General features: G+C 40.7%; 62 protein-coding genes, 1 tRNA gene and 1 riboswitch (1 of these 64 only partly in view). Of the genes, 7 read left to right on the top strand and 56 right to left on the bottom strand.

Annotation, left to right across the window (positions count from 1 at the left end; translation table 11 throughout):
* From recD2 to IV50_RS05140, 25 genes are all read right to left on the bottom strand, one after another.
* Nucleotides 1-388: part of an SF1B family DNA helicase RecD2 coding region (gene recD2 / locus IV50_RS05260; RefSeq protein ID WP_057746134.1), annotated on the bottom strand (this coding region is incomplete at its 3' end). 1,356 nt of the annotated region lie to the left of the window's left edge; the window shows 388 of its 1,744 annotated nt.
* The gene (locus IV50_RS05255) at nucleotides 369-1,088 is read right to left on the bottom strand and encodes a tetratricopeptide repeat protein (RefSeq protein WP_057746131.1); all 720 of its coding nucleotides are present in this window, start codon (nucleotides 1,086-1,088) and stop codon (nucleotides 369-371) included. The genes recD2 and IV50_RS05255, both read right to left, overlap by 20 nt.
* 21 nt (nucleotides 1,089-1,109) lie before the next feature.
* Nucleotides 1,110-1,772 carry a histidine phosphatase family protein gene (locus IV50_RS05250; RefSeq protein WP_057746128.1) on the bottom strand — a complete coding sequence of 221 codons (663 nt, stop codon included), beginning with the start codon at nucleotides 1,770-1,772 and terminating at the stop codon, nucleotides 1,110-1,112.
* Nucleotides 1,773-1,894: 122 nt separating this feature from the next.
* Nucleotides 1,895-4,690: an isoleucine--tRNA ligase gene (ileS, locus tag IV50_RS05245; protein WP_057746125.1), complete on the bottom strand. Its 2,796-nt coding sequence runs from the start codon at nucleotides 4,688-4,690 to the stop codon at nucleotides 1,895-1,897.
* A 268-nt stretch (nucleotides 4,691-4,958) separates the two neighbouring features.
* On the bottom strand, nucleotides 4,959-5,606 hold the full coding sequence (locus tag IV50_RS05240; protein WP_057746122.1) for a DivIVA domain-containing protein: 648 nt from the start codon (nucleotides 5,604-5,606) through the stop codon (nucleotides 4,959-4,961).
* A gap of 11 nt (nucleotides 5,607-5,617) precedes the next feature.
* Nucleotides 5,618-6,415, bottom strand: a complete 798-nt coding sequence (locus IV50_RS05235; RefSeq protein WP_057746119.1) for a YlmH family RNA-binding protein — start codon at nucleotides 6,413-6,415, stop codon at nucleotides 5,618-5,620.
* Nucleotides 6,416-6,428: 13 nt separating this feature from the next.
* On the bottom strand, nucleotides 6,429-6,689 hold the full coding sequence (locus IV50_RS05230; RefSeq protein WP_057746116.1) for a YggT family protein: 261 nt from the start codon (nucleotides 6,687-6,689) through the stop codon (nucleotides 6,429-6,431).
* A 14-nt stretch (nucleotides 6,690-6,703) separates the two neighbouring features.
* Nucleotides 6,704-7,141, bottom strand: coding sequence for a cell division protein SepF (locus IV50_RS05225; protein WP_057746111.1), 438 nt, complete (start codon nucleotides 7,139-7,141; stop codon nucleotides 6,704-6,706).
* A gap of 16 nt (nucleotides 7,142-7,157) precedes the next feature.
* A complete protein-coding gene (ftsZ, locus tag IV50_RS05220; protein ID WP_057746107.1) occupies nucleotides 7,158-8,414 on the bottom strand; it encodes a cell division protein FtsZ in 1,257 nt (418 codons plus the stop codon).
* 25 nt (nucleotides 8,415-8,439) lie between these two features.
* Nucleotides 8,440-9,843: a cell division protein FtsA gene (ftsA, locus tag IV50_RS05215; RefSeq protein WP_057746105.1), complete on the bottom strand. Its 1,404-nt coding sequence runs from the start codon at nucleotides 9,841-9,843 to the stop codon at nucleotides 8,440-8,442.
* A 123-nt stretch (nucleotides 9,844-9,966) separates the two neighbouring features.
* A complete protein-coding gene (locus IV50_RS05210) occupies nucleotides 9,967-11,022 on the bottom strand; it encodes a cell division protein FtsQ/DivIB (protein WP_057746102.1) in 1,056 nt (351 codons plus the stop codon).
* A 29-nt stretch (nucleotides 11,023-11,051) separates the two neighbouring features.
* Entirely contained in the window at nucleotides 11,052-12,149 is a 1,098-nt protein-coding gene (gene murG, locus IV50_RS05205) for an undecaprenyldiphospho-muramoylpentapeptide beta-N-acetylglucosaminyltransferase (protein WP_057746099.1), read from the bottom strand.
* A complete protein-coding gene (murD, locus tag IV50_RS05200) occupies nucleotides 12,149-13,501 on the bottom strand; it encodes a UDP-N-acetylmuramoyl-L-alanine--D-glutamate ligase (protein WP_057746096.1) in 1,353 nt (450 codons plus the stop codon). The genes murG and murD overlap by 1 nt, the downstream gene beginning before the upstream one ends.
* Nucleotides 13,502-13,601: 100 nt before the next feature.
* The gene (mraY, locus tag IV50_RS05195; RefSeq protein ID WP_112468786.1) at nucleotides 13,602-14,591 is read right to left on the bottom strand and encodes a phospho-N-acetylmuramoyl-pentapeptide-transferase; all 990 of its coding nucleotides are present in this window, start codon (nucleotides 14,589-14,591) and stop codon (nucleotides 13,602-13,604) included.
* A 15-nt stretch (nucleotides 14,592-14,606) separates the two neighbouring features.
* On the bottom strand, nucleotides 14,607-16,793 hold the full coding sequence (locus tag IV50_RS05190) for a penicillin-binding transpeptidase domain-containing protein (protein ID WP_057746091.1): 2,187 nt from the start codon (nucleotides 16,791-16,793) through the stop codon (nucleotides 14,607-14,609).
* Nucleotide 16,794: 1 nt separating this feature from the next.
* Entirely contained in the window at nucleotides 16,795-17,169 is a 375-nt protein-coding gene (ftsL, locus tag IV50_RS05185) for a cell division protein FtsL (protein WP_057746089.1), read from the bottom strand.
* 31 nt (nucleotides 17,170-17,200) lie between these two features.
* Nucleotides 17,201-18,145 carry a 16S rRNA (cytosine(1402)-N(4))-methyltransferase RsmH gene (rsmH, locus tag IV50_RS05180; protein WP_057746085.1) on the bottom strand — a complete coding sequence of 315 codons (945 nt, stop codon included), beginning with the start codon at nucleotides 18,143-18,145 and terminating at the stop codon, nucleotides 17,201-17,203.
* 40 nt (nucleotides 18,146-18,185) lie between these two features.
* Nucleotides 18,186-18,620, bottom strand: a complete 435-nt coding sequence (mraZ, locus tag IV50_RS05175) for a division/cell wall cluster transcriptional repressor MraZ (protein WP_057746082.1) — start codon at nucleotides 18,618-18,620, stop codon at nucleotides 18,186-18,188.
* 311 nt (nucleotides 18,621-18,931) lie between these two features.
* Complete coding sequence (locus IV50_RS05170; protein ID WP_057746079.1) at nucleotides 18,932-19,315, bottom strand: hypothetical protein; 384 nt, start codon at nucleotides 19,313-19,315, stop codon at nucleotides 18,932-18,934.
* A 15-nt stretch (nucleotides 19,316-19,330) separates the two neighbouring features.
* Nucleotides 19,331-20,071, bottom strand: coding sequence for an RsmE family RNA methyltransferase (locus tag IV50_RS05165; protein ID WP_057746077.1), 741 nt, complete (start codon nucleotides 20,069-20,071; stop codon nucleotides 19,331-19,333).
* Nucleotides 20,072-21,028 (bottom strand): 50S ribosomal protein L11 methyltransferase, encoded by a 957-nt coding sequence (gene prmA, locus IV50_RS05160; RefSeq protein WP_057746074.1) that lies wholly within the window; start codon nucleotides 21,026-21,028, stop codon nucleotides 20,072-20,074.
* A gap of 111 nt (nucleotides 21,029-21,139) precedes the next feature.
* Nucleotides 21,140-22,564: a pyruvate kinase gene (pyk, locus tag IV50_RS05155; RefSeq protein WP_057746070.1), complete on the bottom strand. Its 1,425-nt coding sequence runs from the start codon at nucleotides 22,562-22,564 to the stop codon at nucleotides 21,140-21,142.
* Nucleotides 22,565-22,782: 218 nt separating this feature from the next.
* A complete protein-coding gene (locus IV50_RS05150) occupies nucleotides 22,783-24,255 on the bottom strand; it encodes an amino acid permease (RefSeq protein WP_057746067.1) in 1,473 nt (490 codons plus the stop codon).
* A 96-nt stretch (nucleotides 24,256-24,351) separates the two neighbouring features.
* A riboswitch (Lysine riboswitch) is annotated at nucleotides 24,352-24,522 on the bottom strand.
* Between the two features lie 45 nt (nucleotides 24,523-24,567).
* Nucleotides 24,568-24,948 (bottom strand): DUF1634 domain-containing protein, encoded by a 381-nt coding sequence (locus IV50_RS05145; RefSeq protein ID WP_069201675.1) that lies wholly within the window; start codon nucleotides 24,946-24,948, stop codon nucleotides 24,568-24,570.
* 3 nt (nucleotides 24,949-24,951) lie between these two features.
* The gene (locus IV50_RS05140) at nucleotides 24,952-25,794 is read right to left on the bottom strand and encodes a sulfite exporter TauE/SafE family protein (RefSeq protein ID WP_057746064.1); all 843 of its coding nucleotides are present in this window, start codon (nucleotides 25,792-25,794) and stop codon (nucleotides 24,952-24,954) included.
* A gap of 103 nt (nucleotides 25,795-25,897) precedes the next feature.
* Here IV50_RS05140 and IV50_RS05135 point away from each other — a divergent pair, with 103 nt between their 5' ends.
* Together IV50_RS05135 and IV50_RS05130 are read left to right on the top strand one after the other, a co-directional pair.
* Nucleotides 25,898-26,545, top strand: a complete 648-nt coding sequence (locus tag IV50_RS05135) for a hypothetical protein (RefSeq protein WP_057746061.1) — start codon at nucleotides 25,898-25,900, stop codon at nucleotides 26,543-26,545.
* Nucleotides 26,536-27,012, top strand: coding sequence for a GNAT family N-acetyltransferase (locus IV50_RS05130; RefSeq protein WP_057746058.1), 477 nt, complete (start codon nucleotides 26,536-26,538; stop codon nucleotides 27,010-27,012). Before IV50_RS05135 ends, IV50_RS05130 begins: the two co-directional genes overlap by 10 nt.
* A gap of 28 nt (nucleotides 27,013-27,040) precedes the next feature.
* Here the strand turns inward: IV50_RS05130 and IV50_RS05125 are convergent, their stop codons facing one another.
* From IV50_RS05125 to proC, 5 genes are all read right to left on the bottom strand, one after another.
* Nucleotides 27,041-27,862 carry an amino acid ABC transporter substrate-binding protein gene (locus IV50_RS05125; protein ID WP_057746055.1) on the bottom strand — a complete coding sequence of 274 codons (822 nt, stop codon included), beginning with the start codon at nucleotides 27,860-27,862 and terminating at the stop codon, nucleotides 27,041-27,043.
* 11 nt (nucleotides 27,863-27,873) lie between these two features.
* A complete protein-coding gene (locus IV50_RS05120; protein WP_057746052.1) occupies nucleotides 27,874-28,512 on the bottom strand; it encodes an amino acid ABC transporter ATP-binding protein in 639 nt (212 codons plus the stop codon).
* A gap of 8 nt (nucleotides 28,513-28,520) precedes the next feature.
* Nucleotides 28,521-29,165, bottom strand: coding sequence for an amino acid ABC transporter permease (locus IV50_RS05115; RefSeq protein WP_057746049.1), 645 nt, complete (start codon nucleotides 29,163-29,165; stop codon nucleotides 28,521-28,523).
* Between the two features lie 319 nt (nucleotides 29,166-29,484).
* Nucleotides 29,485-30,102: a rod shape-determining protein MreD gene (mreD, locus tag IV50_RS05110; RefSeq protein WP_057746046.1), complete on the bottom strand. Its 618-nt coding sequence runs from the start codon at nucleotides 30,100-30,102 to the stop codon at nucleotides 29,485-29,487.
* Between the two features lie 113 nt (nucleotides 30,103-30,215).
* Complete coding sequence (proC, locus tag IV50_RS05105; protein WP_057746043.1) at nucleotides 30,216-31,034, bottom strand: pyrroline-5-carboxylate reductase; 819 nt, start codon at nucleotides 31,032-31,034, stop codon at nucleotides 30,216-30,218.
* A gap of 148 nt (nucleotides 31,035-31,182) precedes the next feature.
* Between proC and IV50_RS05100 the strand changes: the two genes are divergently transcribed.
* On the top strand, nucleotides 31,183-32,109 hold the full coding sequence (locus IV50_RS05100) for an AraC family transcriptional regulator (RefSeq protein WP_057746040.1): 927 nt from the start codon (nucleotides 31,183-31,185) through the stop codon (nucleotides 32,107-32,109).
* Between the two features lie 85 nt (nucleotides 32,110-32,194).
* Here IV50_RS05100 and IV50_RS05095 read toward each other — a convergent pair whose 3' ends face one another.
* Nucleotides 32,195-33,166 (bottom strand): DMT family transporter, encoded by a 972-nt coding sequence (locus IV50_RS05095; RefSeq protein ID WP_057746037.1) that lies wholly within the window; start codon nucleotides 33,164-33,166, stop codon nucleotides 32,195-32,197.
* Nucleotides 33,167-33,449: 283 nt separating this feature from the next.
* On the opposite strand from IV50_RS05095, the gene IV50_RS05090 reads away from it, so the two are divergent.
* Nucleotides 33,450-34,076, top strand: a complete 627-nt coding sequence (locus IV50_RS05090) for a carbonic anhydrase family protein (RefSeq protein ID WP_057746035.1) — start codon at nucleotides 33,450-33,452, stop codon at nucleotides 34,074-34,076.
* Between the two features lie 29 nt (nucleotides 34,077-34,105).
* On the opposite strand, the gene mreC is transcribed toward IV50_RS05090, so the two are convergent.
* The 3 genes from mreC to IV50_RS05075 all read right to left on the bottom strand — a co-directional run bounded on the left by mreC (nucleotide 34,106) and on the right by IV50_RS05075 (nucleotide 36,580).
* Nucleotides 34,106-34,957 carry a rod shape-determining protein MreC gene (mreC, locus tag IV50_RS05085; RefSeq protein ID WP_057746032.1) on the bottom strand — a complete coding sequence of 284 codons (852 nt, stop codon included), beginning with the start codon at nucleotides 34,955-34,957 and terminating at the stop codon, nucleotides 34,106-34,108.
* 94 nt (nucleotides 34,958-35,051) lie between these two features.
* Nucleotides 35,052-36,065 carry a rod shape-determining protein gene (locus tag IV50_RS05080; RefSeq protein ID WP_057746028.1) on the bottom strand — a complete coding sequence of 338 codons (1,014 nt, stop codon included), beginning with the start codon at nucleotides 36,063-36,065 and terminating at the stop codon, nucleotides 35,052-35,054.
* An 83-nt stretch (nucleotides 36,066-36,148) separates the two neighbouring features.
* A complete protein-coding gene (locus tag IV50_RS05075; RefSeq protein ID WP_057746025.1) occupies nucleotides 36,149-36,580 on the bottom strand; it encodes a JAB domain-containing protein in 432 nt (143 codons plus the stop codon).
* A gap of 132 nt (nucleotides 36,581-36,712) precedes the next feature.
* Here IV50_RS05075 and IV50_RS05070 point away from each other — a divergent pair, with 132 nt between their 5' ends.
* Nucleotides 36,713-37,054, top strand: coding sequence for a VOC family protein (locus IV50_RS05070; RefSeq protein WP_057746022.1), 342 nt, complete (start codon nucleotides 36,713-36,715; stop codon nucleotides 37,052-37,054).
* Between the two features lie 45 nt (nucleotides 37,055-37,099).
* Here the strand turns inward: IV50_RS05070 and IV50_RS05065 are convergent, their stop codons facing one another.
* From IV50_RS05065 to nrdH, 8 genes are all read right to left on the bottom strand, one after another.
* A complete protein-coding gene (locus IV50_RS05065) occupies nucleotides 37,100-37,468 on the bottom strand; it encodes a fluoride efflux transporter FluC (protein WP_057746019.1) in 369 nt (122 codons plus the stop codon).
* Nucleotides 37,465-37,842 (bottom strand): fluoride efflux transporter FluC, encoded by a 378-nt coding sequence (locus IV50_RS05060; protein WP_057746015.1) that lies wholly within the window; start codon nucleotides 37,840-37,842, stop codon nucleotides 37,465-37,467. The genes IV50_RS05065 and IV50_RS05060 overlap by 4 nt, the downstream gene beginning before the upstream one ends.
* Before the next feature lie 67 nt (nucleotides 37,843-37,909).
* Nucleotides 37,910-38,680 (bottom strand): ABC transporter ATP-binding protein, encoded by a 771-nt coding sequence (locus IV50_RS05055; protein WP_371851809.1) that lies wholly within the window; start codon nucleotides 38,678-38,680, stop codon nucleotides 37,910-37,912.
* Nucleotides 38,680-39,564: an ABC transporter permease gene (locus IV50_RS05050; protein WP_057746009.1), complete on the bottom strand. Its 885-nt coding sequence runs from the start codon at nucleotides 39,562-39,564 to the stop codon at nucleotides 38,680-38,682. Before IV50_RS05050 ends, IV50_RS05055 begins: the two co-directional genes overlap by 1 nt.
* A gap of 3 nt (nucleotides 39,565-39,567) precedes the next feature.
* Nucleotides 39,568-40,563 carry a tryptophan ABC transporter substrate-binding protein gene (trpX, locus tag IV50_RS05045; RefSeq protein ID WP_057746006.1) on the bottom strand — a complete coding sequence of 332 codons (996 nt, stop codon included), beginning with the start codon at nucleotides 40,561-40,563 and terminating at the stop codon, nucleotides 39,568-39,570.
* A 328-nt stretch (nucleotides 40,564-40,891) separates the two neighbouring features.
* Nucleotides 40,892-41,845 (bottom strand): class 1b ribonucleoside-diphosphate reductase subunit beta, encoded by a 954-nt coding sequence (gene nrdF, locus IV50_RS05040; protein WP_057746003.1) that lies wholly within the window; start codon nucleotides 41,843-41,845, stop codon nucleotides 40,892-40,894.
* 73 nt (nucleotides 41,846-41,918) lie between these two features.
* A complete protein-coding gene (gene nrdE / locus IV50_RS05035) occupies nucleotides 41,919-44,090 on the bottom strand; it encodes a class 1b ribonucleoside-diphosphate reductase subunit alpha (protein ID WP_057746001.1) in 2,172 nt (723 codons plus the stop codon).
* Nucleotides 44,091-44,189: 99 nt separating this feature from the next.
* Complete coding sequence (gene nrdH, locus IV50_RS05030) at nucleotides 44,190-44,429, bottom strand: glutaredoxin-like protein NrdH (RefSeq protein ID WP_057745998.1); 240 nt, start codon at nucleotides 44,427-44,429, stop codon at nucleotides 44,190-44,192.
* Between the two features lie 325 nt (nucleotides 44,430-44,754).
* Between nrdH and nrdI the strand changes: the two genes are divergently transcribed.
* Complete coding sequence (gene nrdI / locus IV50_RS05025) at nucleotides 44,755-45,201, top strand: class Ib ribonucleoside-diphosphate reductase assembly flavoprotein NrdI (protein ID WP_057745995.1); 447 nt, start codon at nucleotides 44,755-44,757, stop codon at nucleotides 45,199-45,201.
* A gap of 52 nt (nucleotides 45,202-45,253) precedes the next feature.
* On the opposite strand, the gene IV50_RS05020 is transcribed toward nrdI, so the two are convergent.
* The 6 genes from IV50_RS05020 to IV50_RS04995 are packed head-to-tail and all read right to left on the bottom strand — an operon-like array spanning nucleotide 45,254 to nucleotide 47,766.
* Nucleotides 45,254-45,598 (bottom strand): cysteine desulfurase, encoded by a 345-nt coding sequence (locus IV50_RS05020; protein ID WP_057745993.1) that lies wholly within the window; start codon nucleotides 45,596-45,598, stop codon nucleotides 45,254-45,256.
* A 30-nt stretch (nucleotides 45,599-45,628) separates the two neighbouring features.
* Complete coding sequence (locus IV50_RS05015; protein WP_057745990.1) at nucleotides 45,629-46,321, bottom strand: 5'-methylthioadenosine/adenosylhomocysteine nucleosidase; 693 nt, start codon at nucleotides 46,319-46,321, stop codon at nucleotides 45,629-45,631.
* A gap of 14 nt (nucleotides 46,322-46,335) precedes the next feature.
* Entirely contained in the window at nucleotides 46,336-46,617 is a 282-nt protein-coding gene (locus IV50_RS05010) for a hypothetical protein (RefSeq protein ID WP_057745987.1), read from the bottom strand.
* A gap of 7 nt (nucleotides 46,618-46,624) precedes the next feature.
* Nucleotides 46,625-47,176: an NUDIX hydrolase gene (locus IV50_RS05005; RefSeq protein ID WP_057745984.1), complete on the bottom strand. Its 552-nt coding sequence runs from the start codon at nucleotides 47,174-47,176 to the stop codon at nucleotides 46,625-46,627.
* Between the two features lie 3 nt (nucleotides 47,177-47,179).
* Nucleotides 47,180-47,389 carry a cold-shock protein gene (locus tag IV50_RS05000; protein WP_057745981.1) on the bottom strand — a complete coding sequence of 70 codons (210 nt, stop codon included), beginning with the start codon at nucleotides 47,387-47,389 and terminating at the stop codon, nucleotides 47,180-47,182.
* Between the two features lie 14 nt (nucleotides 47,390-47,403).
* Entirely contained in the window at nucleotides 47,404-47,766 is a 363-nt protein-coding gene (locus IV50_RS04995; RefSeq protein WP_057745978.1) for a DUF3397 family protein, read from the bottom strand.
* A 118-nt stretch (nucleotides 47,767-47,884) separates the two neighbouring features.
* Here IV50_RS04995 and IV50_RS07775 point away from each other — a divergent pair, with 118 nt between their 5' ends.
* Entirely contained in the window at nucleotides 47,885-48,001 is a 117-nt protein-coding gene (locus tag IV50_RS07775) for a DUF4044 domain-containing protein (RefSeq protein WP_082626015.1), read from the top strand.
* Between the two features lie 61 nt (nucleotides 48,002-48,062).
* Here the strand turns inward: IV50_RS07775 and IV50_RS04990 are convergent, their stop codons facing one another.
* From IV50_RS04990 to IV50_RS04955, 8 genes are all read right to left on the bottom strand, one after another.
* Entirely contained in the window at nucleotides 48,063-49,190 is a 1,128-nt protein-coding gene (locus tag IV50_RS04990) for an ATP-grasp domain-containing protein (protein WP_057745975.1), read from the bottom strand.
* 22 nt (nucleotides 49,191-49,212) lie between these two features.
* A complete protein-coding gene (locus IV50_RS04985; protein ID WP_057745973.1) occupies nucleotides 49,213-49,818 on the bottom strand; it encodes a glycoside hydrolase family 73 protein in 606 nt (201 codons plus the stop codon).
* Between the two features lie 147 nt (nucleotides 49,819-49,965).
* A complete protein-coding gene (gene cydC / locus IV50_RS04980) occupies nucleotides 49,966-51,711 on the bottom strand; it encodes a thiol reductant ABC exporter subunit CydC (RefSeq protein ID WP_057745969.1) in 1,746 nt (581 codons plus the stop codon).
* On the bottom strand, nucleotides 51,704-53,437 hold the full coding sequence (gene cydD / locus IV50_RS04975; RefSeq protein WP_057745966.1) for a thiol reductant ABC exporter subunit CydD: 1,734 nt from the start codon (nucleotides 53,435-53,437) through the stop codon (nucleotides 51,704-51,706). Before cydD ends, cydC begins: the two co-directional genes overlap by 8 nt.
* 84 nt (nucleotides 53,438-53,521) lie before the next feature.
* Nucleotides 53,522-54,535 carry a cytochrome d ubiquinol oxidase subunit II gene (gene cydB / locus IV50_RS04970; RefSeq protein WP_057745963.1) on the bottom strand — a complete coding sequence of 338 codons (1,014 nt, stop codon included), beginning with the start codon at nucleotides 54,533-54,535 and terminating at the stop codon, nucleotides 53,522-53,524.
* On the bottom strand, nucleotides 54,535-56,013 hold the full coding sequence (locus IV50_RS04965) for a cytochrome ubiquinol oxidase subunit I (RefSeq protein WP_181405902.1): 1,479 nt from the start codon (nucleotides 56,011-56,013) through the stop codon (nucleotides 54,535-54,537). The genes cydB and IV50_RS04965 overlap by 1 nt, the downstream gene beginning before the upstream one ends.
* Nucleotides 56,014-56,117: 104 nt before the next feature.
* Nucleotides 56,118-56,969, bottom strand: a complete 852-nt coding sequence (locus IV50_RS04960) for a helix-turn-helix domain-containing protein (RefSeq protein WP_057745959.1) — start codon at nucleotides 56,967-56,969, stop codon at nucleotides 56,118-56,120.
* 585 nt (nucleotides 56,970-57,554) lie between these two features.
* Nucleotides 57,555-57,642 (bottom strand) — tRNA-Ser (locus IV50_RS04955).
* Between the last annotated feature and the right edge of the window lie 29 nt (nucleotides 57,643-57,671).

Genomic DNA, 57,671 nt, shown 5'->3' with positions numbered 1-57,671 from the left:
AAATTTTATCAATGGCATCTGAACCTAAGGTGTCAACAATTTTTGTCGCACTTGCTTTACCTACCCCAGGAAACCGATCCCCTGATAAGTAATCAATCACACCCTTCGCTGAAGTAATGGCTTCGCGTTGATAATTTTCTGCTAGAAACTGTTCACCATATCGTGCATGGGTTGTAATACGACCAGCAAACGTGTAATCGCCACCAATTTGAATATCTCCAAAACTACCTGTTACCGTCATTTCCTCATCATCAAACTCAAAATTAGCTGATTCAACGCGGACGGCTAATACTTTATAAAAAGAATCTTGTGCAGCAAAAACGATATTCTCAACTGATCCAACAAGTTGCGGTTTTTCATTTGTTGCATCATTCAGTTGGTTTGCCATCAACAGTTTGTTCTCCTTGTTGCTTGTTAACAATCACCTGACTCAAATCATTTAATTGTTGTGTTTTTTGTTTGAACTTTGTAGCATCGAGTGCTTCCGCATAACTAAACCATTGGTTTTCGTCATCGATCGCCACTACTTGTGCTAATAGGCCACGACCGAAGTTCGCCTCAAAGTCATCGCCATTAATGGCCAGAACTCGTTCAAATGCCGCTTGTGCTTCATCGAATTGGTCCAAAGCCAACCAAATATTACCTAACAAGTCGAAAGCATCCACATCTTGTGCATCTTGTTCAGTCCCCGTTAAGGCGAAGGCTAAGGCTTGTTTGTAATTTTTCTGCGCAAACCAATCTTGCGCCTGCATCATCGTGACATCATGTGCCAGTTCTGGTAATTGAACAAGTTGAAAGAAATTTTGGGCTTGCGCATAACTTCCAGCTGCATAATAAACATTTCCAACACTATAAGCCAAATACGCTTTGGCTTGTGCATCGTCTTCAAAAAGTGACAAACTTTTGAGCCCCAATTCTTCGGCCTCTACAAAATTTCCGGTAGCCGTCAAAACATTGATTAAATCTGCATAAGCCTGCCAATTTTCAGGATGTGCTTCAATTTCTTTGACCAAACGTTGCATATCAGCTTGTTGCTGCTGACTGTCGGTTTCCTCTGATTCAGTTTGTGGATCTGTTTGTTCTTGCATGTTCATCAACCTCTTTTCGTTTTACACTGTATTTGTTTCGTCTTGTGTACCACCCAAATAGCTAACATCATTGCGTACGACTTCACGGTAATGTTCACCGTCATCAGTTTCTAAAATAGATGTACTTGTATTGCTCAATCCACCTTCTTTACGGACATCAGATAGTGGAACTTGTAAGAGCGCCCCCATCCCTGCAGTTAATGCCATCCCATGACTAAAATAGATTAAGTTCACATCTGGACCACCATATTGCTGAACGGTTGCTTTAACATCATTAACAAATCGTTCTTGCACGTGTTCAAAGCTTTCTGCGCCTGGAACTTGATCAGCATCAAATAAATCTGGCTGATGCCGGTAAGCCTCATGCATATCGTGATATTGACGTTTCACATCTTCAAAGCGCATGCCTTCCCAGACACCCATTCCAAATTCTTTTAGACCTGGTAATAGCGTCAACGGAACATCTTGGTGCATCGCTGCCAATGTTGCTTCAGCAGTATCAACTGCACGCTTAATCGGACTACTAAACGCATGTTTAAATGGAATTGGTGCAAGATGGTGTGCTAATTGCTTAATTTGTTCATATGATTCAGGTAAGAGTGGGGAATCACCATTCGCCCCCTGGAATCGACCTTCTTGGTTCCATTCGGTTTTGCCGTGTCGGATAAAATATAATGTTGTCATTTGTTCGCTCCACTCCTGAATTTTTCTAATACCCCTATTATAAGCGTTCTCAGTGAAAACCTCAGCCTTTTTTTACGAAAATAAAAAAACGTCTAACTAAAGTTAGACGTTTTTTGCTGTTCTTAATCCTCTAATCCTTCAACAACTGCTTCAGGATAGTTAGCGCGAACAATTTCAGCTTCATGGGCTGACAACATTGGGAACGTTGGATCAGTACCAAGGTCAAGATGGTACATCCGATCACGTGGTGATACTTCACCAGCCGCATGTTCAACCTTAATGTGATAACCATCGTATTCTGGCGCATCACCAGCATCAGCGACATTAGCCAACGTTAGTTGTGAGACCATCAAGATAACGCGAATATCTTGTCCTAAGCTATCAACCAGCATTTGTTGGTCATCAGTGAGATAAAGCGTCACAGCAGCCTCTGAAGGCTTACCAATTAACTTTTCATCACGGGCCACTTCCAAAGCCTTATTCACAGCATCACGGAGTGACATAAAGTCAGTCCAACGGGTAATCAAAGGCGTTACATTACCAAGGTCTTCAACAGCAGGCATTTCAGTCAAGAAGGCATAATCACCAGCTTCATATGGTAAGTAATCAAAGATTTCTTCGGCAGTGTGTGGCAAAATTGGCAAAATCAACTTATCCAAATCAACTAAGATTCGGTACAAAACTGTTTGTAATGAACGACGTGCATGCCCATTTGGCGCCTCAACATACAAAATATCTTTAGCGAAGTCCAAATAGAAAGCAGATAAATCGACGTTGATGAAATTAATCAACAACTTATAAACTTGTTGGAAATCGTATTCATCATAGGCACGGCGCATATCACGAACCAATTCGTTGAAGTGTGCGAAGAAGTATTGATCAACTGGTGTTAAATCACGGTATGGTACCGCATTTTCCATAGGATTGTAATCTGACGTATTTGAAAGCAAATAACGCATCGTATTACGGATCTTACGGTAAACTTCTGAGGTCTTACTCAAAATATCCTCTGAAACACGGACATCGCCGGATGTATCAACTGAAGTTACCCACAAACGAATAATTTCAGCCCCCATCTTCTTGGTAATGTCATTTGGTGAAACTGTGTTCCCAATTGACTTAGACATTTTATCCCCATTACCATCTAAGGCGAAACCTTGTGAAATCACGCGACGGTATGGTGCCTTGTCATGGATAGCTACTGATGTAATTAATGATGAATTAAACCAGCCACGGTATTGGTCTGAACCTTCCAAAACCAAATCTTCAGGGAATGACAGCTCTGGACGTTGTGCCATCACAGCTGTGTGTGATGATCCTGAATCAAACCAAACATCCATAATATCGGTTTCCTTCGTGAATTCACCATTTGGTGAATGTTCATTCGTATAACCTTCTGGCAATAGTTCCTTGGCTTCACGTTCAAACCAAACATCTGAACCATTTTGTGCAACTAAGTCAGCAACATGATCAATAATTGATTGTTCCAAAATAGCGGTCCCATCTTCAGCATAGAAGATTGGCAATGGCACACCCCAAACACGTTGACGTGAAATCACCCAATCACCGCGATCACGAATCATGTTTGCAAGGCGCTTGTGCCCCCATTCAGGTTGGAAATTAACATCATCCAAACTATCCAAAATTTCTTGGCGAATTGGTTCGATTGAAGCAAACCATTGCGGTACCGCACGGAAAATGACTGGTTTCTTGGTACGCCAATCGAATGGATAACTGTGAGTAATGTCTTCAGCTTTAATGAGTGCATCATTTTCTTCAAGCTTCTTCAATGAAATAGCATTCGCATCATCATAGAAAACACCTTCAAAGTCTGGTCCAGCTTCTTCCGTCATGTATCCTCGATCATCAACATTCATGATGATTGGCAAATTATATTTTTGACCAATGGCAAAATCATCTTCACCAAAGCCAGGTGCTGTGTGAACAAGACCAGTTCCAGCATCTGCTGTCACGTGATCACCATTAATCACTAAGATTTCACGATCCATGTATGGATGTTGGGCTGTCATACGATCAAGGTCGCTGCCTTGAACCGTTTTAACAACTTCATAATCATCACCCCAACCATAAGCTTGTGCGGCTGAACCAAGCAAGGCATCCGCTACCACAAATTTACGCTCAGATCCGGCTGGTTGGACAACATCATATTTGAATGATGGGTTTACAGCGATAGCCTCAGAAGCAGGAATGGTCCAAGGTGTCGTGGTCCAAACAATAAAGTACGTATCGTTATCTAGGATGTCCTTACCATCTTTTACGCGTTCTGCAAAAGAAACAGATGTTGATGTAACATCATGATATTCGATTTCAGCCATTGCCATCGCTGATTCAGATGACCATGACCAAAAGACTGGCTTTTTACCACGATAAATCAAACCACGCTTAGCCATTTTTCCAAATACGCGTAATTGCTCTGCTTCATATTGCGGTTGCTTCGTCAAGTATGGGTGATCCCAGTCAGCAGAAATACCTAGGCGCTTAAAATCAGCCATTTGCGTCTTAACTTGTTTGTCTGCAAATTCAGCTGCCATCTTACGCCACTTAACAGGGCCAGCGGCCTTACGATCTTTACCGGCTTTTGTTAATTGTTGTTCAATTGGTAGACCATGTGTATCCCAACCAGGCACGAATGGTGCATAATAACCACTCATTGACTTGTAACGCACAATAATATCCTTTGAGATCTTATTCATAGCGTGGCCAATGTGGATATTTCCGTTCGCATATGGAGGCCCATCATGCAACATAAATGAAGGCTTACCCTCATTTAATTGTTGGCGCTTTTCATATACTTTATTTTCAAACCAATTGTTTTCACGTTCAGCTTCTTTTTGTGGCAAATTTCCACGCATTGGGAACTTTGTCTTACCAAGATTCAACGTCTCTTTGATTTTCATGCTTGAACTCCTTTCAAATAAAAAAAACATCCCAGACTGAATTGCTTCAGTCCGGGACGTTAATAGTAACGTGGTACCACCCGTTTTCACGATTAAAAATCGTCTCAACGTTTATTCACTTTATTGATTTACCTACTGATAAACATTTTGCGGAACTACTCTAGACTCACACCATGCACTAGATCGCTGATTAGAATACAAAATATCGTTTGGTTAGATAACTTTAATAAGAATAATACCTAAAAATGCAATTGGTTTCAAGCTTTTTTTATGATTGCAAGTCCGGCATAACCACAAATGTTTCAGTTTGCGCACTATCGGAAATTGAAGCATCCGGATCATCAACTGGTGTTGCGCTTGCCCCTTGTTCAACGACAACGGGTGCATCTGCTTCAGTATCCACTGGTTGTGCGGCAACTTCCTTTTGGAATTCGTCCCAACCTTCAGTGTTCATAAGATCCATTTGTGCACGCAACAAACCGTTGATACGTTCCTTAAAGGCTGCCATTTCCTTTTCCATTGCGTCATGGTGTGCAACCAAGTCATCATTCTTGCTTTGGCTTTCTGAAAGCAAATTGTTTGCTTTCGCATTAGCTTCCATGACAATCTTTTGTGCTTCAGTCTCTGCTTGTTGCAAAGTTGCTTCTGCTTCTGCTTCGGTTTGCTTCTTCAAACGATCAGCTGCTTCTTGCGCAATCAAAATTGATGAGTTAACAGATTGTTTCATCTCTTCAACTTGAGTAGCATTAGAATCCGCTTCAACTAACTTAGTCCGCAAAGCTTGGTTTTCTTGCATCAAGTTATCGTAACCTACAGCAATTTGATCCAAAAAATCAATAACTTCGGCTTTATCGTACCACTTGTTTGAACGTGTGGTAAATTGTTTTGAATGAATCTCTTGTGGTGTAACTGCCATCATTAAATCTCCTATCTATTTTTCAATTTTGCAACGGACAACTTGTGTTTATCCTTACGGGTTAACCCATTATCACTTAATATTTGCAATCGTCCGAAGCCACGTGTAGAAATCAAATCACCCGCGGCAACCTCAAACTCAGCACGTTTTTGAATGGCCCAATTTAATTTAACTTGGCCATTTTCAACTAACTCTTTGGCTTGACTCCGAGTTAAGCTAAATGCATTCGCAATAATTGTATCTAATCGCAACGAACTGGTTAAAATATCATCCAATTCCCAATTGAGCTTAGGTTGAATGGCCATTTCAGTGTCCACTTCGTCAAATTTGACGGGTACCTTACCAAAACGTTCGATGTGTGTTTGCACATACCTTGCGACGACATCCGTAGTAACCAGCTGCCAACTATCATTCCCATCCGTCACAATGTCACCCACCGATTTACGCTCGATACCATTGTGCATTAAACTTCCGAGAATCGTACTATGTCGCATTTCTAAAAACTTTTGCGGATATTGAATCTGCAAAAGTTTTAATTCAAAATCCGTTGTCTTGATGGTATCCGCTGACATATAACTTGGTAAAAATAACCCACGTTGCATCTCAGTATTATCAAAGATACCCGAGGAAACAAATTGAACCTCCGCAAGCCGATTTACCAATGTGTCAACGATAAATCGTTCGCGAGGGTTTAAAAACGGTGTTAATACCATGCGGTATTCCGCCTGACACTGCATTAACCAGTCTTGCACTTGTTGAACAAAGGGTTGTTCCTCGCTGCGGAAATGCTGTGAAAGATCTGAAGTCATTACCAGCCCCACATTACAAACTTTGCGCAAGAGACATAATGCCGTATTGCGCTGCTTGTAATAAAATCAGTGCAATAATTGCACTAAAATCAATCATTCCGAGTGGTGGCACAATTCTTTGAATCGGTCCGACCACTAAATCAGCAATTTTGGCAATAAACTCCCCGAACTTACTATCGCGTAACGCTGGAAACCAGCTCATCAAGGCCCAAATCACAATAATCCATTCAAGGCCTTGTAGCAAATACGCTAAAATCATGAGGACTGTGCCCATATTTGACTCCTTGCTTAATTACCTAATTGTTGTCCCACGTTTTGTGAGATTGTTCCAGAGATTTCAAAGTTATGTGGTGTTGCCACAAAAATTTGGTCTCCTACACGTTCAACATCCCCATCAACAGCAAACGTTGCACCCGCAATGTAGTCTAGCACGCGCAATTGGTTACGTTCATCGATTGAACTAAAGTTAACGATAACCGCTTCACCTTGAAGAATTTGCGTCGCAATTGTTTGTGCATCTGCATATGTACGTGGTTCGTACAATGCAATTTTAGCCGCACTATTACGCTTGCCATCTAGCTTCAAGACATTGGCACGTGGATTTGTTTTCACCTTACTGTCAGTGTTGTCTTCTGGTTGTTGTGCATCATCAAGATACTCATCAGCAACCTCATCTTCATAATAATCGTCAACACCGAAAAAATCTTTAAATTTATTAAATGCCATTCAGTATCACCTACTTTTACTTTTCGTCACGTTTGTTCCAGCTAAAGAATGCTGGACGATCGATTTCGTCTTCATTTGCAGCTGGTTGTTGGTTTGGTTGTGCTTCAACCGATTGGGCCGCTGATTGTGGTTCTTGGGCCGCTGGTTGTGCATTTTGACTATTATTAGCCATATTCCAATTTGCAAACGGATCAGCTGGTTGCTGTGGTTGTGCTGGTCGTTGTGGTGCAGCTGCTGGTTGCACAGGTTCACTTGTTGCATCAAATGGACTTGTTGCGTTTGTACCACCCACATTAATTTCAGGACGTGGTGTTTGTGTCTTATCGATGCCAGTGGCAATCACAGTTACAATAATTTCACCATCCATGTCTTCATCAATGGTTGTACCAAAGATGATATCGACATCGGTTCCAGCCGCTTGTGCAATTGTTTCTGAAGCTTCTTGTGCTTCAAACAATGACATATCGGCACCACCCTTGATTGAAAGCAAGACATTTGATGCGCCTTCAATCTTGGCTTCAAGCAATGGTGATGCGATCGCCTTGCGCGTGGCTTCAGCGGCACGGTTTTCACCAGAAGCTGTTCCAATTCCCATCAAAGCAGTTCCTTGGTTAGCCATGGCCGTCTTCACATCAGCAAAGTCCAAGTTGATAATTCCAGGCTTCGTAATCAAGTCTGAAATACCTGAAACACCTTGGAGCAAAACATCGTCAACCATCTTGAAGGCGTCCATAATTGGCGCTTTCTTGTCAACAATTTGCAACAAGTTGTTGTTTGAAATGACGATTAATGTATCAACATTTTCTTTTAAATTGGCAAGACCTTCGGCAGCGGACTTGCCACGGCGAGGCCCTTCAAATGAGAATGGACGTGTTACAACACCAATTGTTAACGCACCTGAGTCACGAGCGATTTTGGCCACAACGGGCGCCGCTCCTGTTCCAGTTCCGCCACCCATTCCGGCTGTGACAAAGACCATGTCAGCGCCGGCAAGTGCTTCAGAAATTTCTTGTTCACTTTCTTTAGCAGCTGCTTCACCCACTTCAGGACGTGCACCAGCACCTAATCCACGAGTTGCCTTTGATCCGATCTGAATCTTCACTTCAGCTGAAGAACGTTCGAGGGCTTGTGCGTCAGTGTTGGCTACGATAAAATCAACGCCTTCTACACCTTCGTTAACCATGCGGTTAACAGCGTTTCCACCACCACCACCGACACCGATGACTTTAATTGTTGCACCATATTCTTGATTTGTATCCATTTGGAAATCCATATTGAGCTCCTTGTATTGCTAGTATCTATTCAAAGAATTCACGAAAGAATTCACCAATTCTTGATGATTTCTTATCTGAATCACGTGTATTTACAACTTCATCTTCATGACTTATCTCAGCATCCAAATCTGTACCATCTTCGACTGGACGGACAGGCTGTGGTCGCTTTTGAACTGACGCATAGGTTTCAGAAACTGGCGCTGCCTTGGCGACTCTTGGATTAGCCGTTTGTGTTTCTACAGCTGTTTGTCCAAGACCTTGAATGGTTAGCCCATACAAAGCTTGCTTGACGACCAATTGAATTGGTAATTGTTGGGCTGCCGACTGAATAACTGCCCAAGCATTGGCAAAGCCAGGATGATGTAGCCCAATATCATTGGGCGCGAAACTTTTGGTTTTAACACCCAAACTCGCTTCCACAGCGTCTGGCATACCACTTAATGCAGCCGTACCACCAATGAGTGTTACCCCACCTGGAAGTTGCTGGGCATTCACCATCTTTAACTTTTCACCTAACTTACCCAAAATTTGGTCAACGCGAGCCTCAATGACTTCCGCTAGATATTTTTGTGTAATTTCTTCAGGTTCAGTTTGTCCAACACGTTGAATCACCAACTTTTCTTGTCCATCCGCTAAGCGCGTTAGCGCCACGCCAGAATCAAGTTTAAGCATCTCAGCTTCATAACCACCAATTGATAACACGTTGCTAATATCTCGCGTAATATTATCGCCACCTGCTGGAAATGACGAAATAAACTTAATTTGGTTCCCTTGGACAACAGAAGCCGTGGTTTGTCCGGCACCCATATCCAAAAGAATACTACCAAATTCTTGTTCTGCTTCAGATAAGACCGTCTTACTGGTTGCTAAAGGTGTTAAGACGCAGTCGCGGAGGTTTAATCCAGCCTTTGCAATTGCCATTTTTAGATTACCCAAAATATGCTTGGGCGCCGTGTAAGCAATTGCGTTCATGGCTAACCGCATACCAACCATGTCGTTTGGGTCTTGAATCCCATCAAAATCATCAACAACAAAATCAAGTGGTACCAAATCGATAACTTCTCGATCGGCAGCGACTTGGCCTTTGATGATTTCATGTACGACAGCCTCAACATCTTGATATGAAATATGTTGTGAGTCTTGGACTGTAATTTGTCCATTTAGTCGGCTAATTTGAATATTTTCAGCTGGTAATGCTGCAACAACTTCGGTAATCGTTTGTCCAGCTTGCTCATTAATTTGTGCCATTGCTTGCCGAATATCAGTTGCTGTCGCATCAATGTCAACAACAACGCCCTTTTTGACGCCGTGTGAAACTGAACGACCAACTGCGATTATATTCGCTTGCTGATTGCGAACATCAGCTGCCAATGCTTTAACAGTATTGGTTCCAATATCCAAACCAACAATTAATCCATGATTGGCCATATGTTTCCTCCTTCGACTGAAATTAAAAGTCATTAAAATATATAAACATTTCCTTAAAAGAATACCATACTTGGGGTCTTTCTTCTACTTTTCAAACTAAATTTGTTCAATTTCATGCAAATGTTAAAAGTCTTGTTGATACCCATATGCACCAACCTGTAAATCAATAATTGTTTTTTTATTTCCAACACTTTTTTGGTTTGCTTTAACTTGCGCGGCAATGGATGGATAGTACTTTAATTTTTCAGCTACATCACTCGCATTAATCAAAACTTCATTCCCATCATTCATAAAGAGCATCAACCGTTCAGAATTGAGTTTAGTTGGTGCCCATACGACGTCAGAAATCGAACGTCGAATTGGTCCATTCAGCTTACCAACTTGGCGACTGACTTTTTCAAGGGCTTTTCGATTAGTTGGAAAGTTTTCATAAATCGCATATTGATCACTTGGCCGCTCTTTTGACGCCTCACCAATTACCTCGCCATTATCAAGTAAGGTTTGGTATCCCAAATCCGTCTGAATATACCCGACCTTAGGATGTTCCTTCACTTTAACTTGAATTGTAGTTGGATTTTTAATCGTCAAAGCCAATGATGCAATTTGTGGGTTAGCCTGTTTAGCCTTCGATTGAAAGTAACTGCTTTCATTAGCTGTTAAAAAAGTTGACTGACGCTCACGCAATTGTGCAGCCTGTAAAACTTGGTTTGCTGTTAAATCATCATTGCCCACCACCCGATAGTGTTGGACCTGTGCCGCTGGAGAAACCAGCCAACCAATGACCAGGGCTAAGAATATGAATAATGTCATAACGCCAATCCCTTGCCATTGGCTTCGTGACAAACGATCAAAACGTTTGGGCGTCGTGAGTGTGACGGCATCAACACTTTCATCATCATCAATTTCGGCAGGCAGTTCTTCGTTAATCACATTGCCCAAACCTTGTTGCTTGATTTTACGTTGTTGACGTTGCACATTATCACGCCATTTTTGCCAAAAAGAAGGTTTTTTAGTCGCTTTGTCAGGATGTTGTCTGGGCGATTGTATCTTAGGCTTACGTTTCGGACGTTGAACTGGCCCATCTGACTGACTAGATGATCCAGTTGCCCCATCCGTTAACTGATTTAAATGTTTTTGAATATCAGCCGTCGATGGCTTTTTAGGATCATCTGTTGTCATCTGTTCTACCCTTTCCCACGTCTCATAAATTATTGAAGCACATTTTCTATTAGGTTAATGAATTCATCCGCGGCATCTGGTACACCCAGTTGCTTTGAATGTTTAGCCATATCAGCACGAAGTGTTGCATCCGTCATAATTTGATTGACAGCCTGGTAAAGCGTTGTCCCGCTTAGAACATCTTCAGTTACCATATCTGCAGCCTGTGCATCAACCAAACTTTGTGCATTTTTGGTTTGATGATCATTAGTGACGTATGGACTTGGGATTAAGACCATTGGTTTTCCCAAAGCAGTCTGTTCCGCAATACTGGTTGCCCCAGCTCGTCCAACGACCAAATCCACCTTTGGCATGAGTTCTGGCATATTGCTAATATATGGTACAACAGCAACGTTTCCAGCGGGCATAACGGCATGGTCCTTTAACGCCTTTTGCACGTCATCAAAACGTTTTTTCCCTGTTGCAAATACAACCTGATAGTCAGCTTGATTGTATTCTGACATTGCGTCAACCATCGCTGCATTAAGTTTAGGTGCCCCTTGAGATCCACCAAAAACAAGTACCGTTGGTGTGTCAGCGTTCAAGCCTAAACCAGCCCAAACAAATTCACCCGTACTTTGTACAACTTCTTGAGCACGTGGGTTTCCAACTAACTCAGCTTGGCCAGGTTTAAAAGCTTTGATGGCATCCGGAAACGCAACGCCGACTTTCTTGGCTTTTCGAGCTAAAAACTTATTGGTCACGCCGACAACGGAATTTTGCTCATGAATCACTGTTGGAATTTTTAGTAATTGCGCTGCATAAAGCACGGGTCCAGAAACATACCCACCTGTACCAACAACGACATCAGGTTTGAAGTCCTTCAACATCTTGCGTGCATTCTTAGTTGCCGTTAAGAAGAGATAGACCGTTTTAAAATTATTTAATGTAATCGCACGATCAAAACCTTGTACATCAACAGCCTTAAAGTCAATCCCAGCTTTTGGGACAATATCCTTTTCAAGACCGCGTTCCCCACCAATATAAAGGACTTCCGTTTTTGGCTCACGTTCTTTCAAACGATTGACCGTCGCTAAGGCAGGATAAATATGTCCGCCAGTTCCACCACCAGATACAACAATACGCATTATTTTACCTCACTTTGTGTTTGTGCAGCATAATCTTGAACTGCTTGAATAAATAAATCACCACGTGTTTCAAAATTTGGGTATTGATCCCACGATGCAGCCGCTGGAGAGAGTAAGATAACATCTCCGGGTGCACTCTTTTCAAAAGCAAGTGGTACTGCAGTTTGAACGTCTTTTGTCTTCACAACTGGGAGCTTAGCCGCATCTGCAACCGCTACTAACTTATCAGCAGTTTCACCAAAAACAACCATTTGTGATACATGGGCCTTTAAGGCAGGCAAGAGCCGCATTTCGTCGTCGCCACGGTCCAATCCACCAGCCAGTAGTACAACTGGTTGCTTAAATCCAGACAAGGCACTTTCTGTTGCTTCAATATCTGTCGCTTTTGAATCATTATAAACCAGGCGATCTAAGTAAGTACCAACTTTTTGAAGTCGATGCTTAACACCTGTAAATTCACTCAGTGCTTTACGCATTGCTGATATTGGCACACGCTCCAATTGACCAACCGCAATTGCAATCAGCGCATTTTCAATATTATGATCACCTGTTACACCTAGTTCACTTGCAGGCATAACAGCTTCTTCTCTAAAGTATAACCAGCCATCCGCAAGATATGCCCCCGCAGTACTATTTCCTTGGCGCGAAAACGGTACAATCTGGGCCTTACTTTGTTGACTAAGGTCACGCCACTCCGCTTTATCGAAATTCATAACCAAGTAATCCGACGCTGTTTGGTTTTTAGTAATATTCATTTTTGCTGCCACATAGGCTTCTCGTGATCCGTGATAATCCAAATGTGACGCATAAATATTTGTAATGACCGCAATCTTTGGTTTCAGATCCGGCACCCCCATTAGTTGAAAGGATGATAGCTCCGTAATTAATGTATCGGTTGGTCGAACAGTCTTCGCAATTTCACTAACTGGTGTCCCAATATTTCCGGCAACGCGCACGTCGTGGTCAGCTGTCGTTTGAGTCCGTAAGACGGCTGCAATCATCTCTGTCGCAGTTGTTTTTCCATTCGATCCAGTCACCGCAATCCAATCACCTTCGATGTATGGTTGGGCCAGCGCCACTTCAACCTTGATTGGAATATTTCGCGCTTGCGCTGCTTGCAGAATTGGAATGGTATACGGAATTCCGGGATTTTTAATGATTTGGTCAACACCATCAAGCAACTGCTCATCTTGGTCTTGCGTGAATGTGACGCCTTTTGTTTGAAGGGCCTGTACTTTCGGATCCGAAAAATCTAACTTAGGATCTGAAACAATCACATCCTGTCCCTCTTCTAACAACAATTTTGCTGCCGCAGCACCTGAGCGGGCAAAGCCTATCACTAACGTTCGCATAAACCTATCCTTTCCAATTCACAATCGACGGTCAAGCTGACCTGCTTATTACAATTTTATGTATGTTGGGCGCTGATCTCCCAACTAGCGTAACTTTTAATTAAAACAAAATGAAGTAGAGTACGGATCCTAACAACCCAACACTCCAAAAGAGAGCGTCAACTTGCCATTCGTTCCAAGGCTTTTCAACATTTCCAGTCAAACCACCCTTTTCCACACTGTGATGAATAGGCGTAATCAAGAAAATACGCTTTCCAGTCAAACGGAATGACGTAATTTGAATAATAACTGAAAGGGTATCAATCATGAAGACCACTCCGATCAACAAAATTGACCATTCTTTGTGTAATACAATCGCATTCATAGCGAGCCCAGCCCCTAAAGCAAGCGAACCAGTATCACCCATGAAAATACTTGCTGGATAATGATTAAAGACGAAGAAACCAACAAGCGCCCCAATCATCAACGCATCAAGTAACATCACACCTGAATTGGCTTGTTGCATGGCAATAATAAGGTATGAGCCATAGGCGATAATTGCTAACCCCGTTGCAAGACCATCAAGTCCATCCGTCAAGTTTGTCGCATTTGACCAACCAACGAGCCAAATGATGACAAAAATCGTATAGAAGAAGGCATTATGCAAAGTTGGTAAGCCAAATGGCATGGCCAAGCTAAATTCAAAGCCACTCATGTGCAAAAGCACAACACCTAAGATAGCCGCCAGAATTTCAACACTCAACTTTGGCAAAAAGCGAAAACCTTCATCGCGGTGATTGAAGATTTTAATACTATCATCAAACCCACCAACAACCGCATATAGAAAGATTGCCAATAGAACTACCAATGCGGTAACATCATAGGCTTTCATAAAGAATCCTAGAATTGCATAACCGATAATCACAACGGCAATAAATCCCGCACCACCCATCGTCGGTGTTCCCGCTTTGGCGGCATGATCAGGTTCGTTTTCACCTGAACGCATCACCAATTGTTCAATTTTCTTTTTCTTAAACCAGTCCCGCAGGGCTGGTACAACAAACACAGTTGCTGCTAGACCAACTAGCAAGCCAACAAACACAATCCACATCATTTAACTACTCCTCTATTCTACCTTTGGTTCTTTAAACTCGATCGTCATTTCATGGACACCTTCATTCAAACGTGTCCCACCTTCAACTGACTGCGCCGCCACAAAACCATTTCCCTTACTGTTGATTTTGATTTTAGCTAAGTCAGCCCAAATCATTACATCATTTTTTGACCAGCCATGCATATCTGGTACAACGATATTCTTACCGGTATTGACGAAGACACGCTGCTTATTCAACATCCCCGTCTTAGCAGCTGGACTTTGTGCAATAACCTTGTCGCCATCCCCCATTACAAGCGCCTCCAAATGGGCTTGTTCAATTTTATCCACCGCTTGTTTGCGGCTCTGATTTTTTACATCAGGGACTTGGGTCAATTGCGCTTGGCTACTTACAGCTTTATTGTCGCCCTTCGCCATCTGCAAAGCCTGTGTCATGACCGGCTTGAATACACCAGCCATTTGCTTTGTCACTTGACTCGGCACTTTTTGGGGTTTCTTAACCACAATGTACATCATATATCGTGGCTTATCCGCTGGTGCCATCCCAATCCAAGAATGAATCTCTTGGGTTGGATTTTGTGCGTTTTGATAACCTGACGCCGTCGAAACTTGAGCAGTTCCAGATTTACCAGTCGTTCGCACACCCTTCAATGCATAATCATGACCAAGACCATCATCATTATAAACAACTGCTTCCAGCTGCTTTCGAGTGGCCGCCGCTGTTTTTGCCTTGATTGGTTGTCCGACCTTTTGTCGTTTCGCTTCATAGACAACTTTTTGTGTATTTGGATTAATAATTTTACTTACAACGTGTGGCTTAAGCATGGTTCCATCACCAGCAATTGCAGTATAGGCCTGCAACATCTGTAATGGCGTCGTGGCAATCGCTTGTCCAAAGGACGTATTAGCTTGCTCAAATGGATAACGGAACTGCATCATGCCCAAATTTTCTTGGGGCAAGCCTGATTTTGTTGATTTCAAGAAACCAAAATTCCGAATGTATCGTTGCCATGTTTTAGCACCCATTCGTTGCTCAGTTAAAGCCATTGCAACGTTGGATGATAATCCAACACCTTGGTCATAACTAATTTGGCCCCAACCACGTCCATTATTCCAATCTGTCACCTTTTTACCGTCAACATTCAACGTTCCTGATCGGTAAGTAGCATTCGGGTTCCAGTTATTCGTATCTATAGCAGAAGCTACAGTTACACCTTTCATAACTGAACCTGGCTCAAATGAATTTGTTAATTCATTTTGCCAATAGTCACCAATTCCTTGGCCCGTCGTGGCATTATAATTTGGTCGTTGCGTTGAGGCAACAATATCTCCATTTTGGGTATCCATAACCACCGCTAGCGCCGATTTTGGCGCCATCGTATCGTTAAGTACGTCCATACGTGTTTCAAGTTGTGCCTGCAACTTTGAATCAATTGTCGTATAAACATCCGAACCATTAACGGCGGGTTTTGATTTTGCCCGATTAGCATCGTTCTCATCAACTGCCGTAGCTTTAATGCCATTCTTACCAGTCAAATTTTTATTCCAACCAGCTTCGATACCGCTATTCCCTTTTAACTCGGTTAACCCTGTCTGCTTATTCTCAACATTGCCAGCTAAACCAATCAGATTTGCTGCTGCCACACCATTGGGATAGAACCGGGCTGGACTACCAACAAAGGTTAGCCCTGGAATACGTTTATTCTTTAATTGTTTGTACTTTAAGACATCTAATTGGCTTCCGGATGAGCCAAATTGAACTTGGTCGCGTTTGGCCTTTCGTCCGTCTTTTAAAGCTTTTTCATATGTACTTGCCTTGCCACCTAATTCTTTTGCTAGAACGGCGCTCACATGTTTATCTTGGCTTGGGGTTACGTACATCTTTTTACCGTTGGGTCCAATCTGCGATTTATCAAGCACAGCCACCACTGTATACGATGTCGTATTTTCAGCCATGGGATTGCCATTAACGTCAAAAATTTGGCCTCTTTTAGCTTCGTCAATACTTTGACTTTGATAAATTTGCTGTGTCGCTTTATCAAGTCGATGACCTTTGACATCTTTAGTAACCGCGATGTGCGCATACCGATAACCTAACACAAGCAACACGAGCATCGTTGAAGCTAACAAAACTAAGCCAGCTATTCGACTATTTTTATCCAATTGTTTCCAGATTCCGTGTCGCTTCTTTTGTGCCATCTTATTTTACATTCCTAACATTGTCATTATTCATTGTAAGGTTTTCTTTTTTAGCAACTTCACTCAACTTATCATTACTGGTTACTGTGCCAATTTCTTGACGTAGATCATTATTATCATTTTTGGTTTGATTAAGTTGCGCCGTTACTTGTGTTAAATGACTGTTAGCTTTAGCTCCCTGGTTACTAACATTAATGACCATAAAGACACCCACAATTGCAACCAAAATCGTTGCTGCTAACATTGTGAGATCTAAAAAGTTCCATTTGGGCCGAGCCAGTGGAATACGTTTGACTGATTTTTTTGGTTGTCGTTTTGGGCGTACTTGTGGCGTCGGTTTAACAATGGGCTGGTGATTATAATTTGGTGTAGCCATAGTCTTAATTTCCTTTCTTTATTTCACGACTTTATTTCACGCGTTCAATAATGCGTAATTTAGCGGAATGGGCCCGATGATTTTCATCCATCTCCACTGTACTTGGCACAATCGGCTTACGATTAACTAATTTAAAATCAGGTTCCATTTCTTCTGGAATCACTGGTAAGCCTGCAGGCAGTTCCGGTAATGTTGTTTTTTCTCTAAACATTGTTTTTACTAAACGATCTTCTAAAGATTGGAAAGTAATGACTGCAATCCGGCCATTAATTTCTAACAAGTCTAATGCTTGTTGTAATGAACCCTCAACAGCACCCAGTTCATCGTTAACAGCAATCCGAATTGCTTGGAATGTTTTCTTAGCAGGATGTCCACCTTTACGACGGGCAGGAGCTGGAATTGCTGATTTAATCACTTCAACTAATTCAAACGTTGTTTCAATTGGCGCTTCAGCTCGTGTACGTTCAATAGCGCGCGCGATTTGTTTTGAAAACTTTTCTTCACCATAACGTGAAAAAATCCGCATCAAATCTTGAAATGACCATTCATTTACGATTGTTCGCGCATTAAGCGCTTGTGATTGATCCATTCGCATATCTAGTGGCGCATCATAATTGTATGAAAAACCACGTTGACCATCATCAAATTGTGGTGATGAAACTCCTAGATCATATACAATCCCATCAATGCCTGTGACACCTCGTTCAGCTAAAGCTTGCGCTAAGTTACGGAAATTAGTTTGAACCAACTCAACTTTTCCAGCATGGATTTCCTCTGCTAGATGGTCTTCATTATATGTAATGGCCGTGACATCCTGGTCAAAGCTATATAATTTCCCCGTATTAAGTTTGCTTGCCAATAACTTTGAATGGCCACCACCACCCAAAGTTGCATCCACATAGGTACCATCAGCTTTGACAGCTAATCCATCTATTGCTTCATGCAATAATACTGTTGTATGTTCAAATTCCGCCATGCTTCAGCCCTTTTCTTTCTTTTTCAGCTTATTATTTGTTTTAAATACCGAGATCATCAAGACCATCGGCAATATCATCAAAGTTTTCTGCAACATTCTCTTCGTAAGCCTGCCAATTAGCCGTGCTCCAAATTTCGAATGAATCTTCACCCAAACCAAAGACCGTTGTCTCTTTTTCAAGTTGTGCATACTCACACAGTGATTTCGTCAGCGTAATTCGCCCTTGCTTATCAAATTCAACTTCTTGCGCGCCTCCCAACACAAAACGCTTAAATTGACGTGCTTTTGCATTGGTTTCTGGTAAGGCACGTACCTGTTTTGAAAAGGCATCCCATCCTTCTTGCGTATACGCCCGGATTGAATGCTCCATCCAACGCGTCACCACAAAAGAATCACCTAATTGGTTACGGAATTTGGCCGGAATGATCAGACGATTTTTAGTATCAATTGTATGTTGGTATGTACCCATGAACATCGCGTCATTCCTCCTTTCATGCCAAATACCTGTTAGTAACCACTTTTTTATTTTTTACACAATCTTACATGATTAATTTACCACAATTCACCACCATTCTCCACTATCCCCCACTATGATTTTTAATAAAAAAAGCGATTCTCAAATGAGAATCGCTTTAAATCAACGTTTCACGTCACTTCTGACGTTTTTAAATTTTGTCTCTATTTTTTCATCAAAAAAACAATCCCCCACCACAACCACTTTCAAATTTAAATAAACAAAAAATAAGCAGACCGGGCTCGTCGCTCGGTCTGCTTATTTCATCATTATTATTTCAAACTGTGATAGCCTTCATCAATTGGAATTTGTTCCTCATAATCAAGATCATTTTGCTGACCTACAAAAAAGGCCAAACTTTCGATGACAAAGTACATTGCTGCGAAAGCATATCCGTAAAGACTTGGTTCTAAGCCAAACCATACCGCAATCGCAAATAAAATCGGCCAGACAAGGAGCATAACTTTAAAAGCCCCCCGTCGCTTAATATATAAACCTAAATAAATACTAAATAACCCATTTACTAGAAATAAAATTCCAAGCACGTTTGCTAATGTTGCCACATGACTCATTTTAACAACAAACGGGATTCCAAACGCAAATAGGAGATTCAAGACCAAAAACGGCCAATATTTCAACATTCTTGTGTATGACATGCTATCTTCCTCATTCTAATTTAATTCAAGCGCGTAACTCAGTGCACTCAGTAGGTATAACGGTGCAGTCTCAGCTCGCAAAATTCTGGGACCAAGTCCCACCGGAATAAACCCTTGCTGTTCCAATGTCCCCATTTCGGTCTGCGATAGTCCACCTTCCGGACCAATCATCCCCACTATGTGACTCTGTGGACCCAATTGGCCTAAAACTGTGGCCAAAGCTGAACGTTCACCTTTTTTGGCACTCTCTTCCCAAGCTACTACCTTATAGGCGTCGGTGGGTAAATCAAGTGCCTGAAGATTTGACACGTATCGTAAAATCGGGATTTCCAATCGATGACTTTGTTCGCTTGCGCCTTTGGCAATTTTTGCCAAACGTGCTAACTTTTTGTCACTTTTCATCCTCCAATGCACAACGGACCATTCAGTTTCAACGAATATAATTTCATGTACACCCATTTCAGTTGCTTTTTGAACAACATAATCTGGTTTATCACCTTTGCTTAAGCCTAAAACAAGAGTCGCCTTAACTGGCAACTCCACTTGTGGCGTTGTCGTTGCAACAACCTGCATAATGGCATTTTGGTCTGTGATTTCCACGACTTTCGCAATCCAAATTGTTCGATGATCTGGTAAGACAAATTCCGCCTCATCATCAATTCGAGCCCGTAATACCGTTACAAAGTGATGGGCAACATCCTCTGGTAAGGTGAAAGTTTCAGTTGCGGGCATTTCATCCAAAAAATAACGTTGCATTTAAACCTCCTCACCCGTTGGATTATGTGCAATCACGCCATACCATTCACCTAATTGCATGATTTGGTCCACTAACAAGCCTTGTGCTCGCAAAGCGGTTTGAATTGCCTCAATCTTATCTTGATAGATTCCGGAAAGTAAAATTTGCGTTCCTGGCTTAATCACAGCCGGCAATTGTGGAATAAGCGGTAATAGTACTTCTGCCAACATGTTAGCAACCACCACATCAAAATCACTTTCTGTCACATCTGCCAACAAGTCACTGACTTGCACTTTTACATCTGATGCAATGGGGTTCAAATCAAGGTTCCCTTGCGCTGATTTCACAGCAACTTCATCCACATCAGTCCCTAAAACTTCGCTGGCGCCCATGTACTTGGCGGCAATACTTAAAATACCCGATCCAGTTCCAACGTCCAAAACGCGTTCACCACCACGCAGTACAAATTCTTCAGCTTGAAGCATTAACTTTGTTGTCGGATGTGTCCCTGTTCCAAATGCCATGCCTGGATCTAACACAATCACATGCTCATCTGGCATTTGTGGCTGATAAGTTTCCCATTTTGGCACGACGGTTAAATAACGCGTCAAGCGCACTGGATGATAATATTTTTGCCATTCCGTAGCCCATTCAGCATCTTCAACTGGTTTTTGAACAACCGTCCCCGGCGTCGCATTTAATCCAAAGGCTTGTAACCCTTGCACACGTTCCCGAATACCACCTAACAATTCAGACACATGGACATCGGCAGGAAAATACCCTGATACTTCAGCACCTTGCGTCACACCTGGCACTGAATCCCAATCAATCGTGACTGTTCCATCAGACGCTTGATAATGATCGCGATCTTCCGCATCATCAATTTGAACCCCTTCAGCTCCCGCCTCAATTAAAATATTACTGACTGCTTCGACTGCTTCATTTTGTGTTGTTACGGTCACTTCTTGCCAACTCATAAGCCCGCCTCATTTCATTTATTATGTACTATTAGAATAGCATAAATTGCTAAATTACATAACAAAAAAACACATGATACCAGAGGTATCATGTGTTTTTATTGTTAGAAATTAGTCAACTGTTACGATTGTGAACAAGTTAGTTGTTCCTGAAGTTGTAACAGGGATACCAGCAGTAACGATGATCTTGTCACCCTTAACAGCCAATCCTTGTTCAACAGCTTGCTTCTTAGCAAGTTCAATCATTTCGTCAGTTGTGTTTACTGGATCAACAACGATTGGTTGTACACCCCAGTAAATTGTCAATGAACGTTGAACCATCTCATCAAATGTCAAAGCCAAGATATCAGCATCTGGACGATACTTTGAAATCATCTTTGCTGTGTAACCTGAGTTAGTAGCAGCAACGATAGCCTTAACATCTGGCAAGTTGTTAGCAGCGTTCGCAACTGAAGCAGCAACAGATTCAGTAACATCATCTGTTACATAATCATCCTTGTGACGACCGTTTTGACGCAAAGCAGTTTCAGCCTTTTCGTCAATACGTGCCATTGTTGCAACTGCTTCAACTGGGTATGCACCGTTAGCTGATTCACCAGAAAGCATTGTTGCATCAGTTCCGTCAAACACAGCGTTGGCAACGTCAGAAGCTTCGGCACGTGTAGGACGTGGGTTTTCTTGCATTGAATCAAGCATGTCAGTAGCTGTAATAACAGGCTTTCCGGCAGCGTTCATCATGCGGATCAAATCCTTTTGAACCAAAGGCACATTTTCAGGTGGAATCTCGACACCCATGTCTCCACGAGCAATCATCAATCCATCAGAAACCTTCAAGATTTCTGGGAAGTTGTCGATACCTTCTTGTGATTCAATCTTAGGGAAGATCATAACATCTTCACGGTTCGCTTCCTTAAGCAAGACGCGAATATCTTCAACGTCTTCAGGCTTACGAACGAATGAAGCAGCAATGAATTGGATTCCGTTTGCCAAACCAAAACGGATATCATCGGCATCCTTTTCAGTAATACCTGGCAAGTTGATTGAAACACCAGGTGCGTTAACACCCTTACGTGATCCCAACAAACCATGGTTTTCAACAACAGTTACCAATTCGCGGCTGGCTTCATCCTTATCAGTGATAAGCATGTCAATTTTTCCATCGTCAAACAAAACGTGTCCACCAACATGAACATCATCGAACAAACCAGGGTAAGTAACAGCAATCTTTTCCTTAGTTCCTTCTAGTGAATCATCCATAGAAATACGAACGACATCACCGATGTTAAATTCGATTTTACCTGGCTTTTGAACAGTAGTACGGATTTCCGCACCCTTTGTGTCCAATAGCAAACCAGCAATCTTACCTGTCTTAGCTTCGGCTTCGTGCACAGCGTTCATGCGTCCCAAATGTTCTTCATGATCTCCGTGAGAGAAGTTGAAACGTGTAACATTGGCACCAGCTTCTAACAAGTTTGTAATTGTTTCGACATCGGTACTGGCAGGTCCAAGTGTAGAAACGATCTTGGTCTTTTTCATTATTGAAAAATCTCCTTTGTTTTTTGATAGCAATACTTTTGTATCCAATAATTATTGTACACTACTCTCTTGTGTTTTAACACACAAATTCAGGTTAAATTTTCGTTGTAAACACTTCCATTAAAAAAGATATTTTGATTAGTTTACCCAAGGTCAACGTAAACCGTTTTTCTAACAAAAAAACACACAGCTGCCACCAGCTGTGTGTTTAAAAGTTTTTATTTCATTGGACGTGCATCAGTCTTTAAATCGACGTCCTGTAATGAACGCATTTTTGTATGGTGCTTTAATTTGTAGTAGAAAAATAGGCCTAAGAAAATTGGAATTGCCAGATAAGTTGTAATAATAGCCTGCCAATTCCAGTGTGAAATTGGTCCTTGGAAGGATGCCAAATCTTGTCCGGCTACCACAATAATAGACATAATCAGTGCCAAAATGGGTCCTACCGGGAACCACTTTGCATGATAGCGTAACTCTGAAACAGTATGGCCTTGCGCAATAAAGGCACGACGGAAACGATAAGCACAGATAGCAATACCAATCCATGTAATAAATCCAGTTAGCCCAGAAGCCGCCACTAGATACAAGTAAACATTCTTACCAAATAAACTTGTGGCCAATGTTAACGCACTAACGATAATTGTGACAGCTAAGGCACGGGTTGGAATGCCTGACTTGGGGTTAATCTTCTTAAAGAAAGCCGGTGCCATGCCTTCTTCAGCCATTGAGTATAGCATACGTGATGACGTATATAGTCCTGAATTAGCTGATGAAATGACCGAAGTTAGAATGACTGCATTCATTACAGCTGCCGCACTGGCCAACCCGGCTCGTTCAAATACTAACGTAAATGGTGACACTGCAATATTATCTTCACTCGCACTCAATAATGATGGATCCTTGTAATAAATGATGGCACCAATTACGAAAATTGCCCCAATGTAGAATAGCAAAATTCGCCAGAATACTTGCTTAATCGCTGTTGGTACTGATGTCTCTGGTGTTTCAGATTCACCAGCTGTAATGCCGATAAATTCGGTTCCTTGGAATGAGAATCCAGCCACCATCAGAACAGCTAAAATCCCGTTGAATCCATTGACGAATCCGTGATTACCAACTGATAGATTACGGGCAACATCTGGCTTGTACGTCATAATCCCAAGAATCATGGCAAACCCGACAATCAAGAAGGCAATGACCGCTACCACCTTAATCATAGCCATCCAAAACTCAGTTTCACCATAAGTTTTAGTTGATAGTAAATTAATCAATAAAATCAATGCTAAGGTCGCAAATGACCAGGTCCAGCCTGGCGTGTGCGGGAACCAATAGCCCATCACAACACCAACCGTTGCTGCTTCAACCGCCACCGTAATCGCCCAATTTAACCAGAAATTCCATCCCATTGCAAAACCAAATGCTGGATCGACGAAACGATCAGCATAAGTTGAGAATGACCCAGAAACAGGCATGTACGTTGCCATCTCTCCTAAACTCGTCATCAAAAAGTAGACCATCAAGCCCATGACCGCGTATGCGGCTAGAGCTCCCATTGGTCCTGCTTGTGCAACAGTGGCACCGGAAGTCACAAACAATCCAGTTCCAATTGTTCCACCAAGCGCAATCATTGAAAGGTGACGGGTTTTTAGCGTTCGCTTGAGCCCTGCCGACTCATTTGCATCATTTGACATAAAATCCTCCTAATTTTTTGAGGCCCCAAATATTTGGCAAAAGAAAAGCCTAGTCTACGACTATCATCGTAAACTAGGCGTCTGTATTTTTGCCAAGTATTTGATAGCTCCCCGTAATCATTGATTACGACAGTCCAGTTACTCTTAATACCTGGACCAACACCCCGATTTGCCAATCGGTGCATTTCGGCAATCGCCCCTTTTACTAACCGCATAATCTGCCGATTTGGTTAGTGACTCTTGTTGATTGCAACCTCTATTTTCTTTTTATGCTGTAAACAGTTTAAGTTAATTTTGTGTTTCCGTCAAGCGTTAACGCGCATGATACCCATAAACAATCGCAATACATAAAATAAAAAGCACTAGCGTTGTAATGGCAACATATAGATGATCATGGATTTTAGCGAAAGCAAAAATAGAAACGACCACTCGTAAAACAGGTGTGAAAATTAACAATAGTAATCCAAACATCATCCATGCGAGTGGTTGCCAGCTGATGAGTCCCTGCCAGATTAGGCTCAATCGTGTTGGGAATGGCTGGTTAGCAGCTTGTGGATTCAAACATAATAGAACAAAACCAACTAACATCGCGACTAGCGCTAGCGCAACACCAATTCGCATAATCTTTCCAATCACAACTTCCATATGTGCTAAATTTTTTTCATCTTGCGTTTGTTGCATTTCTTTTGTCATGATTTAAAATACCGCCATTCCTTTAAAAATTAACTGGAGGGCCATAATCAAGACCACCGGAATAAAAATCTTTCGGATTAAACGTGCTGGCAAATACTGCATAACATGTGACCCAATTGTTGATCCTACCAAAATTCCCAAGGCCATCGGAACTGCAATAACAGGATTAATCATCCCGTTAAAGAAATAGACCGTAGCAGAAGCAGCTGCCGTTACTCCCATCATCAAGTTTGAAGTGGCCGATGAGGCTTTCAACGGCATTTTCATAACACCGTCCATTGCCATCACTTTAAACGCCCCTGAACCGATGCCCAATAAACCTGATGCAATCCCAGCACCAAACATAACTGCTGCTCCCCCTGGCACACGTTCCAAACCGTACTGGATGGTCTTACCTTCTTGTTTATCGTAGTACTCACCATTCAATTCAAGCTTTTCGGCGAGCGCATCAGACTGTGTTAAAACAGTTTCCGTTTTACTCCCCCGCAGTTTTTGCCACATATTCCAGGCTTGAAAAATCAATAAAGCCCCGAATAAAAAGTACAACACTGTTGCGTGGAAAAATCCTGATAAGATGGCGCCTAATAGTGCCCCCAATGTCGTGAAAATTTCCAAAAACATCGCCACCCGTAGGTTTAAGACATCATCTTTTAAAAAGGCGACCGCAGAACCAGAACTTGTGGCAATTACCGCAATAATACTTGCACCAACGGCATATTTAATATCCAAGCTCATAAAAATCGTTAAAACCGGTGTGACAATAATACCGCCACCTAAGCCCAGAATTGATCCTAAAGCTCCTGCCACGACACCTGTCACCAACATAATTAATGTTTGTGTTACCATTTGTTCCCCCTACTCTTTTTTACAAAATATTGCACAAATGATTATACGCTTCTTGTAATTTAGTATACACTAGAATTAATCAAAAAATTTAAGGAATGGATGTATGTTAATACGAAACTATCATGCGCAACGGTGGCTTTTGGCCTTAAGTAGCCTGAGCTTTATCGGACTAGTATGGGCTGTTTTCAGCCATGTCGCCTTACTTTCAGTGTTGGACAACTTAACTGCCCAACTTCAACTCACAATGTTACCGAACTGGCTCCACTATTTTCTGAGTTTTATTTTTTTCTTCAGTCATAGTTGGGGAAGTTGCCTCGTCATTTTCTTGCTGGCCTTTTTCCTATGGGGCTTTAAATTTAAGATTCCCGCCTTTTGGTTGATGACAACGAGCATAATTAGTGGGATACTACTGCATATCGTTGATTTTATTTTACCGATTACTAATTTTAATCACGCCATGCAATTTCCGGCCTTCGGCATTTTCTGGGCAACCTTAATTTACACGTTTGTTGCCAGCTTTGTCGGACCAGAGATTCAATCAATTTGGCGTCGGAGCACGCTCCATCTTGTCATGCTAATGATGTGGTGCCTTGTTTTCTTAGCAAACCTATTTCAACCCGACGTCCAATTTAGCGGCGTCATCGCCGGCTGGTTATTTGCAATCATCGTACTAGAACTCTTTGAACACTTTTATGTTCAATATGCCCCTACCCTTGCCAAAATGAATGGATTTTATGGATCATGGTATTAAATACAATTGGATTAAAGGCCTGGCAATCAGACCAATTTGCAGCATACAAACAACTCATGCAACAACCTAAAGCGCAAGCTGGTCTCCAAATGGATGTTTCTGAATCATCCCTACAGAGTAGCTTTGCGGAAGCACTGAAACAACCTTATTTCTTCCAAATTTTGTTAGATGATCAGCTGATTGGTTCAATCACAGTGTATCGAGCCTTGGACCAAGGAACTGACGATTTAACACATTATAGCCTTGCTTATTCACTCGATGAAGCATACGAGCATCACGGTTATATGCACCAAGCTTTAGAAGTTTTGTTCCGCCACATGAATGGCCCAGCAATCGTGCAAGCCGAGATGTTTGCCGATAATCTTGCTTCAGTTCATGTTGTCGAAGGACTATCTTTCACCAAACTAACTGAATTCACGAATTTCTTTGGTCAAACGCTTTGTATTTTTGAAAAGAAAATCGATTAAAAAACGCACATCTATGATGTGCGTTTTTTTAATTGGCTGTACCAAAGTATTTTTGACCTAACTTGGACTCAGTCCCATCCTGCTGTAACTCCGTCAATTGACGATTCACGCGCTCACGCAGTACTTTGTCTTCTTTTCTAAAGCCAACACCGTACTCGTCCTTGGGAAAGGCTGTTTGAACCATTCGCAAAGGCGTTTTCAGCTGTTCATGCGTCATATAATAATTTGCATAATCCCGATCAATTAATACTGCATCCACCCGACCAACTTGCAAATCATTAATAGCTTTGTCATAGGTGTCATACTGCGATACTTTTCGATTCAAATATTTTTTTAAATATTGTGGCTGTGCATTTAAACTATCAAAGCCCGAAGAACCTGATTGAACTGCTAAATTTTTATTTTTCATATCTGAAGCTTGCCGAATTGGCGCTGATTGTTTCGTCAACAGCACTAACCGATCAGAATGATATGGATTTGAAAAAGCCACCTTCTGCTTACGTTCAGCATTAATTGTGTAACCGTTCCAAATCACGTCAATATGTCCAGTCGCCAATTCCGTTTGATTCATTGACCAATCTATCGTTTGAAATTTGGGTTTTAAACCCATGCGTTCAAACGTGGCACGGGCTAACTCAACATCGTAGCCAACTAGGTGCCCTTTTTTATCTCTAAATCCCATTGGAACATAAGTGTCATCAATCCCAATGACCACTGTTTTGCGTTGTTGCAATGCATGCCAAGAATCTTGACGATGACTCATGCGATAGCTAAGTCCACCAATAATCAGGGCTAAAATGATCAGAGCAAGACCGTTACCAATTAACAATTTGAGTTTTTTATTATGCATCTTGCGTACCTCTAACGTTCTACATCAGTTGCAAAATCAAAATGACGTCCCTGAACAGCTTCAGCAAAAGGCAAGTCGTGTGTAACAATCAATTGTGTAACACCACGTTGTTGTAGGTCTTTCGTCACATCAGTCACACGTTGCGTTGAGGCAGCATCAAGTCCAGAGGTTGGTTCATCATAAGCCAATAGTCCTGGCTGCATGGCCAAAGCTCGTGCAATCGCAACACGTTGTTTTTGTCCCCCCGAGAGTTGGAACGGATATTGGTCGCGTTGCGCTTGCAAATCCATGTCATTCAAAAGACGTTCTGTTTCTTGAGTGACTGCCTGAGCCGATTTTTTTGCGACCAATTTGGGTGCAAGCTCAATATTTTCAGCAACTGAGTATTGTGGAAATAGGTTAAAATCCTGAAAAATCACACCAACATCAGCACCACTACGCGTGCCATCAATTGCTAAAGGTTTACCATCCAAAGTGATACTGCCTGAATCAGCTGGCGTTAACCCTGCTAATATGCGTAAAAAAGTCGTTTTACCAATTCCTGAAGGTCCAATAATCGTTAGGATTTCACCATCAGCAACGGTTAAATTTAAGTTTTTAAAGACAACCCGATCATCATAACGCTTTGATAAGTTTTTAATTTCTAACATAATGTCTCCTAACGATAATAGTTCATCCGCTTTTCGATATAACGCATGCCATAAGTTAATAGCACCGTCAAGCATAAATATAAGGCACCAACTAACAGATACGGTACTAGGCTGACATCCCGTGCAGCAGCGATGTTTCCAGCCCGCATGAGATCACCTAACCCAATGACATAAACAAGTGATGAATCTTTCACTAAATTAATCACTTCATTACCTACAGAAGGCATCACCACCTTGACGACTTGTGGGAGAACAATGTACCGCAATGTTTTCCCTTTTGAAAAGCCTAGCACGCGGGCACCATCATATTGTCCTTGTGCAATTGATTGGAATCCGCCTCTGAAAATTTCGGCGAAATAAGCAGCGTAATTTAAAATGAATGTGAAAACAGCTGCTTCAAATCTAGGTAACGTCACAATATTAGCCAAACTCAATCCATAATAGACAAAGACAATCTGGAGCAGTAGCGGTGTTCCACGCATGATTGTGATGTACATGTTTGTCACCGAACGTAGGACAACTAGCTTGGATTGCATGGCTAAAGCAATCACCACCCCTAGAGGGATGGCACCAATTAAGGTCAGTCCAAAGACACCTAGGGTCATTTTTAAACCATCTAATAAACTGGGTAAAATATCTAAAATGTAGTGCATTGCACGCCTCCTCTATTGGTACAAAAAAAGCCCTCGAGTAAACTATTGTTTACTCGAGGGCGACTTAATCGCGGTTCCACCTCTAATTCTACTAAACATTACTGTTTAATACTCATGTACCCATTTTCCTGGCACAGTCGATAACGGTGACAACCGAATATTGCTATTCATAATCGCAAGTGTGGTTCACCGCAAGTTAACACCACTTCACAATTTCAGCGTGGCTCTCTGTTGATAACTAGTTGGTTACTCGTTTGCTCATTTGTTTATATATATTGTTTGTGAAACTAACTCTAACGGAAATTTAACTTTTTGTCAACTATTGTCGACGGGAACGTGTGCGTGTCCGAATAGGTACCCCAGAATTCAAATCCCGTTGATCCGTATTGTAACTTGAAATATCTGGTTGTTTCGTCACATGATAAAGATAACTCAATGGTGCATACAAAACAATATAGAAAATCAAATTCACAATAAGCGTTGGGAATAAGTGGAAGACAATAAAGTTAAAGACATCCATGTTTGCCAAATTGATAATCCCAAAAGCGAAATAATCAAAGATCAGATAGGCACACATTGACAAGAACCAAGTCACCATTGACCAGCCCATTGTATCAGGTAGATAGTGTTGGATTTTCTTTGCTAACCAGATTGTAATTGGAAATCCAATGGTTGCAATCCCAATGACCCCCACATAAAAAATGTCGGATAACACCCCCGCGACAATTGCCGTTGCATATAACCAACGATTACCAATCTGCTTTACTGTTCCCGAAAGAATCGGCATTAAAATTGCGAGTATTGTAATGTAAGGACTTGCTGACATTGGTAATTTAAACAAGACCCCTGCAAATTGTTGTGCAATTCCTCCGTCCAGAAAAACTGCCAACATGACGATGACCACATGTAACCATGTCGTCCGAATATATTTCAACATATTAACTTCTCCATTGCCAAGCGGCTTCTATCTACATAGGATAGCGCCCTTCGCGCAGCACGTCAAATATAAATAAAAAAGTTACAGAATAAATTCTGTAACTTAATCATTTATTACTTTTGCTTACCAAGTTCAATGTCCTTGGCAACAGTTGCATCAACACCAGCAACAACATCAGAGATGAAGCCTTCATCGATCAATTCTAGCAAACCAGCAACCGTAGTTCCACCTGGTGAGCTAACCTTATCAACCATTGTCCAAGCTGAATCATCAGTCCCTTGAAGGGTCTTGGCACTACCCAAAACAGCTTGTGTGGCGATTTCATCAGCCATAGCCTTTGTCAAACCATGCTTAACACCGGCGCGGGCAATACTGTCAATGAACAAGAAAACATACGCAGGCATGCTTCCAGAGATTGCAGTAAAGGCTGAGAAGTAATGTTCGTCAAGTACCCATGACTTACCAATTGTACCGAACATATCCTTAACGAATTCAACTTGTTCTTCAGTTGCATTTTCGTTTCCAGCAACCGCTGAGGCACCTTCACCAACCATCACGTTCATGTTAGGCATAACACGAATGATTGATTGTTCCATGTTTGCCAAACCAACTGTCTTCAAGATTGATTCAGTTGATGTTCCGGCAGCAATAGAAATCAAAACCTTATCATTCTTTGCCAAGCTATCACGAATTTCCTTCACGACAGCTGGAATAATGTGTGGCTTAACACCCAACAAAATATAATCAACTGCTTCAACTAATTCAGTGGCAGTATCTGTGGCGTTTGCCCCAAAACCTTCTGCGCGTGACTTAGCAAAATCAACATTACGGTCATATAGGTGGACATCACTTGCATCAACGAACTTTGAATCAATAATTCCCTTGATGATGGCACCTGACATGTTACCAGTTCCGATAAAACCAATCTTCATTTGAACTTCCTCCGAATATTACTTAGGTATAATTATCTTATTAATCTTCCATCTAACATTATAGAAAATATGTATGAATAAAGACACTGAATAAAGTGTCTTTTTATGTTACATTAGTGGTAATCTCTTTTAAGTAAGGACAATACTCGTGCCAAATTATTACCCCTCAGACAAGCAAATCCAAAACCTATTTGCCTTTTTAAATGATTCCAAAAACTATCTCACAACTAGTCGTGAAATCACCCATTTCATTACGCAATTTGGCCAATCATCTGATTTAATTACTGCCTGCTTTTATGCCCACCAAGAAAGTTATCTGGATTTTCGAGCAGAATTCCCCCGTATCTTATATGTGTTATCAGGCCAAGTTACCGCCTGGATTGATTCCGACAAACAATGTGAATTAGAAGCCGGCCATTTGATTTTTGCCAACGCCGATACACATATCGAATATGAAAGCCACGCTACCGATACGAAAATCGTATCAATTTATATTAAACGTGAATTCATCAATGAAAAAGCGCATTATTTTGCACAATCAAATGGTCAAATGGAGAATTATGTGTTTGCAAACTTTGGTTTGTTAAATAGTCAGAATGATCCGTTGATTTTGCAAATCCCGACTGATAGTGATGCGAATTTTTCAATACTATTCCTATCTAAATTTATCTTAGCCCGACAACGGGCAATGATTTTCCCGATTTTCTTGTGGATGTTAACCAACTTGGATAACTATTTACCGCAGATGTCGAACGGCCAATCAAGCCAGCATATCTTGCAATTAATCGACCGTGAACTGACTAGTATCTCGCTGGAGAGCCTAGCCCAAGAACTTGGCTATAGCCCTAGCTACACTTCCAAAATGATTCGCAAAAATTTTCATATGACCTTCCAAGAAATTGTTATGGACAAGAAAATTGAACGTGCTAAATGGCTCCTTACCCATTCTAGTGAAAGCATTAATCTTGTTTCGGAGAATGTCGGTTTTGCCGATAAGTCGTACTTCTACAAGTTATTCAAACAAAAGGTAGGCATGACGCCTAAGCAATATCGACAGGCGACGCCGCTCGCCTAAAGTAAGTTCTGATGCATCTGCATCACCTAATAAAAAAGCTAATTCATGTTGGTGCACTTAGCACCAGCTGAATTAGCTTTTTTGTTTAATTAGCTTGTAATGGCTTCTTGCTTGGCAAGTTCAACATAATGATTGAGACACAGACAAGAATCAATCCGATCAACAATGATGTTGTAAAACTTTCACCGAAGGCAACAGATAGCAAACTACCTGAGATTGGCATGATAAACTTGAAGACTGAAATTTCGCTAAGCTTACCCCAAGTTGCGGCCCAGTTCCAAAGGGTGAACGGAATTGCAGCAAACGCAGCCAATAAGATCAACAACAAGATTCCTTCTGTTGTCCAGTGAACACTTGTTAGGCTTCCACCCATCAATGTACCAACAACAAACAAGAAGATGGCACCAACAACCAAACTCCATCCAGTCATCACGAACACGTTCAATGAAGAACCAAGGTACTTCGCCAAGATTGTTCCAAGGGCGGCCATCAATCCATACATCAACATGAATCCTTCACCGGTGATTGAGAAATGGAACATGTCACCAATTGAAGTCCCACCAGTTAATTGTGAGATGATCAATCCGGCAAACCCAATTACCAATCCAAGTGTCTTCATTGGTGTGAGCCTATCATCTGAGTAGATGAAGTTGGCTAACAAAGCCGTAAAGAAGATAGTTGATTGTGCCAAAATTGTTGAGTTAATTGTTGATGAAATGTTTACATTTCCGATGTTAAAGAAAAAGTATGCAAATCCAGTTGAAACCAGACCCATAATAACAACATTTCGGAATTGAATCTTTGACATCTTAACAATGTTCTGACGCATAATCATTGCTACAGCTAGTGTTAACAATCCTGCAAGTAAGAAACGCACACTCACGATTGTAAGCACTTGGGCGATATAGCGATCTCCCAAAGCCTCACGTGAAACGTCCATGCTAGCATACATTAACTTCAATAACTTAAATGGGGTTCCCCAGATAATATTAGCAACCACAGCGGCCAAAATAATCATTGATTTACTTGGTGCTTTAGTCTCAAGTGTCGTACTCATAATAAGAGCTCCTTAAAAATATATATTGTGAATTTTTTTACTAATAGTACCACGGAGGGGGCGAATTGGAAGTGTCTTTTCGCATTTTTTTAGTGGTTTTTGTTGTCTTAAACTCTATCGTGACAAGGTTCAGTGGAATTGATATATATGTAGAACGCCCATTTATCTTTGTGTATTGTTGAACAAATTGAATTTTGCTGTGTTTTTTTTAATGTTTTAAAAAAAAGTCATTTTGACACTTTGCGTAAAAACTTGCTAATTTATAACTTATGGAGGTAAAGTTATGCAACATTTAAATTACGATCAGCAAGAAAATTGGGACTTTATTACGGGAACACATCAGTCTCCAATTGCCCTTAATCATCAAAAAGCGATTGCCGATGACAATCTTTCAACGATTGCCTTAGACTACGACCCCACTGTCACATATGTTCGTGATACTGGCGCAAGTATTGAATTTGGACTTACTGGTCACGCTACGTTAAACCACCGTAAATTCACTGTTCAACAGGCGCATCTTCACACACCTAGCGAACACGTGATTGACGGGGTTCAAGCGACCGCAGAATTACACTTTGTGCACTTAGCAGCAGATGGTCAAATGGCCGTTGTCGCAGTGCCTGTAATGTTGGGAAATACAAATGCTGCCTTTCATACCATTTTTGACAATATTGGCACTCAGAGGGCCCTTCCAATTGCCTTGAGTGACTTACTACCTGAAGAACGCACTTATTTACATTATTTGGGTTCATTGACCACACCACCACTAACTGAGAATGTTGAATGGTATGTGCTTGATCACGCCATTCAAATCGGACAAGCTGAGCTTGATAAATTTCATCAATATTATCGTGGTAATAATCGCAAACTCCAACCAGATAATGATCGTCCAATTGAATATTTTAATTAAAAAAAGCGTACCCAAGGGTACGCTTTTTTTTAACTTTCAGGAATAGCCACACTAACAACTGGGATATTATTGTAATCCACAGCTGGGTCAATATAAATCGTGCGAGTAAGTCCATAATCAGACTCAACAACCTTATTTACTTTTCCAACATAAAGACCAGATGGTGTAATACCACCTAGACCACTTGTCGTAACCGGATCGCCAGGCTTAACCTCTGTCTTGGAAGTAATCTTGCTCATTACAATTTGATTTTTTGTTTGATCAAACTTTGCAACAATACCATCAACCGTCTGGTTGTTCTTATTTGTTACTCGAATGGCAAAGCGATCCGCAGTCTGACTATTATCAGACAGTAGTTCCACTTTGGCACTTGTCGTATCCACTTCTGAAATACGACCAATCATACCACCAGCGCCCATTACTGACATACTTTTCTTCAAACCAGCATTAGATCCACGATTAATGATTAATTGAGACTGCCAATTACTTGGTGAACGAGCAATCACGGCCGCATTCACTATGCTATAGTCAGTTAAAGTTTTATCAATTTTAAGCTGTTTCTTTAAAGCTTTGTTTTCATGTTGTTCATTTTGTAACTGAACCTGTGTTGCTGCAAGTTGATTAACCTTTTTGTTTAAACGTTCATTTTCTTCATAGACATCAAACATTTGTGTCATCGCATTGTATGTGTTTCCAACGGCCTTCACCGGTGAAGTCACTACTTCTGAGACCCATGTCGATACATCCGAAGCAATGCGCATTGGCAAGGCTGGCTTTTCTTGGGAAGTACGCGTACGCGAACTAAAAGTAATCACACCCACAGTCACCATAACAACCACAACTAAAACCACTAGGCGTCGTGACGTTAGTAATTTCTTCATTGCGCAGGATCCTTTCTTAACTACCTCAACTAAAGTGACTCGATAATAAAGAACGCCTCACCGAAATTGGCGCGGCGTCAATTACTATTAGCGTTTAGTTGTTTTTCAAAACATCAATGGACTTAAGTGCTTCACCTGTTCCAAGTGCAACAGCATCCAATGGTTCTGGGGCAACAAAGACAGGCACCTTAGTTGCTTCAGCAATGACAGAATCCATGTGCTTTAGCAGCGCACCACCACCAGTTAGAACAATTCCATGATCGATAACATCGGCAGCAATTTCTGGTGATGTTTCTTCCAAAGTTTCCTTAATGGCAACAATGACTTCATTAATCACATCGTTAATTGCAATCGCGATATCCTTAGCTGGGATTTCAATTGTCTTAGGTAGACCAGTGACCAAATCACGACCACGAGCCGTTCCCACTCCCATTTCTTCTGCCTTTTCAATGTCAGCAGAACCAATTTCAATCTTCAAACGTTCAGCAGTTTGCTCACCAATCAAAACGGAATAGTTTTGACGGATATAGTTCATAATCGCTTCATCCATTGTATCTCCGGCCATTCGAATTGAACGAGAAGAAACAATGTCACCAAGTGAGATTGTTGCAATATCAGAAGTACCACCACCAAGGTCAGCGACCATTGATCCAGTTGGATCATAGACAGGTAATTCTGCCCCAACAGCTGCGGCGAATGGTTCTTCGAGTACATATGCATCACGTGCTCCAGCAACACGAGCAGCATCAATAACTGCACGACGTTCTACGGCAGTAACACCTGATGGCACACCAATTGTGACATATGGCTTGGCGCTATTTCCACGTGAGTTACCTAGTGCTTTACCAAGATAATACTTAAGCATGGCAACAGTTGTTTCGTAATCCGCAATAACACCGTCACGCATTGGACGGATTGCTTTAATTGTTACGGGGGTACGCCCCAACATTTCTTTTGCTTCTTGACCAACTGCTACAATTTCGTTTGTCTTTGTATTGCGAGCAACAACTGATGGCTCACGTAATACAATTCCTTTACCTTCGATATAAACTAAGGTATTTGCCGTACCTAAGTCAATTCCTACATTATGAGTTCCAAATGAAAACACGGCTTTTATCCCTTTTCTGTTAGATTTAAATTTTATAGCTAGTTAAAGCATCCCTTTAACTACTTTCAGTATGTTTAATTTTATCACAATTCGGTCATGTTCGTCCAGATATCCAAGAGTCTTTGTAAGTTAATTTCCTTCCAATTTGGATAATTACGATAACTCCGATAACCGTGTCGACTAATAATGAAAAAATCAAAAAAATGTATTTTTATAATCGCGCTACACAAAATAAATTGCTGTAAAACCTGATAATCTGATGATGATGCCGTCAGGTTACCACTCGGATGATTATGTACCATCATAAACCCATATGCGTTAATCGCAATCAAGTGACGATATACATCACGCGGATGAATGGCTACCTGATTGAGCGTCCCCATCGCAACCAAGGATTCATTTAAAATATTGAGTTGCGTATCTACTGCAATAATCCAACACCCTTCCTGTGGTTGCGTCCCATACTTATCAACCAAGTAGCATCCCAGCTGTTCAATTGACTTCACCTTTTCCATACTCACCCTCCTTGACTCGTTCCTAAAAGAGACGTCATTTAGCAAAATTTAGATTAATGTTATTTAAATGAAACCATCAAGCAGTTATACTTGAATAAAATAACTGCTTAAATAGAAAAGGAGCCTTTAACTATGCGTGTTTCTTCGTTTTCAACCTTTAAAATCCCTGTTGCGGATCTTGATCGAGCTGTTCGCTTTTACCGAGAAGTGTTCGACTTACCATCAACTTTCTCAGCTCACGAAAAAAGTCACCTATCATTCCAGGGCGAGCCTTTGATTTTTGAACCAATCCAAACTGAAATGAATCCAACCACCTTAACCATTACTGTTCAAGACACACCACAGGCCATCGAAAATCATTTAATTAATTACGATGTCCCACAAATTGCACCTATGACGACAGATAAAGGTACTTCTATTTTTCACATTGCAGACTTTGAAGGCAACCACATCAACCTATGCACCAAAAAATAAAAAGGTAACACATAAACTTATTGTTTACGTGTTACCTTTTTTATTTTAATTGGCCAGCCACTGTCCGAGTTTAAAGCACAATAATCCACCAATAATTAACAAAAACATGCGCCCGATCGCTAACCATCGTTTATCTGCTAATCGTATGTTGTCAGCTAAATCAACAATTGGTGCCGAAAAAGTTGAAAATCCGCCAATAATCCCACTTGCAAGGAATGTATTCGCAAATAGACTTGGCTGGAGTCCGTAGACCACACCCGCCAGCGCTGCGGCGATTAAATTTATGCCTAAAAACATAAAATCCCCCAGTCGTCCGAACCATTTTGACGCTAACTCTAAACAACCAAAACGGAGTACCGATCCAATCGCAGCCCCAATTCCAGAAATTAAAATTAAATAAGTTGCTTGAATCATGTCAAATGAACAACCTTTCGTGCCACATATCGCCCGAGATAGACCATCAAAACGCTACCAAAAATTGAAAAAGTGATATAAGTTATCCCAGCCAAAGGTGTCAATTTAGTCAGGGTTTCCGTGATTAGTGTCGCATAAGTTGTATATGCGCCTAAAATGCCCACTGAAATAAAATCAAAAATGAGCGGGTTAACCGTAAACTTATCAATAAAGATTACAACGGCCACAACACTTAGCAAGGTCCCACTTAAATTGATCAATAAGGTACCAAATGGAAAGGTCGGCCCATTGAATAGTAGTTCTAACGCTTCGCGTGTGCCACCACCGATAAAGCCACCACTCAAAACAGCTAGGATTCTTTGCCAGTAATGCATCACACTCCCCTTTCAAAATTTATATTCAGCAATTATGATACACCTTTTTACTAGCTAGATAAATCTATTAGTAACGATTAAAGAACGTCAACAACTCTTCCAGAGTCAAGGCTTGTTTCTTTTCACCCGTGTAATCCATTGCAATTTTACCATTCGACATCACTAGTAATCGATCACCATATGCTAACGCATCTGAAAGGTTGTGTGTAATCATCATTGCGGTTAAATGTTGTTGTCGAATTTGTTGGTCGGTTAAATCCATCAATTGTGTACTGGTTTTAGGATCTAGGGCTGCGGTATGTTCATCCAAAAGTAATAATTCAGGTCGTTTTTCAGTTGCCATCAAAAAGGCTAAAGCTTGCCGTTGACCCCCGGACAATTGTCCAGTGGCCACATCTAACCGTTGAGCTAGCCCATTACCCATTTGATCAGCAATCTTCACTAACTCAGCTCTTTTCTCAATGGTTAGTCCACGTGACCGTAAACGTCTCTTTTCACCACGTCTTTCTGCCAGCAACAAATTTTCAGCTACCGTCATACGTGGGGCTGTCCCTAATTTGGGATCTTGAAAAACACGCGATAACGTTTTTGTGCGCGCAATTTCATTCATTTGCGTCACATCTTGATCACCTAGGAAGACTTTTCCAGTGGTCAACTTTAACGATCCGGCAATAACATTGAAAAGTGTCGACTTTCCGGCCCCATTTGACCCTAGAACTGTCACAAATTCACCTGATTCGACCGTTAAATTTACATGATCTAAAATAATTTTTTCTTCAGGAGTTCCCTGATTAACCAAAACGGTTGCATCTACTAGTTTTAAACTTGGTGTCATAATTAATGCCTTTCCTTATATTTCATTGAAAGCTGCTTACCAAAATTAGGGAGCATTAAGGCCAAGCCTAAGATTACTGCGCTCACCAATTTCAAATCGTCTGCACTAAAGCCAATTGCTAGTACAACAACGAGGACAAACCGATAAATAATTGAACCGAATACAACGGTAATCAATCGATCAGTCAATGACATTTGCCCAGAGAAGATAACCTCTCCGATGATAATTGAAGCCAAAGCAACCACAATTGTTCCAATTCCCATATTTACATCGGCGAACCCATTGTTCTGTGCGACCAAAGCACCGCCAAGTCCAATTAAGGCATTGGCGACCATAAGACCCAAAATCGTCATATTGTCAGTATTGATTCCCAATGAACGTGACATATCAACGTTATCCCCTGTCGCGATAAAGGCCTGTCCCAATTCCGTCTTCAAAAACAAAGCGGTTAGAATCACAATCACCGTAATAATGACTGTTCCAACTAAGATTACGGGGAACCCATTTGGTAAATTAGTTAAGAGTTTAGCACTGAATAATGTTGGTAAATTCAAAAGCGAGCGATTTGCCTGCCCCATGATCCGCAAATTAATTGAATAAATAGCCGTCATAGTCAAAATTCCAGCTAATAGAATTGGTACTTTTCCCTTTGTATACAATAAACCTGTGACCAACCCAGCTGCAGCTCCAGTTAAAGCACCTGCAACTGTCGCAATGAATGGTGAAATGCCATTTCCAATCATGGTAACCGCTACGGCCGCACCAAGTGGAAAGGTTCCTTCAACCGTCATATCAGGAAAATTTAAAATACGAAATGTTAGGAATAATCCAATTCCAAGTGGTGCCCAGAGCATCCCCTGCCCAATGGCTGAAATAATAATTTCCATAATCTACTTCTCCTCATTAACTCGTTTTGCGTCTTGATAAGCGACCGGAATTTTAAGCCCCAGTTCATCAGCTTGCTTCTGGTTAATCACAACCTTACCTTGCTTAATATATTCTACTGGCAAGTCCTTGGTTTGCTCACCCTTCAATTCCTTAACAATCATCTTACCAGTCATGACCCCTAATTCATGCTGATCAATTGAATTAGCCGCGACACCCCCAGCTGAAACCATTGTATCAACAGTAGGGAATACTGGGACTTTCGCAGCATTGGTATTTTTAATTAAAGTGGGCATAGCCCCCGCAATGGTATTGTCAGTGGGTACGAACACCGCATCAACTTGATGATTGGCAACCATTTGTTGACTCGTTTGATTTAAATCGTTTGATGAAGTGATGGTATACGTCTTCACTTTAATGCCCGCCGCCTCGACTAACTTAATCATTTGCTTTGCTTCCGTTGAGGCTGAGTCATCTGAAGATGTGTAGATAACGCCCATCGTTTTCATATTTGGTACAAACTTCTGCATCAACTTAAGTTGTCCAGGTAAGGGTGCTTTATCTGAAACTCCTGTAATATTACGATCTGGCTTTTGTTCATCCTTTAATAACTTGCTCCCAATTGGATCCGATACCGCTGAAAAAATCACAGGTTTGTTCTTAATTGTGTTAGCCAATGCAATTGCTGATGGCGTTGCAATCCCAACCGATATATCAGCATGTTCACTTGAGAAACGTGTTGCCATGGTTTTCAAGTTTGATTGATCACCTTGGGCATTCTGGAAATCAATTTTAATATTCTTTCCCTTGTGGTACCCTTCCTTAGCTAATTCATCGTTAATCCCTTGATTAATCGCATCTAACGCAGGATGCTTCATAAACTGTAAAACACCCACCGTTGGAATTTTATTGGCTTCGTGTTCTTTTTTGGATTCAACAACTCCCGATATTCCAATTATGCCGGCTAGGACAACTAGCCCTGCAATTACTTTCTTATTCATCTTTGCACTCCTTTATTTCTTGCTTCAATTTGTAAACAAAAAGCCATAAGTCGACCCCCTAGAATCTTCTTATGGCAAAATAAAAAGATCCACAGGATTGTACCTGTGGACCTCATGTTTTTAGAAGCATGATTTGGTTACACAGGTTCGATACATATCGCTCACCGAAATACGCATTGAACCTGTCGTTTAAAACATTCAATGCGGCTACCTGCGCCACCAGCCATTTAATTGTGTTTTAAATGTAATCATCTCTGCTTCCACCCGTCCTTTAGAATAAAATGATATTAACACACTCTAATAAATTGTGTCAAATCCTTTTTTTAATTTAATAATTGTAGTCGTCATCCGACATGACTTCAATTTCACCCAAACGATAACCGTTCCCCACTTGTGAGAAAAAGTCATGATTTGAAGTCGTCGTTGAAATACCATTCATAACCACTGAATTAACATCTTCAGCACCGTCTGGGAAGAGTGGATTTTGTCCCAAATTCATCAACGCCTTATTGGCATTGTAGCGTAAGAATGTAAGCACTGAATCGGTCCAACCAACCTCATCATATAGTTCATGAGTATACTTTTCTTCGTTGCTGTACAAATCGAAGACGAGATCGTACATCCACATCTTAAGGTCAGCTTGCTCTGCTTCAGAAAGTTCGTTGAATCCCAATTGGAATTTATAACCAATATACGTGCCGTGCACTGATTCATCGCGCAAAATAAGCTTAATAATTTCGGCCACATTGTTTAATTTGTTATGCCCCAAGTAATACAGTGGTGTGTAGAATCCAGAGTAAAACAAGAAGGTTTCCAAGAAAACAGAAGCAATCTTACGTTGCAACGCCGTCCCGTTATGATAAATATCATTGATTTTTTGGGCTTTATATTGCAAGAACTCATCAGTTTCAGCCCATGCAAAAATCTCATTAATTTCAGATTCCGTATTTAACGTTTCAAAAATTGATGAATACGACTTAGCATGCACTGATTCCATAAATTCAATATTATTTAAGACAGCTTCTTCTTGTTGCGTTCGAATATCTTCCTTCAAAGATGTCATCCCATCCTGAGATTGTAACGTATCAAGTAGCGTGAGCCCCCCAAAAACTTTTCCAACCAAATTATGTTCGACTTTTGACATTTTACGCCAATCATCAAGGTCGTTCGAAAGCGGAATTCGTGTATCAAGCCAAAATTGTTCAGTCAATTTTTCCCATGTTGCTTTATCAATTGCATCTTCAATCTTGTTCCAATTAATTGGTTTATATTGTTCGCTCATCATTTCCCTCATTTTTCAATAAAAAGGGCCGCAAAGTTTAAACAATCGCTGGCCCTTCTCTGTTTTACTTTCGTTAAATCGAGCAACTCTCACATTCATTGACACCAAATTCTTCCATATCGTCCGTATAGGTACGGATATAGTAGATTGATTTGATGTCCTTACGATAAGCATAGTTACGTAGAATGTTTAAATCACGGGTTGTCATCTTATCTGTACGCCCATTTTTCCATTCATACAAGCCTTCTGGGATTGTTGATCGCATAAATAGGGTCATCGCCATTCCTTGGTCAACGTGTTGTTGTGCCTCGGCATACACATCAATGACCTTGCGCATATCGATGTTGTAAGCAGATTCATAATAAGGAATTGTGTCAGCATCAAGATATGGTGCTGGATAATAAATCTTACCAATCTTCTTTTCTTGACGTTCTTCAATCTTATTAATAATAGGGTGCAAAGATGCCGTTGCATCATTGACATATGAAATTGAACCTGTTGGCGCTACGGCCATACGGTAGGCATTATAAAGTCCATCTGTCATCACGTCTTGCTTTAGTTGTTGCCAATCAGCAGCCGTTGGTAAATGATGCTTGGCAAAAATCTCTTGTACCTTTTGGGTCTTTGGTGCCCAAACTTCATCGATGTACTTATCAAAATAGCTGCCATCAGCATAGGTTGACTTATCAAAATCATAGAATGTTGTTTGACGCTCACGAGCAATCTTATTGGATGCCTTTAACGTGTAGAAGTTTAACATCATAAAGTACATATTTGTGAAGTCAAGCGCTTCATCATCACCATAATACATATGATTCTTTGCAAACATTGCATGCAAGCCCATCGCACCTAATCCGATCGCATGTAATTCGCGATTTCCATTTTGCACTGAAGGCACCATATCTAAATCAGACGCATCTGAAACAAATGTCAACGCCCGGACCATTGTATCAACAGACTTCTCTAAGTCCGTTGATTCCATCAAATTCACAATATTAGTTGATCCCAAATTACATGAAACATCTGTTCCCAACGTCTCATATTGTTGTTCATTGTTGATTACAGATGGCTTTTGCACTTGTAAGATTTCAGAACACAAGTTGGATGAGATGACCTTTCCCGCAATTGGGTTTGCCTTGTTAACTGTATCGATATTAATCACATAAGGATAACCAGACTCTTGTTGCATCTTCGAAAGTTCATTTTCAAGGTTTCGTGCGTTAATCTTGGTCTTCTTGATATTCGGATTTGCTACCATGTTGTCATATTCAGCTGTAATATCAACATAGTTAAATGGTGTGCCGTATTCACGTTCAACATCGTAAGGTGAGAACAAATACATGTCCGCATTATTCTTTGTTAGTTCATAGAACTTATCTGGAACCGTTAGCCCCATTGACAGGGTCTTAATACGCACCTTCTCGTCCGCATTTTCTTTCTTAGTCGCAAGGAATGCCATAATATCAGGGTGGAAAATTGAAAGGTAAACCACACCTGCACCATTACGTTGACCCATTTGATTTGAATATGAAAATGAGTCTTCCAAAAGCTTCATCACTGGTACAACACCTGAAGCAGCGTTTTCAATCCCTTTAATAGGTGCACCAGCTTCACGCAAGTTTGACAAATTAATTCCAACACCACCACCAATTTTTGATAGTTGCAATGCCGAATTAATCGTACGACCAATGGCATTCATGTCATCAGTTGCTTGCAAAATAAAACATGATACCAACTCACCACGGCGAGCACGACCAGCATTCAAAAATGACGGCGTTGCAGGTTGATAACGTTGATGAATCATTTCGTCAGCTAAATTCAATGCTAGTGTTTCATCACCATTCCCATAAAACAAGGCATTCATTGCAACACGATCAATGTATCGCTCAATATAGTAGGCACCATCGTTAGTCTTTAACGCATATTGCGCATAAAACTTATATGCCGCCATAAATGACTTAAATTGAAAATGCTGTGCCTCAAGATAATCATATAACTTTTCAATAAAAGAAAAATCATATTGATCAACTAATTTTGGATCAATGAAGTTATCATTCAGCAAATAGTCAAATCGAGCACGTAAAGAATAGAATTGCATTGTGTTAGGCTCAACATTTTCAGCCAAAAATGCTTCCAATGCTTCATGATCCTTCCCCAACTGGATTGTATTATCCTTAGGGATATTTAATTCATTGTTCAAATCAAAATAGGTCACTTTATTTTGATCTAAGTCTAATAGCGACATATATATACCCTCTTTTTATATTCCCGTGGTTAAGTAACTTTGATACAAACTGCAAAGCGGAATCTCATTGCACCGGCAAGTAAGTATCAGCCCGTATTTTTAAATTGTTGCTTTAGTTAATTCAGACAACAAGTCTGGACGGAAGCCCACAATGGGTTCTGCATTATCAGCAAATGTTACTGGAACTGATTGGTAACCAGCTTCCTTCAATGAAACAAGTGCAGCTTCATCTTCTTCAACATTAATTTCGTCAAATGTGACACCGTATTGGCCCAATAATTTTTTAGTCATCATGCATTGCACACAATTGTTTTTTGTATAAACCGTAATCTTCTTCATATCTGACTCCTAGTAAGATTTATTTTCGTAATTTCGCATCTTTGAATTGAATAACTGTTTTGAGTATACTTTAAAAAGCTAACAATTTGCAAGGCATAAATATTTTAAAAAAAGGGCTTGACATAGCATTAGCGTGGCTATGCGGGCGCTTTGTTGAATTGTTACAAATTGATTAAAAATAACACTCTGTTAGGCTGTCATTTTTGCAATTTGAGCAAAAGCCCTATCCAAAGGCACTTCCAAAAAGAAAGTTAATTTTTACTTGAAACATGAATTTATTTAGCTTAACGTAAGATATAAAGTTACAAGTTGGAAGGAAAAAAAGATGTCCATTCGTTTAATCTATATTTCGCAATCTGGAAACACCCGTGCCTTTATTCAAAAACTCACCACGTACGCAGATACACAAGGGGGACCGACCTTTGTCTCTGTTGAAATCAATGATTTGTCACCAGACAATCATGAAACTTCCCCCTATTTTGCCTTTGTCCCCACTTATTTAGACGGTGGTAACGGTATTGATAATGGTGTCAAAGAGATTTTGACCAATGCTTTGGCTGATTACATTGACTATGGTAACAACGCCCGTCATTTGATTGGTGTCGTCGGATCAGGTAACAAGAATTTTAACGCTCAATATGTGTTAACTGCAAAGCGCTATGCCCAGATGTTCGATGCCCCTTTAGTCGGTGACTTTGAACTTCGGGGAACAACAACTGATGTCGCGCGAATTTATGACGCACTCTGCCAGCGACTATCAGAAATCGATTAAATTAATCGTTATTCACTCAAAAAAAGACTGCCTAAATGGCAGTCTTTTTTTGTTAGTCGATCTTAACTAGCACTTCACGATGAATCAAATCATCGATGTAATAGTGATAAAGTTTCACCATTTCGGCATTATCATGAATGTCGAATAGATTAATCGTAATAGTACCTGCTGGATTAAGCGTCTTGATTTTTAGTCCAGATAACGTCGCATTGACCACAATCTTCAACGTGATGGCCGCATTGACCGGTTTCATGGGTTCTAACGACCGTTCCATGACATAGGTCCCATTGGGCTTATTAATGAAGCCTGTGTCTGTGAGTGCATATTTTTTGATATTAGGGCTAATCGCATACGTGTTTGCATCCCCAGGTACTGTCACTTGCTCTTCAAAGGCCATGTTTCCATTCCTCCCTCAATTTTAGATCACTTAGGCTTGGTTTAAAAAGTCAATCAACACTTGAGCTGATTGTTGTCCAGCTTGAACAATAAACTCATCGAATGTTGGACCAGCTTCACCGTTTGCATTATCTGAAATGGCACGGACAACTGCAAATGGCTTGTTGTAGAATGTTGCTACTTGCGCAATCGCCGCCCCTTCCATTTCAGCTGACAAAGCCTCTGGGAAAGCAGTTAAAATGACTTGCTTTTGTTCATCTGTGCCAATAAATGAATCACTAGTGACGATTAGTCCCTGACGCAATTCTTTATCGGTTTGCGCCGCAAAATCATCAGCGAGCGCTTGTGCCAATGATTGGTCGGCTAGAAAGCGTGCTGGCTGTTGCGGCACTTGTCCATATTCATATCCAAAGGCACGTGCATCAGCATCGGCATAAGCCAAGGAGTCAGCCACAACAACATCCCCAATCCGCAAATCATGGCCCAAAGCACCAGCTGAACCCGAATTGATCACATAATCAATATCAAACGCATTAATCAATAAAGTCGTTGTAATCGCTGCAGCAACCTTACCAATCCCGGCTTCAACCACAACAACATCGTGATGCCCGATGACACCTTCATAGAAGGTTTTACCACCATAGGTCGTTTCTTGAGGGGCTTGCATCGCTTCAAGTAGGGCAACCTTCTCTTCTGCCATGGCATTTACAATTCCGTATCGCATATTTTAGTACTCCTTTAAAAGAAAATTAAAATGATATAAGTCACGACAATTAACACACATAACACCACCATTGCTGTATCCAGTTTATGTTTTAATCGCGTTGTTAGTCCAAAAGCAGTCAATTTACGCGTTTCTGGATCTAACTCATACTTTCCCCGTCCAGTTAAACGATATTCTTTCCGCGTTAAAGGTGGGTCTAACTTTTCTAAATCCGGCTTAACAGCGGCCAACCGTGCTTTTTTCTCACGATGTTGTGCCCGCTTATTCCGAAAATATTCCTTTATTTTTTCCCACATACAATTATTACTTCTCCTGCATTGTTTGCCAATAGAAATAAGCCATCAATGTTTTCGCATCATTTAATTGACCCGTTCTGAAGAGTTCCGTCACCTCATCAAAAGTCATGAATAGCAAATCAATTGATTCATCATCATCTTGTGGCAGTTCGTCGGTCACTGGTGTCAGTCCAGTTGCAAGATACAAATCCATATACTCGTCAGAAAATCCAATTGATGTATAGAATCCAGCAATCTTCTCCCAGTGATCAGCTTGCATCCGTGTTTCTTCATTTAATTCGCGCTTGGCTGTATCAAAGACATCCCCATCGCGATTATCAACTTTACCGGCTGGAATCTCAAGGGTTAGGGCTTGGACTGGTGCTCGCCACTGGCGTTCCAAAATCATTTTATTATCATCAGTCAACGCTAGAATGGCAACTGCCCCACTATGATAAACCACATCACGGTGCGCTTCTCGACCATCAGGTAATTTAACAAGTTGCTCCGTTACACGGATAATATGACCATCATACTTTTCTTCTTCAGCGACCAGGTCTTCTCGATAAAATTCATCCATTATTTAATCCTCGATTTCCACTAATGCAGCTTGTGGTCCACGCACTCCTGGAGCAACAACAAACTTAACCGTCTGCCCAGGCACAAGCGTCCGTTCACGTGTATTAATGATTCCTGAGAAGTGGACAAATACATCATCCATATCATCTGATTCGATAAACCCAAATCCTTTACCATCTTCCCACGTCTTGACTGTTCCTGTTAACTTTTCCATGTTCATCCTCAATTCTATATCCAATGTACTGCATTAACCGTTATGATAATCACAAAAATTAATACGGTTACGATTCCAATTAAACGCCACCAGAGAGTGACAAATTTTTTTAGGTTAAATGATTTTGCCCCAAACACCTGATAGATAGTTAGTGCGACACCCCAAATCAAAAACATGCATACTAGGGGCCCCAACAATGAAAAGTGGGTCACCTGGAAAGTGATTGACTCAATACTCCACCATAGTGGTAGCACCATTAAATCAATGACTCTTAAGCCCCGTGGCCATGTGGTCATCATACGTTTAATAACAATGACTGTCAGCCATAGCAAAATCACCATTAAAACCGTGTAAGGCCAGTATATACTTGTTGCCATAAGCATTCCTTTTCTAAACTTAATACTATTCATTATACTTTATTTACCAGAGTCTGTGCGAACTCTCTCTGTTTTTTGTTATAATACACTATTAGAAATAAAAAAAGAGGTGCACTCAATGTCAAAAAAGAAACCTAAATCAACCATGCAAAAGATTTTGCAAGCCTTTGTTATCTTCATGCTCATCATTTTGATTGGTGGTTCATTCCTTGCCGTTACGGCTATTTTCCATTAAAAAACTAGTTAGTTCTCAGTTGACTGAAGACATTCGGTCACTGTGAGACTAACTAGTTTTTTTAATCAGTAGTAATTTTGGAAAAATCCCAAACATTGGCAACTTGCATCTGATTCAAAATTTTAGCCGAATCAGCACCAGAAACAACGACGTGTCCACTTTGGCTGCTGTAGCGAGTCGGCGGATAGACATTAATACGCCAATTGTCCTGAATTTCCCAATGCAAGGCCAGTTTTTCCTGATTTTCTGGCGTCAATGGCATATAAACTGCCTCTTGCATGGCAACGATCGGCATCAATTTTTGTCCAGTGATTACCCGTAAATGCTGTTCTTCAACCGAACACGTCACATTGTCGGTGTACATAGCATCATCGCGTTCAATACCCGCAGTTACATCTCGTAAATAGAGTGTCCCGTTATCTGCATAAAAGAAATGAACGGCATAAGCACCAACATACCCTAATACATTACCAATTTTATTAGCAATATCGAGCATTTCTTGACGCACACCATTAGCAGTTTGTCCTACCGTCCACGCTGCAGTAAGTCCATTGTCCATCCGATGGGTCTGCCGCAAAGGATACGCGGCTGTAACACCACTTTGATCACGCACTAATGTCATCGAGTATTCTTGAACTTCAGCTAACCAGCTTTCAATAATCACTGGTGACCCATCAATCAATGGCGCCACTTTACCTAAATCATATGCACCCTTCAATACAACGGCTTGGTTACCTTGTGAATGTCGATAAATTGGTTTTACAATCACAGGATACCCCAGATTTCTAGCCGCCACGGCCACATCATCTAGTGACGTCCCAATTTCATAAGGTAATACGTTAAAGGATTGTTCTTCGGCGAAGGCCTTACTAAGGGCATGGTCATCGGTAAAACCAATTAAATCAAAGCCTTGTGGTAATTCAATCCCAGTCTGTTCCAACTGTGCCGTCACATCACTGGGAACCCAAGATGATGCATATGTCACAATATCTGATAAAGCAATAAAATTAACCAGTTCCTCACGCCCAACTAAGCGATAATCAGCTTCTTTTAAAATAGGTGCATCAGGATAGTCACTGTATCCCGCAATCTTAAAGCCCTGTCGGCGTGCGGTTTGTGCTAAATAGGCACTCATCACATCATCACCTAAAATCCCAATTGTTGACCCTGGTAATACTTCTCCACTCATCTTTCCTATATCCCCTTAGTTTCTACTGCTTATCATATTTATCTAAATGGTATGTTTCAATAATCTCAATTAATTTCTCGGCATATTGTGGGTCAGTCGCATAACCTCCGGCCACCAACGCTTTGGCAGCACCATGATAGTCGTTACTTTGCAGAACAGACGTGTACCGGTTACTATTATCTGTTGTTCCATTAACAAGCAGGGTCGCATGCGCCCACATCGATTGGTTCCAACTATCGTACCAACGAAATGATGCTTGAACTGTCTTCCATTCACCATGTACAAATTCCTTAGTCGGCAATTCGATGTTTTTCGTCTCGGCAGAACCTTTTACACCATACAAATTATTATAATCCGCTGCTAGCTTAGATGTCCCCCAATTCGACTCTAGTGCAGCTTGTGCAATACTAATCGATGCTGGAACATGATCTTGCTTTTGAATTTGCACAGCCGTTGGCGCGACCTCTTCAATGAACACCTCATGCTGACTTTTGGCTGGCTTGTGTGTACTTGGCTGATTTATATTCGTATTAAGTTGCACTAATTTAATGGTTACTAAACTGGCAATCGTTAGGATAATACATAACGCCGTGATCACTTTGACGTTATTTTCCTTTTTTTTGGCCATAAATACTGCCTCTCTTCAAAAGCAAAAATGTTTTTGACATTGTTTGAATAAGTTTAATCATACCAGAAACGGGCCTGATTACAATATCAAAGTGTTACAAGTGTAAACAGAAAAAAAGAGTTAATCCGAAGCGATTAACTCTTCTTTTTATTTTCCATGATCCATTGCTAATAGATTGGCAAAACGCTTCGACGTTTTCATTAAATGTTCTGGTGTTCCAGACAACGTAACTTTGGCGTCTTCAATAAAGATTACTTGATCAACAAGCTCCACCCCTGTCAAATGATGTGTTACCCAGATCAATGTTTTATCTTGCAACGTCTTAAAAATAGTCTGAAGTACTGCTAGCTCAGTAATCGGATCGAGCCCTACCGTTGGCTCATCCAAGATAACAATCGGCGTATCCTGAAGTAAGATTCGAGCTAACGCAAAGCGCTGCTTTTCACCACCAGAAAAACGCTTACCAGCTTCAGTCATTGGTGTATCCAATTTTTCTGGTAACTGTTCAACTAAGTCCTTTAAGTTAACCTGTTCAAGTACTTGCCACAATTGCGCATCTGTTGCATGTAGGTTTCCCAATTTCAAATTGTTTGACACAGTTGTATCAAACAAATATGGCTGCTGATCCAATACCGAAATCAATTCAGCCCGATGATCTTGCAGAGCAGCAACCGGTGTTCCCCCAATTGTGACCGAACCAGACTGTGGCGTTTCATCACCCAAAATCAACTTTAACAAAGTTGATTTTCCAGCACCCGACTGTCCTAGAATTTCTAGATGTTGTCCGCGGGGGATATCCAAATTAAGATTCTTTAAAACAGGCTTTTTACCATCATAGGAAAAGGTAACATCTTGCAAATCAATGTTCAATTTTTCAGGAATATTGACTTGTGTAATCTGAGCATTTGCTTCAGCCTGGCTTTTTTCATCCATGTCATTCAAACGCTTAATGGAATCAGCATAACGTGGTAATTCACCAAATCCATCACTAATACTTGTTAAGGCATCCGTGATTGGAAAGAGTACCAATCCAAAAGCCGCAATCCAATTCACACCCATATGTGTGTGCCCAAATGTGACAGTAGCAAAGACAATTAAAATTAAGGCCGCCAATCCAATGACGACTTCGCCAACCCAATTACGCCACCAATCAAAGTGGTCATCCTTTGTTTGTAACTGACCCATTTCATTGAAATCTGCTTCTTGTCGGTTAACTAACTCTGTCGTTCGACCTGCCAAAATCCAATCCTGCAACCCAAGGACTGCATCAGTTAAATTCGTATAAATACGACCTTCAACTTGCTTTTGCTGTGCATCACGACGTCCCATAATTGAGAGGGTAATCAATGGCAAAACAAGCGCGTCAATTCCAAGGACCAGTAGAATAATGAGCGCAGTAATTGGGCTAAAAATACCGAGCGCCAACGTCCCCAATACATAGAGTAACCATCCGACGATACTAGGGAAAATAACACGCAAATACATATTTTCAATCTTAAATAGGTCATTTGCCATCAAGTTGAAGACTTCCCCAGTTTGTACGTGGGCATAAATACTCTTCGTTCCTGATTCAACAATTTCATAGAGCTTTTTTCGAAATGATGAAACAATACGTAATACCCAATTATGCGACGTTAACCGTTCAGCGTAACGAAATGAAGGGCGTCCAATTCCAAACGCACGTGTCAAAACAATCGGTGCATAAACCATCAAAATATTCTCAGGCATTTGTGCTGATCGTGATATGAGGTAGCCTGATGTAAACATCAACGCTCCTCCACAAAAGAAAGTCATGAACCCGAGAAAAATAATTAAGGTTAACAACCCTTTATAACGTTTGAGGTATGGAAAGACCCAACGGTCATGCTTTATGATCTGCCATAAATTACTCATGTTCTGCCCCCTGCATTGCTTTTTGAAGTTCAACAAAATATCCATTATTTGCGTTCAACTCGGCAAGAGTTCCTTGTTCAACAATTTGTCCGTCTTTCATCACAATAATCCAATCCATCTGGGCTAACCAATGCAACCGATGCGTTGCAAAAATTACAAGATGATTTTCAAAGATTGGTAGCATCGTCTGCTTAAGTTGCATCTCAGTTTCGATATCAAGATGTGCAGTTGGTTCATCTAATAAGATCACCCGCCGTGATTCATTCAACATAATTCGGGCTAAGGCAATTCGTTGTGCTTGCCCCCCAGATGTTTGCATAGCACCATCACCAATAATTGTATCCAAACCATCGGTCAAATTATTGAACCAGTCTTGAAGTCCCACTTGATCTATCACCTTTTCGATTTGGACATCTGTCACTTCAGGTGCGTAAAATGCAAGATTGGCGCGTACCGTATCATGAAAAATGTATGGATCTTGTGGCATAAATTGTAAGTTTTGTTGCCAGGCTTTTTGTGACAAATGCGGTACTTTTTCACCCTCAATTTTAACTTCACCTTCTCCATCAATAAAACCACCAAGTAAGTTCAAGAGCGTTGACTTTCCTGAACCGGAAGTTCCAACCAAACCAACCTTTTCAAATCCTTTAATCTCCATTGAAATATTTTGTAGGGCTAATTGACTTGTTTTTGGATATGTGTAATTAACATTCTGCAACGCTAAAGTACTATCTGCTTGCCATGCAGCTTGCTTAGGTTGGTAAGCATCCTGATTTTTTGTCTCAGGTTGGTCAAGGATATCGAAAATATCTGCTAACGCATTTTTACCGTCCAAAGTTGCATGGTAATCATTCGCAAAGTTTCGAATTGGTAAGAAATACTCTGGCGCTAAAATCAAAATTGTTAGCGCAGAAACTAATATCAAGTTCCCGTTCATTAAATCAAGCCCTAAAAATAGCGCCACGACGGCAATTGAAAGTGTCGTTAAAAAATCTAAGGCAAACGTAGACAAAATCCCGATACTTAGCGTACTCAAAGTTGCTTTACGATAATCTTCTGAGACTTCGTACACATTATTCGCATATCTTTTTGATAACCCTAATTGCTTTAGTGTCGTCAAACCACGCAGTGTATCAACAAAATGATTTGATAAACGATTGAATCGATCATATTCTCGATCTGCTTTAGCTTGCGCTGTGTATCCCAGGATAATCATAAAGAGCACAATGATTGGATAAATAATAAATAAGAAAAGTGCCTGCTCCCATTTAATTGAGGCCATATAAACTAGAATCAACCATGGCACAATACTCATATCAACGAATTTAATGAGTACCAGTGTTAAATAATTATTTACTTGACCAATTCCTTCAATTGCCAAATTAACAGACTTACCCGTTCCATTATTTGAAATGACGGTTGGTCCTAGTTTTGTATATTTTTCGATTAATGACTTTTGCAGTTGGTCCGTCGTTCGATCTGCAAACGGAACCAAGACATAATTTTTAGCTACCGTTAAGCACTGTCGCACAACAAAAGCTGTAATAAAAATGCCTAAAACCAAAGCAACCTGGTTTAAGGTCTTTTTTCCCCATAAATCAGATAAACTGACACTTAAGAACCGTCCCTGAAAAATAATTGCAACGGCTTGAATTAGCGTTAGCAACGCCAGCCAACTCAACGCGCGACGCGCTCCTTTAAATTTAAAGATTCTTCTATCTAACATGGTGCATATCTCCTAATTTTTATGTATAAAAGGGACCGGCAAATATGCCGATCCCTTTTTTAAGCATAACTATGTTATATTATACTACTTTTCACCAGCAACTTGGATTCGCTTACGGAATACCCAGAAGCTCCATCCTTGGTAGGCCAAAACAATTGGCACCGCAGTGAAGGCAATTCCAGTCATCCACTTCAATGTATATGGTGTTGAAGTTGCATTCTTCAACAAAATTGAGTGAGCTGGATTTGTTGCAACCATTACGCGAGGATATAGTCCTGTAAGTAATAGTACAACAACCGTGATGATTGCAAATCCCAAAGCAAAGAATGTAATGAATTGGTGATTTGTACCATTTGTGTACCAAGCAAGCAATGTAAGTCCAACAATAACGACCAACAAGATAAGTGTGATGATTGGCTTCTTCGTAAAGAAGTCAGTGTTGAAGTAAAGCGTAATCGCAAAGGCAACTTCACCTAACAACAATGTTGGGTAAAGGAACTTTAATTGCTTTTTCGCACGTTCAACAAGTGGACCATCTACAAGCTTCAAACGCATGTAGTTTAATCCATGCATATATGAAAGCAATGCAAGTGCAACACCACCAACAATTGAGAAAATATTGACATAATCAAAGAATGTTGCTGACATGTCACCAGTTGCGTTCATTGGCATTCCACGAACAACGTCAGTGAACATAAGTCCAAACATAAATGGCACGATGAATGATGAAACTGCTGCAATCGTCGTCCATAAGTTACGGTACTTATTTGTAAGCATTTGCTCACGGAACTCGAATGAAACACCACGATAAATCAAACCGAGTAAAATCACGAATAATACAAGGTAGAAGCCTGAGAACAATGAGGCGTACCAGTAAGGAATCGCCGCAAACATAGCTCCACCAGCAGTAATCAACCAAACTTCATTACCGTCCCAATGTGGTCCGATAGAATTAATTAAGGCATCTTGTTCTGCTTCATTTTTGGCCACTGTTTTAAGTGACATACCGATACCAAAATCAAATCCTTCAAGGAAGAAGAAACCTGAAAATAGAACGGCAACTAATACGAACCACAAAATTTGTAAGATTGAAGGCATTAGTCGTTACCTCCCTTTTCATCAAATGAGTCTGCAGAGAATGGGTCAGCAGGTGCTTGTTCATCATCAACTTCTTCATCAACATAATCCGGACCTTGAATCATGACACGACGTGATAGATAAATCATCACACCACCTAATGCCGTAAACGTCAAGAAGTAGATAATGTTTGAAATGAATAATGAAGCAAATGAAACATTTGGTGAAACGGCATCTGCAATCGTCAAGACACCGTACACAATCCATGGATAACGACCAAGTTCAGTAATTAACCAACCTGCTGTCGTTCCAAAGAATGGAATAAATGTTGCAATTCCAAAGATCCACAATACCCAACGGTACTTTGTGATATCAAAGGTTGACTTGGCACGTGTAAACCACCATGCCACTGCAGCAAGTAATCCAAGTACACCGGCAACACCGGCCATGACACGGAAAGCATAAAATAATGTGTTTGATGGAACATAATAGTTCATATCCTTACCAAACTTCTTATCATACTTCTCGTGCAATTCTTTATTAATCGTTTCTGAACCCTTATTATAACCAGTTAAGTCATGATGGGCTAAGACTGACAATAGATATGGGACATCAAGAGACCATTCCGTCTCATGCGTCTTAGGGTTGGTATAAGCAACAACAGACCAAGGTTGTTGTTTGTCCTTACCACCCACGTCTTCAGAAATACCTTCCATTGCGGCAAACTTCATTGGTTGGTCAAATTGAACATTATAGGCGTGGCTATCACCTGTAATCAAGATTCCCAACGTTCCTACTAATGCGACGGCTGAAGCAATATGAACTGACTTCTTAAAGAAATCAATATTGTCTTTACGACGCAAAAGTGAGAATGCAGAAATTCCAATAATGACGAATGGTCCAATGAGCATCGTTGCGAACAATACGTGTGGGAATTCCAACCAAAGTTGATGATTAGTCAACAATGCCGGGAAATCCACAAGTACGGCACGTCCGAACTTGTGATCAATCTTAAATCCAACTGGATTTTGCATAAATGAGTTGGCTGCCAGAATCCACAATGCTGAGAAAGCAGATCCAATTGCAACTAACCAGATGAATAGCAAGTGAACGCCCTTTTTAAAACGATCCCAACCAAACATCCAAAGACCCAAGAATGTTGACTCACAGAAGAAAGCGACCAAAGCTTCGACGGCCAAAGCTGGTCCGAAGATATCACCAACATAACGTGAGTAACGTGACCAATTCATTCCGAATTGGAACTCTTGAATAATTCCAGTAACAACTCCAACGGCAAAGCTCAAAAGGAAAATTCTTCCCCAAAACTTCGTCATACGTTTGTATACATCGTCACCTTTGACGACGTACATGGTTTCCATGATGGCTACCATAATTCCTAATCCGATTGACAATGGCACAAAGAAGAAGTGAAAAATCGTTGTCATTGCGAATTGGAATCGGCTTAAGTCTAGCATGGTTAAACCTGTAATCAAGTCCATAACTTGCCTCCTACTCCAAAATCTATATTCCTAAATGTAACTAGTTAATTATACAACTTTTAAGAACAAAGTTTTAGTGTATTCAGCAACTTTCTTGCTTTTTTTTATTTTGAATCCATTTCTGATCGATAATGTCGGGTTTCTTCTTCCAATTTTTGGTCTTGTGAGAATAATCTGGCGGCATACGCCAATAGCATTGCTTCCTTCTTCTCTGATTGTTGGTCCAGTTCTTCAGCACTTTCAATTTTTATTTTTTGCAAACGTACTAATTCATGGTATGCATTTACTTTCGGCAATACACTCATGGCCTGGTCCACCCATTCAATTGCTTCAGTATATCGTTTCAGTGCAACCGCTAATTCAGCTTTCCTTCGGTAGACTTTCACAATCACAAGTTTGAGCGTCTCTGCCTTTGCCTCAGGTAACGAATTGATCAAGTTCAAGCAACGTTCCAAACAATCCTTAGCACTATCCAACTCATTTAACTTAATCCAAACGCCACCCATTTCGTTAAAAATTTCAATCAGTAGGCCCGTTTGTGTATGAAGCGTTCCACTCATGGCCATTTGTAGAAAATGTAGTGCTTTTTGTGGTTCCCCGCACTCTGAATAACAAATAGCTTTCAATAAGTGGAATTCTGGCATCACCATGTCTTCCATATTCTGCATAAATGAAGTAGATTCGAGAATCTTCTTGGCTTGCTTGTACTCAAAGCATTCAACCAACTCTCGCACATATGACAACTGTACGTGATTTTCTGTCGTTAGTTCAGCAACTTGACTAATATCAATGTGTAGTCGCATACACAAAGCCTTCAGTACGGTCATTGACGTGATATGCCCCCTTTTTTCAACCCGCGAGACCATCGACTGATGACAAATCCCTTCTGAAAGTTGTCCTTGTGAAATCCCCAATTGTTCACGCCGTTGCTTTAGTAAACTACCTTTTACAATCATTGTATTCCCCCATCTTTCTTTTAGTTTTGCTAAAGTACCATTAGTTTATGAGAAAAAGGGAAAAACAACAAGATAACCCTGTTAACAATTAACAAGGTTGATTGTCTCATTTTCTTGATATTTACAGCTAGTCATCTTACATTTGGCTAGTTGTGTGTATTTTAGACATATTGCTTTACGTCATTAAAATTTTTTTAGATTTTTACGTTTTTTATTTAAACTCTGGAAAAATTTTAGAATCTGAGTTTGGAGACTAACTATTAATTAGTACCTACCTATTTTTAGGAATATATCTTTACGTACTTCTGTTTAAATTCATATGTAAAAATTCATAATTTGCCTGTTGCCTAATCTTTAGCGACACATATCTTTCTTTTGTAGCGATAGAATAGATTTATTTATATGCTGAAGTGTACAACATCGATTTACATTGTATTTATAGATACTAACTGTCATTGTCCGCTTTGATCAGATAAGCTGGTATGAAAAATTGCATTGCGTCTTTCATACTCATCCTTATTTTGTTACAACAAAAAAACCTTTCATTTCTGAAAGGTTTTCCTTAATTGATCATAAATTTAATAACGGAGACAGAGGGATTCGAACCCTCGCGCCAGTTTCCCGACCTACACCCTTAGCAGGGGCGCCTCTTCAGCCTCTTGAGTATGTCCCCAAAAAAAGAACAAATTATTCTTTTTTAAG

It is taken from the genome of Weissella viridescens (assembly GCF_001437355.1).
Taxonomy (GTDB): domain Bacteria; phylum Bacillota; class Bacilli; order Lactobacillales; family Lactobacillaceae; genus Weissella; species Weissella viridescens.
The sequence above is the reverse complement of the archived record's forward strand: the minus strand, read 5'-3'. Positions and strand labels throughout refer to the sequence as shown.

Bases quoted from the DNA above. Each gene is read 5' to 3' on its own strand.
- ftsL (WP_057746089.1), bottom strand. From the start codon at position 17,169: ATGGCTACACCAAATTATAATCACCAGCCCATTGTTAAACCGACGCCA.
- IV50_RS05240 (WP_057746122.1), bottom strand. From the start codon at position 5,606: ATGGCAGTTACACCACAAGAGATTCATTCAAAACAATTTACCACACGT.
- mraY (WP_112468786.1), bottom strand. From the start codon at position 14,591: ATGTGGATTGTGTTTGTTGGCTTGCTAGTTGGTCTAGCAGCAACTGTG.
- cydD (WP_057745966.1), bottom strand. From the start codon at position 53,437: ATGTTAGATAGAAGAATCTTTAAATTTAAAGGAGCGCGTCGCGCGTTG.
- IV50_RS05150 (WP_057746067.1), bottom strand. From the start codon at position 24,255: ATGTCAAATGATGCAAATGAGTCGGCAGGGCTCAAGCGAACGCTAAAA.
- IV50_RS05255 (WP_057746131.1), bottom strand. From the start codon at position 1,088: ATGCAAGAACAAACAGATCCACAAACTGAATCAGAGGAAACCGACAGT.
- IV50_RS05005 (WP_057745984.1), bottom strand. From the start codon at position 47,176: ATGGATGAATTTTATCGAGAAGACCTGGTCGCTGAAGAAGAAAAGTAT.
- IV50_RS05125 (WP_057746055.1), bottom strand. From the start codon at position 27,862: ATGCATAATAAAAAACTCAAATTGTTAATTGGTAACGGTCTTGCTCTG.
- IV50_RS05250 (WP_057746128.1), bottom strand. From the start codon at position 1,772: ATGACAACATTATATTTTATCCGACACGGCAAAACCGAATGGAACCAA.
- IV50_RS05135 (WP_057746061.1), top strand. From the start codon at position 25,898: ATGTTAATACGAAACTATCATGCGCAACGGTGGCTTTTGGCCTTAAGT.
- IV50_RS05165 (WP_057746077.1), bottom strand. From the start codon at position 20,071: ATGCAACGTTATTTTTTGGATGAAATGCCCGCAACTGAAACTTTCACC.
- nrdH (WP_057745998.1), bottom strand. From the start codon at position 44,429: ATGAAGAAGATTACGGTTTATACAAAAAACAATTGTGTGCAATGCATG.
- IV50_RS05060 (WP_057746015.1), bottom strand. From the start codon at position 37,842: ATGCATTACTGGCAAAGAATCCTAGCTGTTTTGAGTGGTGGCTTTATC.
- IV50_RS07775 (WP_082626015.1), top strand. From the start codon at position 47,885: ATGTCAAAAAAGAAACCTAAATCAACCATGCAAAAGATTTTGCAAGCC.
- IV50_RS04995 (WP_057745978.1), bottom strand. From the start codon at position 47,766: ATGGCAACAAGTATATACTGGCCTTACACGGTTTTAATGGTGATTTTG.
- ftsZ (WP_057746107.1), bottom strand. From the start codon at position 8,414: ATGGATTTCCAAATGGATACAAATCAAGAATATGGTGCAACAATTAAA.
- IV50_RS05230 (WP_057746116.1), bottom strand. From the start codon at position 6,689: ATGGGCACAGTCCTCATGATTTTAGCGTATTTGCTACAAGGCCTTGAA.
- prmA (WP_057746074.1), bottom strand. From the start codon at position 21,028: ATGAGTTGGCAAGAAGTGACCGTAACAACACAAAATGAAGCAGTCGAA.
- IV50_RS05070 (WP_057746022.1), top strand. From the start codon at position 36,713: ATGCGTGTTTCTTCGTTTTCAACCTTTAAAATCCCTGTTGCGGATCTT.
- mreC (WP_057746032.1), bottom strand. From the start codon at position 34,957: ATGAAGAAATTACTAACGTCACGACGCCTAGTGGTTTTAGTTGTGGTT.
- ileS (WP_057746125.1), bottom strand. From the start codon at position 4,690: ATGAAAATCAAAGAGACGTTGAATCTTGGTAAGACAAAGTTCCCAATG.
- IV50_RS05115 (WP_057746049.1), bottom strand. From the start codon at position 29,165: ATGCACTACATTTTAGATATTTTACCCAGTTTATTAGATGGTTTAAAA.
- IV50_RS05050 (WP_057746009.1), bottom strand. From the start codon at position 39,564: ATGGAAATTATTATTTCAGCCATTGGGCAGGGGATGCTCTGGGCACCA.
- trpX (WP_057746006.1), bottom strand. From the start codon at position 40,563: ATGAATAAGAAAGTAATTGCAGGGCTAGTTGTCCTAGCCGGCATAATT.
- IV50_RS05090 (WP_057746035.1), top strand. From the start codon at position 33,450: ATGCAACATTTAAATTACGATCAGCAAGAAAATTGGGACTTTATTACG.
- IV50_RS05020 (WP_057745993.1), bottom strand. From the start codon at position 45,598: ATGGCCTTTGAAGAGCAAGTGACAGTACCTGGGGATGCAAACACGTAT.
- ftsA (WP_057746105.1), bottom strand. From the start codon at position 9,843: ATGGCCAATCATGGATTAATTGTTGGTTTGGATATTGGAACCAATACT.
- nrdF (WP_057746003.1), bottom strand. From the start codon at position 41,845: ATGAGCGAACAATATAAACCAATTAATTGGAACAAGATTGAAGATGCA.
- proC (WP_057746043.1), bottom strand. From the start codon at position 31,034: ATGAAGATTGGTTTTATCGGAACTGGTAACATGTCAGGTGCCATCATC.
- IV50_RS05065 (WP_057746019.1), bottom strand. From the start codon at position 37,468: ATGATTCAAGCAACTTATTTAATTTTAATTTCTGGAATTGGGGCTGCG.
- mreD (WP_057746046.1), bottom strand. From the start codon at position 30,102: ATGTTGAAATATATTCGGACGACATGGTTACATGTGGTCATCGTCATG.
- IV50_RS05210 (WP_057746102.1), bottom strand. From the start codon at position 11,022: ATGACAACAGATGATCCTAAAAAGCCATCGACGGCTGATATTCAAAAA.
- IV50_RS04990 (WP_057745975.1), bottom strand. From the start codon at position 49,190: ATGAGTGGAGAAGTATTACCAGGGTCAACAATTGGGATTTTAGGTGAT.
- IV50_RS05010 (WP_057745987.1), bottom strand. From the start codon at position 46,617: ATGTGGGAAAAAATAAAGGAATATTTTCGGAATAAGCGGGCACAACAT.
- murD (WP_057746096.1), bottom strand. From the start codon at position 13,501: ATGCGAACGTTAGTGATAGGCTTTGCCCGCTCAGGTGCTGCGGCAGCA.
- rsmH (WP_057746085.1), bottom strand. From the start codon at position 18,145: ATGGCGGAATTTGAACATACAACAGTATTATTGCATGAAGCAATAGAT.
- IV50_RS04960 (WP_057745959.1), bottom strand. From the start codon at position 56,969: ATGATTGTAAAAGGTAGTTTACTAAAGCAACGGCGTGAACAATTGGGG.
- IV50_RS05170 (WP_057746079.1), bottom strand. From the start codon at position 19,315: ATGTCATACACAAGAATGTTGAAATATTGGCCGTTTTTGGTCTTGAAT.
- IV50_RS05120 (WP_057746052.1), bottom strand. From the start codon at position 28,512: ATGTTAGAAATTAAAAACTTATCAAAGCGTTATGATGATCGGGTTGTC.
- cydB (WP_057745963.1), bottom strand. From the start codon at position 54,535: ATGCCTTCAATCTTACAAATTTTGTGGTTCGTATTAGTTGCCGTTCTA.
- IV50_RS05235 (WP_057746119.1), bottom strand. From the start codon at position 6,415: ATGACTTCAGATCTTTCACAGCATTTCCGCAGCGAGGAACAACCCTTT.
- pyk (WP_057746070.1), bottom strand. From the start codon at position 22,564: ATGAAAAAGACCAAGATCGTTTCTACACTTGGACCTGCCAGTACCGAT.
- murG (WP_057746099.1), bottom strand. From the start codon at position 12,149: ATGCGTATTGTTGTATCTGGTGGTGGAACTGGCGGACATATTTATCCT.
- IV50_RS05075 (WP_057746025.1), bottom strand. From the start codon at position 36,580: ATGGAAAAGGTGAAGTCAATTGAACAGCTGGGATGCTACTTGGTTGAT.
- IV50_RS04985 (WP_057745973.1), bottom strand. From the start codon at position 49,818: ATGGCCAAAAAAAAGGAAAATAACGTCAAAGTGATCACGGCGTTATGT.
- IV50_RS05000 (WP_057745981.1), bottom strand. From the start codon at position 47,389: ATGGAAAAGTTAACAGGAACAGTCAAGACGTGGGAAGATGGTAAAGGA.
- nrdE (WP_057746001.1), bottom strand. From the start codon at position 44,090: ATGTCGCTATTAGACTTAGATCAAAATAAAGTGACCTATTTTGATTTG.
- IV50_RS05145 (WP_069201675.1), bottom strand. From the start codon at position 24,948: ATGACAAAAGAAATGCAACAAACGCAAGATGAAAAAAATTTAGCACAT.
- nrdI (WP_057745995.1), top strand. From the start codon at position 44,755: ATGTCCATTCGTTTAATCTATATTTCGCAATCTGGAAACACCCGTGCC.
- IV50_RS05095 (WP_057746037.1), bottom strand. From the start codon at position 33,166: ATGAGTACGACACTTGAGACTAAAGCACCAAGTAAATCAATGATTATT.
- IV50_RS05225 (WP_057746111.1), bottom strand. From the start codon at position 7,141: ATGGCATTTAATAAATTTAAAGATTTTTTCGGTGTTGACGATTATTAT.
- cydC (WP_057745969.1), bottom strand. From the start codon at position 51,711: ATGAGTAATTTATGGCAGATCATAAAGCATGACCGTTGGGTCTTTCCA.
- mraZ (WP_057746082.1), bottom strand. From the start codon at position 18,620: ATGTTCATGGGTACATACCAACATACAATTGATACTAAAAATCGTCTG.
- IV50_RS05130 (WP_057746058.1), top strand. From the start codon at position 26,536: ATGGTATTAAATACAATTGGATTAAAGGCCTGGCAATCAGACCAATTT.
- IV50_RS05190 (WP_057746091.1), bottom strand. From the start codon at position 16,793: ATGGCACAAAAGAAGCGACACGGAATCTGGAAACAATTGGATAAAAAT.
- IV50_RS04965 (WP_181405902.1), bottom strand. From the start codon at position 56,013: ATGGACTTGATTACAGGTTTAACCATGCTAGACTTAAGCCGATTCCAA.
- IV50_RS05140 (WP_057746064.1), bottom strand. From the start codon at position 25,794: ATGGTAACACAAACATTAATTATGTTGGTGACAGGTGTCGTGGCAGGA.
- IV50_RS05015 (WP_057745990.1), bottom strand. From the start codon at position 46,321: ATGCGATACGGAATTGTAAATGCCATGGCAGAAGAGAAGGTTGCCCTA.